The 57499-nt window shown below is 65.8% G+C and carries 46 protein-coding genes, 1 tRNA gene and 4 pseudogenes (2 of these 51 only partly in view); 12 read left to right on the top strand and 39 right to left on the bottom strand.

Features of this window, described 5'->3' with window-relative positions; all coding sequences use genetic code 11:
- From SMD10_RS09505 to SMD10_RS09470, 8 genes are all read right to left on the bottom strand, one after another.
- On the bottom strand, positions 1-191 hold the 5' portion of the coding sequence (locus tag SMD10_RS09505) for a hypothetical protein (RefSeq protein WP_331685443.1). The gene continues 40 nt to the left of window position 1, outside the view; only the first 191 of its 231 coding nucleotides appear in the window; it begins with the start codon at positions 189-191; the stop codon falls past the left edge of the window.
- Between the two features lie 160 nt (positions 192-351).
- Positions 352-428: transfer RNA gene (locus tag SMD10_RS09500), tRNA-Met, on the bottom strand.
- Between the two features lie 261 nt (positions 429-689).
- Entirely contained in the window at positions 690-1829 is a 1140-nt protein-coding gene (locus SMD10_RS09495) for a Gfo/Idh/MocA family protein (RefSeq protein WP_331685442.1), read from the bottom strand.
- Between the two features lie 18 nt (positions 1830-1847).
- Positions 1848-2612: a sugar phosphate isomerase/epimerase family protein gene (locus tag SMD10_RS09490; RefSeq protein WP_331685441.1), complete on the bottom strand. Its 765-nt coding sequence runs from the start codon at positions 2610-2612 to the stop codon at positions 1848-1850.
- Positions 2613-2939: 327 nt separating this feature from the next.
- Positions 2940-4094, bottom strand: a complete 1155-nt coding sequence (locus SMD10_RS09485; protein WP_331685440.1) for an ABC transporter ATP-binding protein — start codon at positions 4092-4094, stop codon at positions 2940-2942.
- Positions 4091-5002 carry a carbohydrate ABC transporter permease gene (locus tag SMD10_RS09480; protein ID WP_331685484.1) on the bottom strand — a complete coding sequence of 304 codons (912 nt, stop codon included), beginning with the start codon at positions 5000-5002 and terminating at the stop codon, positions 4091-4093. Before SMD10_RS09480 ends, SMD10_RS09485 begins: the two co-directional genes overlap by 4 nt.
- Before the next feature lie 26 nt (positions 5003-5028).
- Entirely contained in the window at positions 5029-5916 is an 888-nt protein-coding gene (locus SMD10_RS09475) for a carbohydrate ABC transporter permease (RefSeq protein WP_331685439.1), read from the bottom strand.
- A 68-nt stretch (positions 5917-5984) separates the two neighbouring features.
- Entirely contained in the window at positions 5985-7229 is a 1245-nt protein-coding gene (locus SMD10_RS09470; protein WP_331685438.1) for an ABC transporter substrate-binding protein, read from the bottom strand.
- A 118-nt stretch (positions 7230-7347) separates the two neighbouring features.
- Between SMD10_RS09470 and SMD10_RS09465 the strand changes: the two genes are divergently transcribed.
- On the top strand, positions 7348-8382 hold the full coding sequence (locus SMD10_RS09465) for a LacI family DNA-binding transcriptional regulator (protein WP_331685437.1): 1035 nt from the start codon (positions 7348-7350) through the stop codon (positions 8380-8382).
- Here SMD10_RS09465 and SMD10_RS09460 read toward each other — a convergent pair.
- The 15 genes and pseudogenes from SMD10_RS09460 to choX all read right to left on the bottom strand — a co-directional run bounded on the left by SMD10_RS09460 (position 8377) and on the right by choX (position 27116).
- Positions 8377-9141, bottom strand: coding sequence for an adenine nucleotide alpha hydrolase family protein (locus SMD10_RS09460; protein ID WP_331685436.1), 765 nt, complete (start codon positions 9139-9141; stop codon positions 8377-8379). The genes SMD10_RS09465 and SMD10_RS09460 overlap by 6 nt on opposite strands.
- Complete coding sequence (locus SMD10_RS09455; protein WP_331685435.1) at positions 9138-10337, bottom strand: electron transfer flavoprotein subunit alpha/FixB family protein; 1200 nt, start codon at positions 10335-10337, stop codon at positions 9138-9140. The genes SMD10_RS09460 and SMD10_RS09455 overlap by 4 nt, the downstream gene beginning before the upstream one ends.
- Positions 10334-12271 carry a DUF3483 domain-containing protein gene (locus tag SMD10_RS09450; RefSeq protein ID WP_331685434.1) on the bottom strand — a complete coding sequence of 646 codons (1938 nt, stop codon included), beginning with the start codon at positions 12269-12271 and terminating at the stop codon, positions 10334-10336. Before SMD10_RS09450 ends, SMD10_RS09455 begins: the two co-directional genes overlap by 4 nt.
- A 308-nt stretch (positions 12272-12579) precedes the next feature.
- On the bottom strand, positions 12580-14616 hold the full coding sequence (locus tag SMD10_RS09445; RefSeq protein ID WP_331685433.1) for an NADH:flavin oxidoreductase: 2037 nt from the start codon (positions 14614-14616) through the stop codon (positions 12580-12582).
- 292 nt (positions 14617-14908) lie between these two features.
- A pseudogene (locus SMD10_RS09440) lies at positions 14909-15178 on the bottom strand (GIY-YIG nuclease family protein); the annotation flags it as partial.
- Positions 15179-15423: 245 nt separating this feature from the next.
- Positions 15424-16536: an FAD-binding oxidoreductase gene (locus SMD10_RS09435; protein ID WP_331685431.1), complete on the bottom strand. Its 1113-nt coding sequence runs from the start codon at positions 16534-16536 to the stop codon at positions 15424-15426.
- A gap of 19 nt (positions 16537-16555) precedes the next feature.
- The gene (locus SMD10_RS09430; protein WP_331685430.1) at positions 16556-17815 is read right to left on the bottom strand and encodes an aromatic ring-hydroxylating oxygenase subunit alpha; all 1260 of its coding nucleotides are present in this window, start codon (positions 17813-17815) and stop codon (positions 16556-16558) included.
- Positions 17816-17861: 46 nt separating this feature from the next.
- Positions 17862-18428: a sarcosine oxidase subunit gamma gene (locus tag SMD10_RS09425; protein ID WP_331685429.1), complete on the bottom strand. Its 567-nt coding sequence runs from the start codon at positions 18426-18428 to the stop codon at positions 17862-17864.
- Positions 18421-21405, bottom strand: a complete 2985-nt coding sequence (locus tag SMD10_RS09420; protein ID WP_331685428.1) for a sarcosine oxidase subunit alpha family protein — start codon at positions 21403-21405, stop codon at positions 18421-18423. Before SMD10_RS09420 ends, SMD10_RS09425 begins: the two co-directional genes overlap by 8 nt.
- A complete protein-coding gene (locus SMD10_RS09415) occupies positions 21402-21686 on the bottom strand; it encodes a sarcosine oxidase subunit delta (RefSeq protein ID WP_331685427.1) in 285 nt (94 codons plus the stop codon). Before SMD10_RS09415 ends, SMD10_RS09420 begins: the two co-directional genes overlap by 4 nt.
- 11 nt (positions 21687-21697) lie before the next feature.
- Positions 21698-22951 (bottom strand): sarcosine oxidase subunit beta family protein, encoded by a 1254-nt coding sequence (locus tag SMD10_RS09410; RefSeq protein WP_331685426.1) that lies wholly within the window; start codon positions 22949-22951, stop codon positions 21698-21700.
- A gap of 229 nt (positions 22952-23180) precedes the next feature.
- Complete coding sequence (locus tag SMD10_RS09405; protein ID WP_331685425.1) at positions 23181-24203, bottom strand: GlxA family transcriptional regulator; 1023 nt, start codon at positions 24201-24203, stop codon at positions 23181-23183.
- 46 nt (positions 24204-24249) lie between these two features.
- Entirely contained in the window at positions 24250-25293 is a 1044-nt protein-coding gene (gene choV, locus SMD10_RS09400) for a choline ABC transporter ATP-binding protein (RefSeq protein ID WP_331685424.1), read from the bottom strand.
- Between the two features lie 5 nt (positions 25294-25298).
- Positions 25299-26132 (bottom strand): choline ABC transporter permease subunit, encoded by an 834-nt coding sequence (gene choW, locus SMD10_RS09395; protein ID WP_331685423.1) that lies wholly within the window; start codon positions 26130-26132, stop codon positions 25299-25301.
- A gap of 60 nt (positions 26133-26192) precedes the next feature.
- Positions 26193-27116, bottom strand: coding sequence for a choline ABC transporter substrate-binding protein (gene choX, locus SMD10_RS09390; protein ID WP_331685422.1), 924 nt, complete (start codon positions 27114-27116; stop codon positions 26193-26195).
- A gap of 103 nt (positions 27117-27219) precedes the next feature.
- Between choX and betI the strand changes: the two genes are divergently transcribed.
- Genes betI through betA form a run of 4 tightly spaced genes read left to right on the top strand, consistent with a single transcriptional unit; the run spans position 27220 to position 32465 of the window.
- Positions 27220-27819 (top strand): transcriptional regulator BetI, encoded by a 600-nt coding sequence (gene betI / locus SMD10_RS09385; RefSeq protein WP_331685421.1) that lies wholly within the window; start codon positions 27220-27222, stop codon positions 27817-27819.
- The gene (betC, locus tag SMD10_RS09380; RefSeq protein ID WP_331685483.1) at positions 27806-29326 is read left to right on the top strand and encodes a choline-sulfatase; all 1521 of its coding nucleotides are present in this window, start codon (positions 27806-27808) and stop codon (positions 29324-29326) included. The genes betI and betC overlap by 14 nt, the downstream gene beginning before the upstream one ends.
- Complete coding sequence (gene betB, locus SMD10_RS09375) at positions 29323-30780, top strand: betaine-aldehyde dehydrogenase (protein ID WP_331685420.1); 1458 nt, start codon at positions 29323-29325, stop codon at positions 30778-30780. The genes betC and betB overlap by 4 nt, the downstream gene beginning before the upstream one ends.
- 23 nt (positions 30781-30803) lie before the next feature.
- Positions 30804-32465, top strand: a complete 1662-nt coding sequence (gene betA / locus SMD10_RS09370) for a choline dehydrogenase (RefSeq protein WP_331685419.1) — start codon at positions 30804-30806, stop codon at positions 32463-32465.
- Between the two features lie 52 nt (positions 32466-32517).
- On the opposite strand, the gene SMD10_RS09365 is transcribed toward betA, so the two are convergent.
- Positions 32518-33456, bottom strand: coding sequence for an AraC family transcriptional regulator (locus SMD10_RS09365; protein ID WP_331685418.1), 939 nt, complete (start codon positions 33454-33456; stop codon positions 32518-32520).
- Between the two features lie 76 nt (positions 33457-33532).
- On the opposite strand from SMD10_RS09365, the gene SMD10_RS09360 reads away from it, so the two are divergent.
- Positions 33533-34270: an SDR family oxidoreductase gene (locus SMD10_RS09360; protein ID WP_331685417.1), complete on the top strand. Its 738-nt coding sequence runs from the start codon at positions 33533-33535 to the stop codon at positions 34268-34270.
- Between the two features lie 33 nt (positions 34271-34303).
- Here the strand turns inward: SMD10_RS09360 and SMD10_RS09355 are convergent.
- Both SMD10_RS09355 and SMD10_RS09350 read right to left on the bottom strand, forming a co-directional pair.
- Positions 34304-34780: pseudogene (locus SMD10_RS09355) on the bottom strand (DUF6456 domain-containing protein); the annotation flags it as partial.
- A 19-nt stretch (positions 34781-34799) separates the two neighbouring features.
- Complete coding sequence (locus SMD10_RS09350; RefSeq protein ID WP_331685415.1) at positions 34800-35243, bottom strand: helix-turn-helix domain-containing protein; 444 nt, start codon at positions 35241-35243, stop codon at positions 34800-34802.
- Positions 35244-35452: 209 nt separating this feature from the next.
- Between SMD10_RS09350 and SMD10_RS09345 the strand changes: the two genes are divergently transcribed.
- Together SMD10_RS09345 and SMD10_RS09340 are read left to right on the top strand one after the other, a co-directional pair.
- Entirely contained in the window at positions 35453-35896 is a 444-nt protein-coding gene (locus tag SMD10_RS09345; protein WP_331685414.1) for a hypothetical protein, read from the top strand.
- Between the two features lie 160 nt (positions 35897-36056).
- On the top strand, positions 36057-38747 hold the full coding sequence (locus tag SMD10_RS09340) for a bifunctional acetate--CoA ligase family protein/GNAT family N-acetyltransferase (RefSeq protein ID WP_331685413.1): 2691 nt from the start codon (positions 36057-36059) through the stop codon (positions 38745-38747).
- Positions 38748-38895: 148 nt separating this feature from the next.
- Here the strand turns inward: SMD10_RS09340 and SMD10_RS09335 are convergent, their stop codons facing one another.
- The 7 genes and pseudogenes from SMD10_RS09335 to SMD10_RS09305 all read right to left on the bottom strand — a co-directional run bounded on the left by SMD10_RS09335 (position 38896) and on the right by SMD10_RS09305 (position 48570).
- Positions 38896-39108 carry a hypothetical protein gene (locus SMD10_RS09335; protein ID WP_331685412.1) on the bottom strand — a complete coding sequence of 71 codons (213 nt, stop codon included), beginning with the start codon at positions 39106-39108 and terminating at the stop codon, positions 38896-38898.
- 378 nt (positions 39109-39486) lie between these two features.
- Positions 39487-41538, bottom strand: a complete 2052-nt coding sequence (locus tag SMD10_RS09330) for an NAD(+) synthase (RefSeq protein WP_331685411.1) — start codon at positions 41536-41538, stop codon at positions 39487-39489.
- Between the two features lie 63 nt (positions 41539-41601).
- A pseudogene (locus SMD10_RS09325) lies at positions 41602-42029 on the bottom strand (Fur family transcriptional regulator).
- Positions 42030-42255: 226 nt separating this feature from the next.
- Complete coding sequence (locus SMD10_RS09320) at positions 42256-44121, bottom strand: coiled-coil domain-containing protein (RefSeq protein ID WP_331685410.1); 1866 nt, start codon at positions 44119-44121, stop codon at positions 42256-42258.
- Positions 44122-44485: 364 nt separating this feature from the next.
- Positions 44486-45646 carry a Gfo/Idh/MocA family protein gene (locus SMD10_RS09315; RefSeq protein ID WP_331685409.1) on the bottom strand — a complete coding sequence of 387 codons (1161 nt, stop codon included), beginning with the start codon at positions 45644-45646 and terminating at the stop codon, positions 44486-44488.
- Positions 45647-45673: 27 nt separating this feature from the next.
- A pseudogene (locus SMD10_RS09310) lies at positions 45674-46730 on the bottom strand (sugar phosphate isomerase/epimerase family protein).
- A 388-nt stretch (positions 46731-47118) separates the two neighbouring features.
- Complete coding sequence (locus tag SMD10_RS09305) at positions 47119-48570, bottom strand: hypothetical protein (protein ID WP_331685408.1); 1452 nt, start codon at positions 48568-48570, stop codon at positions 47119-47121.
- Positions 48571-48889: 319 nt separating this feature from the next.
- Here SMD10_RS09305 and SMD10_RS09300 point away from each other — a divergent pair, with 319 nt between their 5' ends.
- The gene (locus tag SMD10_RS09300; RefSeq protein ID WP_331685407.1) at positions 48890-49423 is read left to right on the top strand and encodes a DUF992 domain-containing protein; all 534 of its coding nucleotides are present in this window, start codon (positions 48890-48892) and stop codon (positions 49421-49423) included.
- A gap of 178 nt (positions 49424-49601) precedes the next feature.
- Complete coding sequence (locus SMD10_RS09295; protein WP_331685406.1) at positions 49602-50375, top strand: pyrroline-5-carboxylate reductase; 774 nt, start codon at positions 49602-49604, stop codon at positions 50373-50375.
- A gap of 35 nt (positions 50376-50410) precedes the next feature.
- Here SMD10_RS09295 and SMD10_RS09290 read toward each other — a convergent pair whose 3' ends face one another.
- Genes SMD10_RS09290 through SMD10_RS09280 form a run of 3 tightly spaced genes read right to left on the bottom strand, consistent with a single transcriptional unit; the run spans position 50411 to position 52468 of the window.
- Positions 50411-50821 carry a Fur family transcriptional regulator gene (locus SMD10_RS09290; RefSeq protein WP_331685405.1) on the bottom strand — a complete coding sequence of 137 codons (411 nt, stop codon included), beginning with the start codon at positions 50819-50821 and terminating at the stop codon, positions 50411-50413.
- The gene (znuB, locus tag SMD10_RS09285) at positions 50818-51699 is read right to left on the bottom strand and encodes a zinc ABC transporter permease subunit ZnuB (RefSeq protein ID WP_432757217.1); all 882 of its coding nucleotides are present in this window, start codon (positions 51697-51699) and stop codon (positions 50818-50820) included. Before znuB ends, SMD10_RS09290 begins: the two co-directional genes overlap by 4 nt.
- Positions 51626-52468: a metal ABC transporter ATP-binding protein gene (locus SMD10_RS09280; RefSeq protein WP_331685403.1), complete on the bottom strand. Its 843-nt coding sequence runs from the start codon at positions 52466-52468 to the stop codon at positions 51626-51628. The genes znuB and SMD10_RS09280 overlap by 74 nt, the downstream gene beginning before the upstream one ends.
- A 209-nt stretch (positions 52469-52677) precedes the next feature.
- On the opposite strand from SMD10_RS09280, the gene SMD10_RS09275 reads away from it, so the two are divergent.
- Entirely contained in the window at positions 52678-53664 is a 987-nt protein-coding gene (locus SMD10_RS09275; protein ID WP_331685402.1) for a zinc ABC transporter substrate-binding protein, read from the top strand.
- 83 nt (positions 53665-53747) lie between these two features.
- Here SMD10_RS09275 and SMD10_RS09270 read toward each other — a convergent pair whose 3' ends face one another.
- Positions 53748-55415 (bottom strand): lysine--tRNA ligase, encoded by a 1668-nt coding sequence (locus tag SMD10_RS09270; protein WP_331685401.1) that lies wholly within the window; start codon positions 55413-55415, stop codon positions 53748-53750.
- Positions 55416-55580: 165 nt separating this feature from the next.
- On the bottom strand, positions 55581-56441 hold the full coding sequence (locus tag SMD10_RS09265) for a polyphosphate kinase 2 family protein (RefSeq protein WP_331685400.1): 861 nt from the start codon (positions 56439-56441) through the stop codon (positions 55581-55583).
- Between the two features lie 181 nt (positions 56442-56622).
- Between SMD10_RS09265 and SMD10_RS09260 the strand changes: the two genes are divergently transcribed.
- On the top strand, positions 56623-57048 hold the full coding sequence (locus SMD10_RS09260; RefSeq protein WP_331685399.1) for a tellurite resistance TerB family protein: 426 nt from the start codon (positions 56623-56625) through the stop codon (positions 57046-57048).
- A 36-nt stretch (positions 57049-57084) separates the two neighbouring features.
- Here SMD10_RS09260 and SMD10_RS09255 read toward each other — a convergent pair whose 3' ends face one another.
- On the bottom strand, positions 57085-57499 hold the 3' portion of the coding sequence (locus tag SMD10_RS09255; RefSeq protein ID WP_331685398.1) for a transporter substrate-binding domain-containing protein. It continues 401 nt past the right edge of the window; the window shows 415 of its 816 coding nt (coding positions 402-816); the start codon falls outside the window, past its right edge; it ends in the stop codon at positions 57085-57087.

The raw sequence follows: 57499 nt of genomic DNA, 5'->3' as shown, positions 1-57499 counted from the left end.
GCCAAGCCTTCCGGTGATTCCCAAAAGAGGTGTTGGATTTCGACCACCCTCAAACGGTGATGCATGTTCATCGTCTGATGGTGCAAAAGGTCTCCTTTGGAGATTGCCGAGAAAGGCTTCTCGCTTTGGATGGAGAATGCGACCGTATCCGCACCTCCAGGCTCATAGACCTCCAGAATGTACTTTGCCATCCGCTCCCCCTATGTCGCATTCCATGTCGCGTGGAGCTGCCGAGTGTCGCAGGAAACCCCTGAAAATCAAGGGAACTCAGTTGCAACATGATGCGACATGAAATCAGACATTAAGGCGCAAGCGTCACCGTTAAACATCTGATTTTCTTGAGGAAACTGGTGGTAGCGGAGGAGGGACTTGAACCCCCGACACGCGGATTATGATTCCGCTGCTCTAACCAACTGAGCTACTCCGCCACAGGCGGCGCCGAAGCGCCATCAGGCGTCGCGGATATAGATGGGCGCCACCGGCGCTGTCAAGGCAAGTGGCGCCGCCAAAGACCGTTCTCTGGACTGCCGGACCGCCGGAGCTTTTGCGGTCGTCAAAGTCTCCGCCGTCGCAGGCCGACGTGAGCCGTCCACGGGCATCGTCGACCGCCGATGCCGGTGCCTGCTTGGACGCTTGCGCTGCCCGACCGATCGTCCGGCATGTCGATCGTCGGCGGGCTGCTCCTGCCGTCAGCCGCCGGCAAGCAAGGACGCGGCCTCCTCCTCGCCGAAGGCCGCCGGCCGGTGGCAACGCTGCGCGATCTCGACGCGCTTGCCCGAGAGCGCCGCTTCGAGCGTGCCCATCATCACGGCGAGGACATGCAGGCCAAGGTCGCCATTCGCCCGGTGCGGCCGCCCCTCATCGATGGCTCGCGCCATCTCGGCCAGGCCGAGCCCGCGATAATTGGCGTTGACGGGCTCGGCATGCGGCCAGTTCGGCCGACCGAAGACCCGATCGACGGTGGTCCACGTCTCCCACTCGCCACGCCCGATCGCCGTCGCCAGTTCGCCGCCGAACCAGTTTGGGTCCGGCACGCGCATCGAGCCTTCCGTGCCGTGCAGTTCCATCGGGCTGAGACCATGCCGCCAGACATCCCAACTCGCCAGGAACGTCACCTGGGCGCCGGCATCGAACTGAAGCAGAGCCTCGACGGTCGTCAGCGTCTCGACCTTGATCTCCTGGCCCTTCAGCGGCGAGCCCTCGGTCGTGGCCGTCCGGGACTCGAAGCCGATCATGCCGCTGGCCTGCACGGAAGCGACGGGCCCCAGCAGGGTGACGAGTGTCGTCAGATAATAGGGTCCGATGTCGAGCACCGGGCCGCCGCCCGGCTTGAAGAAGAAGGTCGGGTCCGGATGCCAGTGCTCCATCCCGTGCGACAGCACCGACGCGACCCCGAGCAGCGGCTTGCCGATGGCGCCGTCATCGATCCGCCGCCGCGCCTCCTGGATCGACGCCCCGAGCACGGTGTCCGGCGCGGCGCCAACCCGCAGACCCTTGGCGTAGGCCGATTCCAGGATCGCCAAGCCGTCGACGACCGAGGTCGCCAGCGGCTTTTCGGTATAGACATGCTTGCCGTTGTCCAAGGCTGCCAGCGAAACCTCGGCGTGCGCCGCCGGCACCGTCAGATTGAGCACGACGTCGACGTCCTCGCTCTTGAGCAACGCCTCGACGCTGCGCGCCTCGATGCCGTATTTCTCGGCCTGGGCCTGGGCCGCCGAGGGCCGCAGGTCGGCACAGGCGGTAAAGGCGAAGTCGCGGAACAGCGCGGCATTCAAAAGATAGTTGTCGGAGATGTTGCCACAACCGACGAGTCCGATTCGGACGACCATAACGCTCCCTTCCCCGCATCAGCCGGCCAAGCCAGCGAGTGCCTTCATCTTCGCCGCGCTGACCCGGGCGAAGCGCACGGCGTCGGACGGCTTGTCGTGCTCCGCGATCATCAGCGAAGCGCCGGCCTCGACCGCGAGCGGCCAGAGAGTGTCCCAGTCCACGACGCCGCTGCCGACGTCGGCCCAGCCGTCTTCGTCCGTTTTTTCGCCGACGGGCGCGATGTCCTTCACATGGGCGGCCACGACACGACCGGCATAGCGCTTCAGCCACGCGGCCGGATCGGTGCCGGCGCGCACCACCCATGCGATGTCCGCCTCCCAGGACAACGCGGTGCCCAGGAGGTGCTCGATCGGATAGGAGCCATCGGGCAGCGCGATGAATTCGAAATCGTGATTATGCCAGGCGGTGCGTAGGCCCTCCTGGCCGAACGTCGTCTTGACCTTGACCAGCCGCTCGCCGAGCGCCTGCCACCCGGCACGGTCGGACGGCCGCTGTTCGGCCGGCAGATAGGGGATGACGACGGTTTCCATGTCGAGCGCGCGGCAGATCTCGACGATGCGGCCGGGATTTTCCTCCGCCAGATCGAGAGCGAAATGGCCGCTCTTGGCGCTCAGCCCATGCCGATCGAGCAGCTGGCGAAAGCCGGCCGTGTCGTCGTGGTTGGCACCGAACGTCTCGACATTCGTGAAACCCTCCGCGGCGAGCAAAGCCAGCACGTCGTCGAAGGGCGGAAAGTTACGGGCCGAATAAAGCTGGAACGAAAGCGGATGAGACAAGGCCATGACGGGTGTCCTCAACAAACAGGCGACGTCGGTCGCCGGGGCATCGCGGATGGCGAACTGTCACCCGCGAAAAGCATGCGAAGTCGGCCGATGCGCTGCCGAGCTGGGCCTGCCGGGCGGCAGCCCTCTCTACCGGCGGTCGGGCAAATGTGCATCGCGCCGGCCTGCGCGTCCGATTCCGGTCGGCGCGGCAGCGGTCGCGACGTCGACCCGCGCCACGCCGAGCAATGGACGGAGAGACGCGCATGAGCCGAACGCGTTCTCCCTACCGATTGGCCGTACTGCAGCGGGACGCCCGAAGCCGGCAAGAGCTCCCGGCGTCCCGCTCTACAGACGAAGCTCCGATTTCGCGTCGAACAGCGACGCGCGAGCCGGATCGAAGCTGAACTCGATGACCTCGCCGGCGCGAACCCGCGACTCGCCATCGGCGCGGATGGTCAGCGTCCGGCCGGCGAACGTGGTCCAGATGATGGTGTCGGCCCCCATCGGCTCGACGATGTGGACCGGGCCCGAACCGGCGACATGGCCGTCCGGTGCCGGCCCGAGCGACACGTGTTCCGGGCGGACGCCGAAAATCGCACGCTTGCCCGGTCCGGCCTCGGCGCTGAAAGGGTAGCGCGCCAGATCGATCGTTGCACCGTCCAGCCGAATGACGGGGCGTCCGGCGTCGGCGGCAATCTCGCCTTCGAAAAAGTTCATGGCCGGAGAGCCGATGAAGCCGGCGACGAACAGATTGACCGGTGCGCGGTAGATCTCCTGCGGCGGACCGAGCTGCTGGATGACTCCGCCGCGCATGATGGCGATCCGGTCGGCGAGCGTCATCGCCTCGACCTGGTCGTGCGTGACGTAGATCATCGTGTTGCCAAGCCGCTGATGCAGTTTCTTCACCTCTACCCGCAACTCGTTGCGAAGCTTGGCGTCCAGATTGGAGAGCGGCTCGTCGAACAGGAACACGTCGACATTGCGCACCAGCGCGCGGCCGATCGCGACGCGCTGGCGCTGGCCGCCCGAGAGCTCGGCCGGGCGGCGCTTCAGGAGCTCCTCCAGCTGCAGCATCGCGGCCGCCTTCTTGACACGCGTCTCCACCTCAGCCTTCGGCACGCCGGAGATCTTCAGCCCGAAGGAGAGGTTCTGGTAGACCGACATGCGCGGATAGAGCGCGTAGGACTGGAACACCATGCCGATGCCACGGTCCTTGGGCTCGGCCCAGGTGACGTTCTTGCCCTCGATCCAGATCTCGCCGTCGGCGATGTCGATCAGGCCGGCAATGGCGTTGAGCAGGGTGGACTTGCCGCAGCCGGACGGGCCGAGCAGCACCAGGAATTCGCCCCGGCCGATGTCGAGGTTGAGCCCGTCGATGACCCGATGGGAGGCGAAGGCGATGGCGAGATCGCGCACCGAGACCGCGAGTTCCGAACCGGCCGGCGTGGCCGGTGCGGCAGGCTGTGCGGCGGGTGTTGCGATCGTTGTCTCTTCGGTCATCCCTTGACGGCTCCCGCTGCGATGCCGCGGACGAACCAGCGGCCGGATATGAAATAGACGATCAGCGGCACGGCGGCGGTCAGGATGGTCGCGGCCATGTTCATGTTGTAGGCGCGCTCGCCGAAGGTGGTGTTCACCACGTTGTTGAGCTGGACCGTCATCGGCAGGTTGTCCCGGCCCGCGAACACCAAGCCGAGAATGAAGTCGTTCCAGATGCCGGTGATCTGGAGGATCACCGCCACGATGATGATCGGCGTGGACATCGGCAGGATCACGTAGATCAGGATGCGCCAAAAGCCGCCGCCGTCGACGCGCGCAGCATTGAACAACTCCTGCGGCAGCCCCGAATAGAAGTTGCGGAACAGAAGCGTCATCAGCGGCAGGCCGAAGATGACGTGGATGGTGACGATGCAGGCCAGCGAATTGTAGATGCCGAGCAGCGAGAAGCCGCGCACCATCGGATAGATGAAGATCTGATAGGGCAGGAAGGCGCCGAGCAGCAGAACGGCGAACAGAACGTTCGCCCCCCTCACCCGCCAGAAGGACAAGGCGTAGCCGACGATGGCGCCGGCGGCGATCGACAGCACGACGCTCGGGACGAGGATCTTGACCGAGTTCCAGAAGCCGATCCGGATGCCGTCGCAGGACAATCCCGTGCAGGCCGTCGACCACGCCGCGACCCAGGCCGAAAAATCGAGATGCTGCGGCAGGGCGAAGATCGATCCGGTCCGGATCTCGTCCATCGACTTGAGCGAGGTCAGCACCATGACGACCGCCGGCAGCAGGAAGAACGCGGCGGCGATCACGATGAAGGCGTATAGCCCGATGCGGCCGGCGGTGACCTGTCGCGGGCGGGGCCCCCGCTCCTTGCTTGGCGGATAGCTTGGAGACTGGCCGGCGACGGCCATGGCGGCGGCCGGCATAGCGGTTCTGCTCATGCCGTCCTCCCTCGCTCACGGCGGAAATATTCGGAATAGAGCCACGGCATCAGGATCGCGGCGACGGTGATCAGCATGACGGTCGCCGCCGCCGTGGCCAGGGCGATGTTCTGCCGGGTGAACAGATTGTCCATGATGAACTTGGCAGGCACCTCGCTGGCGATGCCCGGGCCGCCGCTGGTCAGCGCCACCACCAGATCGTAGGCCTTCACCACGCCGATCGACAGCAGCACGATCGCGGTGATGATGATCGGTCGGAGCATGGGCACGATGATGAAGAGATAGACCCGCCAGGCGGGAATGCCCTCGATTCGGGTCGCCTTCCAGAGGTCGCTGTCGATGCCGCGCAGACCGGCCAGCATCAGGGCCATGACCAGGCCGGACGCCTGCCAGATCCCGGCAATGACGACGGCGTAGATCGCCATGTCGCGATCCACGATCCAGTCGAACCGGAACGCCTCGAAGCCCCAAGCCTGTATCGTCTTCTGGATGCCGAGCGTCGGGTTCATCAACCATTGCCAGATCAGGCCGGTCACGATGAAAGACATCGCATAAGGGTAGAGAAAGATCGTGCGCAGCGTGTTCTCGAAGCGCACGTGCTGATCGAGCGCGACGGCGAGAACGAAGCCGATCACCAGGCAGCCCAGGATGAACAGGACGCCGAAGATTGCCATGTTCTCCAGGGAAACCAGCCACCGCGAGCTGGAAAAGAGCCGCCTATACTGGCTGAGGCCGACAAAGTCGTTGACCGGCAGCAGCTTGGAGGAAGTGAGAGAAATCTGCACGGTCCATGCCATCGTGCCGATATAGGCGGCAAAAACCAGCAACCAGGCGGGCCAAAGCACCACCGTGGCCATGCGCAGACGCGGTCGGCGCGCCGTCATGAAGAACCTCGTGGCTCATGCGAGGGGGTGGCCGGGCGCTGACCCGGCCACGGGCGTCGGGCGAACGGTCAGTCTTCGAGTTCGAAGGCGTCCACGAAGCCGTCGATGAAATCGTCGCTCGTCGCCGACGGATTGTGCCAGTACTGGGTGATCACGTCGTCGAGCGAGCCGAGCAGGCTGGCGCTGATGATGATGTCGATCACCGGCACCTGCTTGGCGGAGTCCTTGAGCATGGTCATGCCCTTTTGCGCGCAGGCATTGAACTCGCTGGTGTCGACGTCGTTGCGGATCGGCATCGAACCCTTGGCGAGATTGAACTTCACCTGCGTGACCGGCTCGATCATCGTGTTGGCCAGAAGATTCTGTGCCTCGACCTGGGCCTGGTCGTCGGTCTTGGGGAAGACGAAGACATCGCCGCCGACGATCAGTTTCTCGTCGGCCAGACCGACGGTGCAGCCATAGTCCTTCTCGGCTTCCTCGCCGGCGGCGCGAAATTCGCCGATGGCCCAGTCGCCCATCTGCTGGAACGCGGCCTTGTCGGTGATGACGAGGTTGGTCGCGTCGTTCCAGTTGCGCCCCGGCGAGCCTTCATCGACGAAAGGCCGCAATGCGCCGAACGTCTCCACGACCTTGCGGAACTCGTCGGAACGGACGGCGTCCACGTCCTTGTCCTTGAGAACCTTCATGTAGAGGTCCTCGCCGCCCTGATCGAGCAGGATGGTGTCGAACAGCAGGCGTTCCTGCCAGGGCTGGCCGCCGAGGGCCATCGGAATGAAACCGGCGTCCTGGATCTTCTGCAGCGCCGGCACGATGTCGTCCCAGCTCCTGGGAAGCTCGGATACGCCGGCCTGTTCCAGCACGGGCTTGGAATAGAAGATCCAGTTCTGGCCATGGACGTTGACGGGAAGAGCATAGAGGTCGCCGTCCCGGCTCGCCGCGTCGTAGAGGAACGGCGGCATGACGTCCTTCCATCCTCCCTCTTCAGCGAGATCGGTGATCGGACGCAGCAACCCTTGCGCGACCAGATCGTCGAACTGCTTGCCGGTGTTGAACTGGGCCGCCGTGGGCGGGTTGCCGCCGACCATCCGGTTGATGGCGGCAGCGCGCGAATTCTCGCCTTGTGCCGTGGCCGTGTCGACCCATTTGCCGCCCGCCGCATCGTAGGCGTTGGCAAATTCCTTGATGGCCATGGCCTCGCCGCCCGAGGTCCACCAGTGCATGACCTCGGCCGTCGGCTTGTCCTGCGCCAGAGCAGGCAGCGCCAGGGCTGAAAGGGCGGCTCCAGCAAGGGCTGCCGCGACGAATGGCTTCATGATCGTCCTCCCAGTTGATCGTGACCAGATCGATGAAATCGATTACATAATGCTACCCGAGATGGAAATCGGTGACAACATGGAAAATAAGCCACCCCCACGACCCCCGAACGGCACGATGCGGCGACGAGGCCCGCGGATCAGCGATGTCGCCCGTGTCGCGGGCGTTTCCGTTGCGACCGTCAGCCGCGTCTTTTCGGCTCCGGAAAAGCTGCGCAAGGAGACCCGCGAGCGAGTGCGGGCCGCCATCGAGCAATTGGGCTACACGCCCAACACGATCGCGCGGCAGCTGCGCGGCGGCGGCTCGAAGATGGTGCTGGTCGTGGTGCCCCGCCGCAGCAATCCGCCGTTCTTTTCCGAGGTGCTGCACGGCATCGACGTAACGCTCGCCGAAGCCGGCTACGTGTTGATCATCGGCTACGTCGAAGGCCTCGACAGCGGCGCCCGTCTGATCGAACTGGCGTCCTCCGGCCATATCGCGGGAATTCTGATCACCGCCGGTCTGCTGCCGGAGGTCAATGGACGATCGATTCTCCAAGGGGGCTTGCCGGCGGTCGCGGTCTGCGCCGATCTCGGCATCCCCGGCATGCCGGCGGTGCTGATCGACGACGAGGCCGCGGGGCGCGCCCAGGTACGCCATCTGCTCGAACTGGGCCACCGCCGGATCTTCTATCTCACGGGTCCGACCGGCAACTACAACGAGGTCGAGCGCCATCGCGGCATCGTCGGGGCTCTTGCCGAGGCTGGGCTTCCGGCCGATTCCTTGGTGGAATTTCCCGGCGGTTACGTCTTCGAGGAAGGACACGTCGCCGCCCAGGCCTATCTGGCCATGGATGCCCGCCCGTCCGCGGTGATCTGCAGCAACGACGAGACAGCGCTCGCGTTCATGAAGTCGGTGCGCTCGGCGGGGCTGCGCATCCCAGAGGATCTGTCACTCATGGGGTTCGACGGAATCGAGTTTGCCGAGTATTGCGAACCCGCGCTGACCACCATTGCCCAGCCGCGTTTCGAACTCGGGCGGACGGGCGCGCAATTGCTGATCGACATGATCGCCGGCGCCGACCCGACGACTGTGCTCGGCGGCGCAAGCCGTATCACCATGCGGGCTGATCTGCGAGCGCGGGCAAGCACGGCGCCGCCGCCTCCATCATGAAGGGGGCGGCTCCCATTCCGTTTCCGCCGCGTGCCGAGAGAACCGCCGGATGCCAAGCTTTTCCAGGTGGTCGAGGATGAGACGTGCGGCCTCTTCCGGACCGGGATCGACGATCACGCCTGCGCCGTCTTCCGATGCCGCGCCGGCCCGGCGCATCAGCTTGGGCCGGGCGCGATGCGGACGCTCTTCGAAGGATGTGGGCGGCGGGACGATCGACACGCCGTCCTTGCGGCACAGAACGCCACGCCGTGCCCGGGCAAACGCATAGGGCATCGGCGCGGGCGCCAGAGGATGCATGGTGACGAGCGCCGGCAGGCGCATGGTCACGCGGCGCTTGGCGCCTTTGGGCAGCGCCTGATCGAAACGCATCGCTCCAGGCTCGTTCGCGGGACCCGACGCCACGACGTCGGCCAGGATCGGCAAGCCCAGCGCGTCCGCCAAGGCATAGGGCAGCAGTCCGGTATCCTCGCCACCCTGGCCTCGTCGGCCTGCGAAGATGAGATCGGGCCGGACGTCACGGAGATGGGCAGCGAGCGCCGGCACGGGATCGGCGTCGGCGGCGATCGCCAGCCAGTCGATCCGTTCCAGGCCGTGCCCGAGCGCATCGGCAACGCCCGTCGTCCCTGCGCCGGCATGAAGACCACTCGTCTGGCCCTTGATGCCCGCGGCGAGCGCGATCGCCTGTGCTTCCAGGCGCGGCAGCACGGGCTTGCCGCTTACCGGATGGCGTCCGGCGGACAGAAGCACGACCGCTTTCATTTGCCCTCCTCCAGCAGTCGCAAGAGAGCAGGCATGACCTCTTGCGCGTCCTGGATGATGGCGAGGCTCGCGCGTTCGACCATCGCGGCATGCAGGTCGGTGTTGACCGCAATCACGTGCTCGCATCCGGCGATGCCCTGAAGGTGCTGCGGCGCGCCGGCGATGCCGAGGGCGAAATAGCAATCGGCCGAGAGCACGGTTCCAGACGCGCCGACCTGAGCCTCGCGCGGCATCAGCCCGGCATCGCACACCACGCGGCTCGCGCCCGGCGTCGCCTGCAGCGCCCTCGCCAGTGCGGCAAAACTCTCGAAGTCGGTCACGCCGTTGCCGGCAGAGACGACGAAGTCGGCCTCGGCCAGCGACATCGTCGCCGGATCGCCGGGAACGATCTCGCTGGACAGGATGGCTCCATTCTCGGCCTCGACCCTTATCGAGCTTTCCAGGGCGCGCGCCTCGCAAGGCAGGCCCTCATATCCGGCGACGCGATCCTCTCCGATGCTCATCAGGCGCGGCGGCGCGCCCGCCTGCTCGCACCGGCCGCCCGCACAGGCGCGGACCGCCTGGCGGACCGTCAGATGTTCCACATCGGTCAGGATCGGCTCTTTCAGCCGCACCGAGAGCCGCCGGGCAAGATCGGCGCTCTGCCCGTCTTCCGCCAGAAGAACATGACGCGGTTTCAAGGTCTCGATCAAAGCGGCGAGCCAGGCGCTCTGCCTTGCTGGGTCGTAGGCTGCAGAGGTCTCTCGCATCAGCGTCCGATCGGCGCCTGCGACGCCGAGCCCGTCGACCTCCCCGCCGACGACCGCCACGACACCGCCGCCGCCGTTGCCCGCGTCGGCGAGAAGCCGGGCCGCTCCAAGCACTTGCCGGTCGAAGCGGGACAGCCGTCCTTCCGGCGCATCCAGCACGGCGAAGACCAGGAAAGCCGGCGTTTCCAGGATCCTGATCCGGGGCGCGGCTGCGGTAACCGTCTCGAAAGGGGGCGCCGCCGCCGGCGCGACAACACCATGCGCGCGATCGATCCGCAGCCGCGTCACGCCGGCGACGCGAGCCGCAGCGAAGGCCGCGCGCGGATCGCGTCGAGGCCGCCGCGAGGCGGAGGCCACGTCTAGCGCGAGATCGAAGCGCGCGCGGCCGCCGGCAGAGACCGCTCGGGCTGCCTTCTCGGCACGAGGATCGCGGCGCGGGCGGCTCATGCCGGCACCGGGCTGCGAACTACGCCGGCCTGCCCTGCGAGCGGGCCAGCTGCCTCCACCGCCTGGAGAACCAATTCGGCCACGTCGCGCACCTCCGGCCGGTCGCCGACAACGCCCTCCAGCATGGCCGTGCAGCCCGGACAGGCAACGGCGACGATCGACGCGCCGGTCTCACCGGCCTGGCGCATGCGAAGGTCGGGAATGCGGGTGTCGCCCGCTATGTCGGTGACCGGAGCGCCGCCGCCCCCGCCGCAGCACATCGCCGTGCGGTGCGAGCGCGCCATCTCACGGCGCTCGACACCGAGCCGGTCGAGCACCGCGCGTGGCGCGTCGAACTCGTCATTGTAGCGGCCGAGATAGCAGGGATCGTGATAGGTGACTGACCGATCCGGCAGCGCTCCGGCCGGCAGTTGCCCCGCCGCCATCAGCTCTTCGAGCAGAGCGGTGTGGTGCACCACGTCGTAGCGTCCGCCGAAGGCCGGATATTCGTTGCGCAGCACATGCAGCGCGTGCGGATCGGCCGTTACGATGCGGCTGAACCGATAGGCCGCGAGCGTCGCGATATTGTCCTGGGCCAGCCGCTGGAAGGTCGCCTCGTCGCCGAGCCGGCGCGCGAGGTCGCCGCAATCGCGCTCTTCCGCGCCCAGCACGGCGAAATCCACCTCGGCGATCCTCAACAGGCGGATCAGGGCGCGCAGCGTGCGCTGATAGCGCAGATCGTAAGCCCCCTGCCCCAGCCACAACAGCAGATCGGCCGAGCCAACGTCGCGCATCAGCGGCAGGTCGAGCCCGGCGGCGAAATCGGTTCGGGCCGCAAGCGCGCGGCCGCTCGGCTCGTCGCAGCCGCGCAGATTGTCGAGAGGCTCGGCCGCCTTGATCGGTACCGCGCCCATCTCCAGCGTCCGGAAGCGCCTGAGATCGACGATCGCATCGACATGCTCGATCATCATCGGGCATTCCTCGACGCAGGCCCGGCAGGTCGTGCAGGACCACAGCGTGTCGGGATGGATCATCGCATCGGCGCCGATCACCGGCCGTTGCGGTCCACCGGTCCCAGCCACGGGGCGGGCATTCGGATAGGGCGCGCCGTCATAGGGTGCGACCGTGACGGTCTGCGCGCGGGCCAGATCGGCGATCAGGTGTTTCGGGCTCAGCGGCTGGCCCGCCGCGAAGGCCGGGCACACCGCCTCGCAACGGCCGCACTGGATGCACGCATCGAACGACAGAAGCCGGTTCCAGTCAAAGTCCGAGGGCGTCTCCGCCCCTAGCTTTGCAGCGGCAAGGTCGAGCGGATGCAACGCCGTCTCACGCCGCCCCTCGAACCGGCCAGGGCGCGGGTGAGCCACCAGATGCGTCGCACCGGCCAGGGCATGACGCATCGGACCATTCGCCACCTCCAGCGCCAAACCGAGGCCGCCGACGGCGGCCGCGAGCAGCGCCAGTACGGCAAGGCCCGGCATCGGATCGCCGGCCGCGCCGAGGCCTGCCGTCGCGAACCCGCCGCCAGCAAAGGCGAACAGCAGCAGCGGCAGGCGCTGGTAGCGGCCGGCCGACAGGCGCGGCAGCTTTTGCGGATAGCGCCGCGAGCCCTCGAGATTGGCCCCGGCCAGCATCACCGCAAAGGCGATCGCCACCAGCCCCCACCACAGCCGCGAAGACCCGAGTGCAGGGATCAAGCCGAGCACCGACAGACCGCAGGCCGCGATCAGCCCGGCGGCCACCGGCACATGCATGCGCGACGCGCCCCTGTCGCGATCCACGACATGATGAACGTCGACCAGATAGCGCTTCGGCAGCGCCTTCAGTCCGCGCAACCAGTCGACTCGCGCCGGTCGCCCTCGCTGCCACAACGTCACGCGCCTGCCAATCTGCATGGCCGCCACGATCACCATGGCGACGATCAGCCAAGGCAGAAGGGTGGCGGCGCCGACCATCACACGCTGGCTCGGCCGGACGCGACCCCGTTGGCCGGTGGACGCCTGCGCGGAGCAAAGCTGGATCCTCGGGACGGAGCCGATACATGAAAGCCTTGCACGGTCGATCTGGCGCAGTCCTCCCCTCTGTCGACTTCGGCTACATCTCCCTCACCGGAGCGGGAATTGGCGCCCAAACGACAGATGGCATTGGGATGCGCCCCCCAATGACAGCCGATCTCCCCCCTCATGGGAGAGATGCCCGGCAGGGCAGAGGGTGGGAGCGCTGTCATCTCCACGGCGTGAATCATCACTACCCCGCCCATCCCTCAAAGGTCCTTGCAGAGGCGCAGCGCGTCGTAGATGGCGGCGTGGATGTTCCGCCCCGCCACGGCGTCGCCGATCCGGTAGAGCTGATATCCCTCGCCGCTCGCCGGCTGCGGCCGGCCGGTGACGATCGCGGCCTGATCGGTGAAGCCCTTGTTGGCGGCCTTGTCCTTGAGCGCGAAATGCAGGTCGTCCAACGGCAGGGTGCCGTAGTCCACCACAACGGAGTCCACCACCCGTTCCTCCTCGGCGTCGGTCATGGTGTTCCGCAGCGCGGCGATCAGCCGGTTGCCCTCCGGATAAATCTCGATCAGTTCCATGTTCGGCGTCATGACGACCCCGAGCGTGTAAAGCTCGCGCAGGTGCACCGGCTGGTTCGTGGTGCCGACCTCCTGGGCGATCTGCAGGTCATGGGTGACCATCTCGACCAGACAGCCGCGCTTGGCGAGCACCTCGGCGGTCGAGGCGGCGTTGTGCTGGCCCATCTCGTCGTAGAGCAGCACGGAGCCCGCCGGCTCCGCCGCTCCGGTCAGAACGTCCCAGGTGGTCACCGCGTGCTCGGCGCCGTTGGCGCGGCCTTTGCTCGGAATGCCGCCAGTGGCGACGATCACGATATCGGGCGATAGCGCCGCGATCGCCGCCGCGTCGGCCTCCGTGTTCAGCCGGATGTCGACCCCCAGCTTTTCCACCTGCGCGACGAGCCAGCGCGGAATGCCGGACAGTGCCTCGCGCCAGGTCGCCTTGGCGGCGATGTTGATCTGCCCGCCCAGGCGACCGCTCTTTTCGAACAGCGTGACGGTATGACCGCGCGAGGCCAGGACGCGCGCCGCCTCCAGCCCGCCGGCACCGCCGCCGACCACCACGGCCTTCTTGGGCGCCTCGGCCTTGGCCAGCACATGCGGCATCGTCGCCTCGCGGCCGGTCGCGGCGTTCTGAATGCACAGCGCGTCGGCGCCCGTATAGATACGGTCGATGCAATAGCCGGCACCCACGCACTGGCGGATGTCGTCGGCACGCCCCTCGGCCAGCTTGTTGACCAGATGCGGGTCCGCGATGTGAGCCCGCGTCATCGCCACCATGTCGATATGGCCCTCGGCGACCGCGCGTGCGGCCGTCGCCAGATCGGTGATCCTCTGGGCGTGGAAGATCGGAACGTCCACCTCGCGCTTGATCGCCGAAGGCAGCGGCAGGAAGGGCGCCACCGGAAACGACATGTTGGGCAGCGAGATCGCGTGCGCCATGTCGTCGCGCGCCTGTCCGCCGATGACGTTCAGGAAATCGACAAGCCCGCGCGAGGCGTATTCGGAGGCGATCGCAATGCAGTCGTCCCGGGTGAGCCCGCCCTTCAGCATCTCGTCGCCCGACATGCGCATGCCGATGACGTAGTCGTCGCCGGCCGCCTCGCGCATGGCGGTCAGCACCTCGATGCCGAAGCGCATGCGGTTTTCGAGACTGCCGCCGTATTTGTCGGTGCGGTGATTGACCGACGGCGACCAGAACTGGTCGACGAGGTGGCCATGCGCGGCGGAAATCTCGCAGCCGTCGAGACCTCCCGCCTTGCAGCGCTTTGCCGCCGCAGCAAAGTCAGCGACGATGCGCGCAATCTCCTCTTCCTCCAGTTCCTTCGGGATCGAGCGCGACGCCGGCTCGCGATAGGGCGAAGCGGATTTCACCGGAAACCAGTGCTCGGTGTCCCACTTGGTGCGCCGGCCCATATGGGTGAGCTGGATCATCAGCTTGGCGCCGTGCCGGTGGATGCGGTCGGAAAACTCCTGAAAGAACGGGACGACGCTGTCGTCGGCGACCGAGATCTGGTTCCAGGGCGCCGCCGGGCTGTCGAGCGCCACCGAGGAGGAGCCGCCGAACATGGTCAGCCCAATGCCGCCCTTGGCCTTTTCCTCGTGATAGAGCTGATAGCGCTGCTGCGGCTTGCCGTCCTTGCCGTAGCCCGGCGCGTGCGAAGTCGACATCACCCGGTTGCGGATGGTGAGCCCCTTGATGGCCAACGGCTTCAGCAGGGCTTCGGCATGGGCGATCATGAGGGGACGACCTCCTTTGCGAGCTTTAACGAGATACGACCCCCGCCGAGAACCTTCAGTCTTCGCTTACCGTCTACGACAATCGCCTCTGGATCCTCGGGACGGAGCCCGAGAATGACGGCACGTGATGTCGCGATGCCGAGACTTTTATTCCAGCAACTCAGATGCAGGCGCTTCGTCATCCTCGGGCTCCGTCCCGAGGATCCAGGCAGACCTCCCCACCTTTGCATCCGTTCTCGAACTGTAGAATGAATGTCGGCACAAAGGGGTTGTCGTGGTCGGAGAAGCTTTCGAAGAGATCGTTCCAATCGGGGTTCAAGGCTTCGATCAGTCGGAGCTTCCAGGCGCGGCGATACCGTTTCAAAGACTTTTCGCGCTGGATGGCGCTTTCGATGTCATCATGCCGCTCGTGCCAGACCAGTGTCTTGCAGCCGTAGCGCGCTGTAAAGCCGCCGATCGAGCCATCACGATGTTCGAGGACACGGCGGTGAAGGTCGGACGTCACACCGACATAGAGCGTCCCGTTACACTGGGAGGCCATGATGTAGACCCAGCCGCCCATGGCTCAGGCCTTCGTTCTGTTGGTGCATTCGTCCAGCTGCGGACGCGCGATGCTGGATCCTCGGGACGGAGCCCGAGGATGACGAAGCTCAGTTGTTCGCGCCATCTGAATAAGGGTCGCTGCTCTCCCACGCTTTAAATTGTCATTCTCGGGCTCCGTCCCGAGGATCCAGAAAGCCGTAGGCGCGAGACCAACGTTCGGGAAAAACGGCACGAGGCGCGTAGCGAACAGGGTCGCGGCGCTCTTCACCGGTCCACCACCAGATCGCTCTTCGGCTTGGAACAGCACAAGAGCGCCATGCCGGCGTCGATCTCGCGCTGGCGGATGCCGCCGCCGTGCTTCATCTCGACAGAGCCGGAGGTCACCTTGGACTTGCAGGTTCCGCAAAGCCCCTTGGAGCAGTTGAACGGGATGCGCATGCCGGCGCGGCGCGCCGCCTCCAGCACCGTCATGTCTTCCGGGCATTCGACCACGCGCTTGGTCTTGGTGAACTCGACGCGATAGGTCTTCACGCCGGACTCGAGGTCCTCGGCGGCTTCGGTGATCGCCTCCTGCGCCTCTTCGGTGAAGTCGTCGAACGAGAAGCTTTCCTGATGATAGCGTCCCATCTCGAAACCGGCCTCGGTCAGGAAGCCGCGGATCGCCGCCATGAACGGTCTCGGCCCGCACACGAAGATCTCGCGCTCGCGCCAGTCCGGGCAAATCGTTTCGAGCATCGGCAGCGACAGCCGGCCGCGATGGCCGCTCCAGGGATGGCCTAGCGCATCCGCCTCCACGACGAAGCTCGGCCGGATCGAGCGGTTGCGCCGCGCCATGAAGTCCAGCTCGTCGCGAAAGATGATGTCGGCCGGCGTGCGGGCCGCATGAACGAAGGCGATGTCGGCGATCAGCGCCAGATCATAGGCGCTGCGCGTCATCGACATCAGCGGCGTGATGCCCGAACCACCGGACAGGAAGAGGTATTTCGGCGCCTGCATGCCGGCCCAGGTGAAGACGCCCATGGGCGTCGTCGCCTTCAGCATCATGCCCGGTTTGAACTGGTCGTGCAGCCAGTTCGACACCGGCCCGCCGACGACACGCTTGACCGTGATCGACACCGTGTCCGGCCGCGTCGGCGGCGAAGAGATGGTATAGCAGCGATGGATCGTCTCGCCGTCGATCTCGAACTCGAAGGTCAGGAACTGACCGGAGACGAATTCGAACTGGCGCTTGAAGCGCGGCGCGAAGACGAAGGTCTTCACGTCGTGCGTCTCCTCGCGCACCGCGCGGCAGATCAGGACGTCGTCCTCGTCCGGCTCCCAGCGGTAGTAGCCGGTCGGAACCGGATCGATTGCAGGCGTGCCGCCGGCTGCTTCCATGCCGCTCGACCCTTTCCGCTCAGGCGACCGCGCGGGTTTCGGCCAGATGCGACAGCATTCGCCCGACATACCAGTTGCAGAACTTCTCCACGAGCATCTCGGTATGCGGCGAATAAGGCCCCTGCACGTAACCGTCGCTCTTCACGCCCTGCTGGCAGAAGCCGACGAGATCGGAATCCTGTTGATTGGTCGCCATCCAGACACCGATGAGGTTTTCGAGGTCGTAGTCGACGCCCTCGACCGCATCCTTGTGAACCAGCCATTTGGTGCGCAGAAGCGAGCGCTCGGCATCGAGCGGCAGCACGGAGAACACCACGGCATGGTCGCCCATGAAATGGTGCCATGAGTTCGGCTGGGTCCAGAAGTGTAGCGCGCCGGCCTTGGCGTTGGTCAGATTGCCGAGCAGTTTCCGGCAGGCGCGCTTGGTGTCGAGCGTGTGGCTCTCGCCCGCGCCGGCCAGCGGCAGACGCTCGGTGCGGTAGCCGGTCACCATGTCGTCCAGCCGGTCGACCTCGCGCGACGGCAGGCCGGCCGCCTCCCAGTCATGGTGGTTGTCGGTCAGCATGCAGGCATATTGCGCCGCATGCTCGCGCTCCTCCTCGCTCAGCTCCTCCGGCGCGAAGCCGAAACCATAGGCGAAGAGCGGCACGGTCAGCTCGGGATGGTTGGCCCCGCAGTGATAGCACTCGCGGTTGTTCTCCATCGTCAGCTTCCAGTTGCCCGGCTCGATCAGGTCGTGCTGGTAGGCAACCTTCGTCTCCCGCAGGTTATGCGGCGCGATATAGGGCGACATGACGCGTGACAGCTCGTCGAAATCGGCCGGAGGCTCGTCGGCGAGACAGATGAAGAGCAAGCCTTCCAGGGAACGAATGTGGACGGGCCGCAGGCCATGGCAGGAGCGATCGAAATCCTCGCCCATGTGCTCGGCGAAGATCAGCTTGCCTGCCGTGTCGTAGACCCAGGAATGGTAGCGGCAGACGATGTTGCCGACCATGGTCTTTTCCTCGTGGATCAGACGGGCTCCGCGATGCCGACAGACGTTGTGGAATGCGCGCACCTCGCCGTCGTCGTCGCGCAGGACAAGAACCGAATTCTTGCCGATGTCGACGACCATCAGGTCGCCGGGCTCCGGCACGTCGGGCTCGACGCCGACGAACAGCCAGTGCCGGCCGAAGATCACCTCCATGTCGGCCGCGAAGATATCGGGATCGGTGTAAAACGGGGCTTCGAGCGTATAGCCCTTGCGGCGATGGGTCAGATGCGAGACGAGATCGATCATGCGACACCTCACAGAGGACCGGTGAGCGCCGGCCGCGCCATCACAACTATTGCGGCAGAAAATCCCGCGCCGCGTCAACCAGAAAAGCATGCACATAGGCGCCGAAAGAGCGCCAGCATTCGACGCGCCAAGCCGTGTCGGCAGTCCGCGCTAGAACGATTTCGGCCTTGCCCAGGATCGTGCGTGTCGCCATGCCGACCGGAAAGGCCGACAGATGGAGGTCGAGCGGACAGCCCGAATTGACGGCCGCCGCGGCATCGGCGCCTTCGAGCGTAAAGCCGACATTGCGGTGGGAAACGTCGACCAGCGAGAAGAAGGCCTCGTCCATGGCCGTGGCAACCGCCTCAATGACCGCGCCCAGATCGCTTTCGGGACAGACGAGCAGCCATTCGTCCGGGCCGAGCCGCACCGACATCCGATCGCCGTTCGCCCTCAGCGAATTGATCTGCCCGGCGACAGAGAATCCCGCCACCTCTTGGCGGTTGCCCAGCGCCTTCGCCTTGGCGCGAAACGACAGGCGGCCCGTGAGCGCCAGGGGTCTCACGGTGACCGGTTCGCAGGCCCCCGGCGCGACCTGTAGCGGCGCGGTGCGGGACAGTTCGGCGTCAAGCATCTGCGGCCTGCCTCTCGGGCGTGAAGAAGACGGGGTCGGTGACGGTGGCCTCGGCAAACCCCGTCGGCGTCGTCACGAACAGCGTTTCGCCCTTTCTCGCCCGGCCATTTGCCAGCAGCGCCATGGCGATCGACCGGCCGCAATTGGCCGAATGATAGCTGGAGGTGACGTGACCGAGCATCTTCATCGGAATCGGCTGGTCGGGCGTTTCGACGATCTGCGCGCCCTCATCGAGCACGTCGTCCGAGGTCTTGGTCAGGAGACCGACGAGCTGCTTGCGGCCCTCGGAGGCGAGATAAGGACGCGCCAGCGAGCGCTTGCCGACGAAATCCGGCTTCGTCTTCGAAACCAGGCCGCCCATGCCGAGATCGTCCGGCACGACGGTGCCGTCGGTCTCCTGGCCAACGACGACGTAGCCGACCTCGGCTCTGAGCACGTGCATCGCCTCGGTGCCGTAGGGCGTGATGCCGAAGGCTTGGCCGCGCTCCCAGATCGCTTTCCAGACCGCTTCGCCCTCGCCCGCCGGCACGTTCACCTCGAAGCCGAGTTCACCGGTGAAGGACACGCGAAACAGCCGGCACGGCACGCCGGCCACTCGGCCCTCGCGCACTGCCATATGCGGGAAAGCATGGGCGCCCATGTCGATATCCTCGACCAGCGGCTCCAGCACCTCCCGCGCCTTCGGCCCCTGCAGCGCGATCACCGCATATTGCTCGGTGATCGAGGTCAGGAACACGTCGAGATCGGGCCACTCGGTCTGGAGGTAATCCTCCATGTGGCGCAGCACGGCAGGCGCGCCGCCCGAGGTGGTGGTGACGTGGAAGCGGTCGTCGGCGAGCCGCGCCACCACGCCGTCGTCCATGACGAAACCGTCCTCGCGCAGCATCAGGCCGTAGCGGCAGCGGCCGGGCGCGAGCTTCAACCAGGCGTTGGTGTAGATGCGGTTCATGAACTCGGCCGCATCCGGGCCCACCACCTCGATCTTGCCGAGGGTCGTGGCATCGAAGATGCCGACGCCCGTGCGCACCGCCTTGCACTCGCGCGCCACGGCCGCCGCCATGTCCTCGCCCGGCTTCGGATAATAGCGCGCGCGCCGCCACAAACCGACCGGCTCGAACACCGCGCCCTGCGCCACGTGCCAGTCGTGCATCGGCGTGGTGCGGATCGGATCGAACAGGTTGGCGCCGCGCGCCGGACCGACCAGCGCGCCGAAGGTGACCGGTGTGTAGGGAGGTCGGAACGTCGTGGTGCCAACCGCCTCGATCGGGACGTCACGCAGGCCGGCCACGAAGCCGAGCGCGTTCATGTTCGACGTCTTGCCCTGGTCGTTCGCCATGCCGGTGGCGGTGTAACGCTTGACGTGCTCGATGGAGACGAAGCCCTCCTTCACCGCCAGCCGGATGTCCTTGGCCGTCACGTCGTTCTGAAAGTCGACGAAGGCCTTCACCTTGCCCGGGTTGGCATCGGTCGGCAGCACCCGCATGGGCTGGAATCCGGTGCGCGAGGGCGTGGCCTCGACCGTTATCTCTTCGCCGCCGGCCCTGGCGCCGCCGGCGATGACGGCGGCCAGATCATAGATGCCGCGGCAGGCGCCCGCCGACTGCTCGGCCTGAACCGAAGTCTTCGGCAAAAAGGCATCCAGATCCGGAGCGTAGGCCAGCTTGCCGCGCGACTGCGAGAACAGGTGCACGGCCGGCGTCCAGCCGCCCGACAAGCCGACGCAGTCGCAGGGCAGCGTCCGATGCGCGCCGATGCGCCCATTGCCCTCGATCGGAGCGACAACCAGCCCATCGACCCACTTTCTACCGGTGGCCGCGATCACCGTATGGCCGGCGAGCACGGTCACGCCTTGCCCTCGAAGCTCGGCCAGCTCCGGCCCGCAATCGACTTCCAGGCGGACATCGACCAGTGTCACGTCCAGGTCGGCGGCCTTGGCGTCCAGCGCGGCCGTATAGGCCGAGGCGTCTGAGGTGGCGAAGACGATCCGGCGCCCCGGCGCGACCGCCCAGCGATTAACATAGGCCTGGACCGCACTCGCCAGCATGACGCCGGGCTTGTCGTTGCCGTCGAAGACCAACGGCCGCTCGTGGCTGCCCGTCGCCAGCACCACGCGGCCGGCGCGCACCTGCCATAGCCGCTCGCGCGGCAGATCGCCGGGCGTATCGAGATGATCCGCGATACGCTCCGCCATGGCGATGTGGTTGTGATTGTAGTAGCCGAACACTGTGGTGCGCGGCAGGATCACGACGTTTTCGCGGGCGTCCAGCATCGCCACCGTCTCGTCGACCCATGTCTGAGCCGGCTTGCCGTCGATCGTCGAGGAGACATCGGAGAGAAGCGTCCCGCCGAGCGCGAACCCTTCGTCGGCGAGGATCACGCGCGTCGTACCGTTCTTCGACGCGGCCAGAGCGGCGGACAGCCCCGCCGGCCCCGCGCCGACGACCAGCACGTCGCAATGGGCGTGACGGTTGGCGTAGCGGTCGGAATCGGGCTCGGTCGGCGCCTCGCCGAGGCCCGCCGCTTTTCGGATGATCGGCTCGTACAGCTTGTCCCAGAAGCTCTTCGGCCACATGAAGGTCTTGTAGTAGAAGCCGGCCGACAGCAGCGACGAGAAGAAGCCGTTGATGGCGTTCACGTCGAACTCGAGCGACGGCCAGTGGTTCTGCGAGCGGGTGACCAGACCGTTGCGCGCTTCGACCATGGTCGCGCGGTTGTTGGGATCGGTCGCCCCGTCGCCCCGCCAGTCGACGGTCAGCAGCGCATTCGGCTCGTCGGAGCCATGACCCAAGAGGCCGCGCGGCCGATGGTATTTGAACGAGCGGCCGACGAGATGACGGCCCGAAGCGAGCAGCATCGACGCGACGGTATCGCCCTTGTATCCGTGGAGCGTCTCGCCGTTGAAGGTGACCGTCAGCGGCTTGGAACGGTCGATCCGGCCGCCGGAGGGCAACCGAAACGGCTGGTTGGCGGCACTCATTGGCTCGCTCCCTCGGGACGCGCCGCGCCCATCTCGTAGGTCTCGATGAATTTGTCGCTGATCGTGTCACGCAGCGCGTTGAACCAGCGACCGCAGCCATGACCGTGCAGCCAGCGCTCGGCGTGCAGCCCCTTCGGGTTGGTGCGATAGTAGAGGTGCTCGGCCCAGGCCGTTTCGTCCACATCGGCCGGGAGCTCGGGCCGCGCGATATGGGCTTCGCCGCCGCAGTGAAACTCGACCTCGGGGCGATTGCCGCAATAGGGACAGCGGATCAGCAGCATGGCGCTTCCTCCTAGTGCGAGACGGCGGCGGCCGCCGCTTCGTCGATGAGGTGCCCGGTGCGGAAGCGGTCGAGGCTGAACGGCGCGTTGATCGCGTGCGGCTCGCCGGTCGCCAGCGTGTGGGCGAAGACGTGGCCCGAGCCGGGCGTCGCCTTGAAGCCGCCGGTGCCCCAGCCGCAATTGATGAAGAGCCCCGGGATCGGCGTCTTGCCGATGATCGGCGAGCGGTCGGGGGTGACGTCGACGATGCCGCCCCAGGAACGCAGCATGCGCATGCGCGAGAAGCGCGGGAACAGCTCCAGGATGGCATCCAGCGTGTGGTTGGTGACGTGAATGCCGCCCTGCTGGCTGTAGGACACGTACTGGTCGGTGCCCGCTCCGATCACCAGTTCGCCCTTGTCGGACTGCGAGATGTAGGCGTGAACCGCGTTCGACATCACCACGCAGGGAAAGCACGGCTTGACCGATTCGGACACCAGCGCCTGCAGCGGCACGCTTTCGACCGGCAACCGCAGGCCGAAACGCCCCATGACGACGCCGGAGTGGCCGGCAACGACGACACCGACGCGCTTTGCGCCGATGAAACCCTTCGTGGTTTCAAGACCTTCGACGGCGCCGTTGGCGTCGCGCTTGAGGCCCGTCACCTCGCAGTTCTGAATGATGTCGACGCCGCGCCGGTCGGCGCCGCGCGCATAGCCCCAGGCCACCGCATCGTGGCGCGCCGTGCCGCCGCGTCGCTGCAGCGCGCCGCCCAGCACCGGATAGCGGGCGGACGGGTCGATCGACAGCGGCGGACAGTAGGCCTGGCATTCCTCTGCGCTCAGCCATTCGTTATCGATGCCGTTCAGGCGGTTGGCATAGACATGGCGCTTGAAGCTCATGACGTCGTGATGGTTATGCGCGAGCATCAGCACGCCGCGCTGTGAATACATCACGTTGTAGTTCAGCTCCTGGGAGAGCCCCTCCCAGAGCTTGACGGCATGGTCGTAGAGGGCGGCACTCTCGTCGAAGAGATAGTTGGAGCGGACGATGGTGGTGTTGCGTCCGGTGTTACCGCCGCCGATCCATCCCCTCTCCAGCACCGCGACATTGGTGATGCCGTGCTCCTGGGCGAGGTAGAACGCGGTCGCCAAGCCATGTCCGCCGCCGCCGATAATGACGACGTCATAGGCCTTCTTCGGCTCGGGGTCGCGCCATTGCCGTTCCCAGCCGGCATGGCCGTTGGCGGCCTCCTTGAGAAGGCGGGCGAAGGAAAAACGGCGCATGACAAACAGCCCTTCCCAGTCATGGCCGAGCATGCGTCAGTTTGCCGCCAGACCGCTTGCGCCATGGCGACGATTTCCAGGATATTTCCGACACGGGTGCCGATTTTTCAGCGGCGCAAACCGTTTCGGCATCCCTTCGGATTACGCCATTAGGTCAAGGCGTTACCGGCCAAGCTTCAAAGCCTGGCCAGCGCGTCGAACGTCGGCTTTGTCCTGAAGAGCCGGAGGCTCAGATCACGGTAGTCACTGCCGGGCGATCCTCCGGCATCGCCCGCGCGCGCCGCGGTGCCACGCCGAACAGCGAACGGAACTGCCGGGCGAAGTGGGCCGCGTCGCAGAACCCGGTCTCGACCGCGATGTCGGTCACGCTCTTGCCGGTGGTCATCAGCAGCCGCTTTGCGTGGCGCAGGCGGATCCGGCGGTAGGCCGCCGCCGGGCTCATGCCCAAGGCGTCGTGAAACAACCGTTCGAGTTGGCGGCTCGACAGCTTGAGCCGGAGCGCGATCGTGTCGACGGTCAGCGGCTCCGAGACATGCTGCTCCATGAGCAGCATCGCCCGCCGGACCCGGCCGTCGGCGATCGTGTCGAGGGTGGCGTGCGGCTGCGCGTCGCTGCCGCGCCGCGCCGACTGGAGCTGCAGGATGTGCAGGCTCTTCTGCGCCGCGGTGGCGTCGAGATGCCGGCGGATTAGATGCGCCGCGAGATCGGCGACGCCACCGCCGCCGGCACAGGTGATGCGGTCGCCGTCGTCGATGAACAGCCGGTCGGCATCGACCGCCTGCCCCGGAAACTCGGCCGCGAAGTCGTCGCGATGAAACCAGCTCACGCAGGAGCGCCGGCCGGCCATCAGCCCGGCGCGGGCCAGAATGAACGAGCCGGTGCACACCCCGACCAGCGGAACGCCGGCCGTAGCGCAATCCTTGAGATAGGCCAGACCGGCCTTATCCAGCTGCTCGCGGATCTGCAACAGCCCGCCCACCACGACCACGTAGTCGAAGCGGGACGGTTCGACAAAGCCGCTGGTGCGCGCGACAGTGACGCCGCTACTGGAGCGGATCGGCTGCTCGCTCGCCGCCATCACCTGCCAGGTGCACCGGATCGGCCGCGACCGGTCGCCCTCGTCCGCAGCCAGGCGCAGCGCGTCGATGAACAGCGACAGCGCCGACAACGTGAAGCTGTCGGCGAGCAGAAAGCCGACCCTCAGCGTCGCGATGGTCGCGGACGTTGACCGGGGGGCGGCTTCCTTTTCCATTGTGTCAGGTCCTTAAGCTCTCACCGGAACCGCCCATCGCTCCGCCTCAGGCCGCGCCGTTCGGCGGGCTGGACCGCAGGGCCGTCACCACCTCCTTCTGGCCGATCATTCCGACGACCTGTCCGTCATCGTCCTCGACGCGGACCATCGGAACGCCGTCGGCCAGGAGGTTGATGATATCGGCCACCGGCGTCGTCCGCGTCACCGCGGTCTCGATCGAGCCGTCGCCGCCTGGCACCATGACGTCCGAGGCGTGCAGCACCAGAAGCGGATTCATGTGCGCCACGAAATCCTCGACGTAGTCGTTGGCCGGATTCGCGATGATCTCGCGATGCGTGCCGCTCTGGACCACGCGCCCGCCCTCCATGATGGCGATCCGATTGCCCAGCTTGAAAGCTTCGTCGAGATCATGGCTGACGAAGATGATGGTCCGCTTCAGACGCTCCTGGAGTTCGAGGAGCTCATCCTGCAGCCGATTGCGGATCAGCGGGTCGAGCGCCGAGAACGGCTCGTCCATCAGCAGGATGGGAGCGTCCGTGGCAAAGGCGCGGGCCAGCCCGACGCGCTGCTGCATGCCGCCGGAGAGTTCGCGCACCTGATAGTCCGCCCAGTCCGACAGTCCGACGAGTTCGAGCTGCTCGCGCGCCTTTCTGTCCCGTTCGGCGCGGCTCATGCCGCCCAGTTCGAGCCCCAGGGCCACGTTGTCGAGCACGTTGCGCCAGGGCAGAAGGCCGAACTGCTGAAACACCATGGCGACGCTCTCGCGCCGCAACCTCAGCAGGTCCTTCGAGGTGCAGGAGGCCGGATCGCAGGTCCAGCCGTTCGCCGTCACGCGGACCGCGCCGCGCACCACCGGATTGAGGCCGTTGACAGCCCTGAGCAGGGTCGACTTGCCGGACCCGGACAGCCCCATGAGGACGAGAATCTCGCCCTTTTCCACTGACAGCGTGCAGTCGTGCACGCCCAGCACCTGCTGGGTCTCGTGCTGGATTTCGGCGCGGCTCTTGCCCTGGTCCATCAGCGGCAGCGCGGTCTCCGGCTGCTCGCCGAACACGATGCTGACATGGTCGAATACGACCGCTTTTTCCATGAGAGCTACCCTCGGTTGATACGCAACATGCGGTCGAGGATGATCGCGATCACGACGATCACGAACCCGCTCTCGAAACCGAGCGACGTGTTGACCTGGTTCAGGGCGCGAACCACCGGAACGCCGAGGCCGTTGGCGCCGACCAGCGCGGCGACCACCACCATCGACAGCGACAGCATGATCGTCTGGTTGAGGCCGGCCATGATCTGCGGCGTGGCGTAGGGCAATTCGACCTTCCACAGCTTCTGGCTCTTCGTGCCGCCGAACGCGTCGACCGCCTCGAGCAGGGGTGTCGGTGTCGACGAGACCCCGAGATAGGTCAGCCGGATCGGCGCCGGGACCACGAAGATGACGGTGGCGATCAGGCCCGGCACCATGCCGATGCCGAAGAACACGATCGCCGGAATGAGATAGACGAAGGTCGGCAGCGTCTGCATCAGGTCCAGCACCGGCTGGATGATCTGATAGAGCCGGGGTCGATGCGCCGCCGCGATGCCGATCGGCACCCCTACCGCCATGCAGACGATGCAGGACGATATCACCAGCGTCAGGCTTTCCGTCATCGTCTTCCAGTAGTTCTGGTTGAGGATGAACAGAAAGCCGAGCGCCACCAGCAGGCAGGTGGTCCACTTGCGTTGCAGCCACCAGGTGAGCGCGACGAAGATCGCAATGATGATCAGAGGGTGCGGCGTCTGCAGCAGCCATTGAAGGCCGTCGATCATCCCTTCGGCGGCGCCTGCGAGCAGGTCGAGAACGCCGGACAGGTTGACCTGCAGCCAATCGATGACGTCGCTCGCCCAGTGTCCGACCGGGATTTTATGGTCTGTCAGCCAATCCAAGAAACATCTCGCTGAAGAAATTGGCCCGCCGGAATGCCAGCGGGCCAAGGGTCAGAAGGACTAGAGACCGAGTTCGCTCTTGACGGCCTCGGTTGCGTCTCCGCCGTCAAGCGTCTTGACGCCGTCGAGCCAGCCGAGGACGAGGTCCGGATTGGCCTTCACCCACTCCAGCACCGCGGCGTCGGCGTCCTCGCCATCGTCGAGGATCTTGCCCATGATCTCGTTTTCCATGGGCAGCGTGAACGTCACGTTCTTCAGGAGCTGGCCGACATTCGGGCACTCGTCGACATAGCCCTTGCGGGTGACCGTGTGCACCTGACCTTCGCCGCCGAAGAAGTCCTCGCCGCCCGGCAGATACTTCAGGTCGAAATTGGCGTTCATCGGATGCGGCTCCCAGCCGAGGAAGACCACGTCCTTATCCGCCTTCACGGCACGGGCAACCTGGGCCAGCATGCCCTGCTCCGAGCTTTCCACCACCTCGAAGTCGCCGAGGTCGAACTTGTTCTCCTCGGTCAGGCTGACCAGGTAGGCATTGCCCTCGTTGCCCGGCTCGATGCCGTAGATCTTGCCATCCAGCTCGTCATGAAACTTGTGGATGTCCGCGAAGCTCTGGAGCCCCTTGTCATAGGTGTAGGTCGGAACCGCGAGGGTGTATTTCGTGCCCTCCAGGTTGACGGCCACGTCGTCGATCTCGCCCTTGTCGAGATAGGGTCCGATGGCGCCGGACTGTGCCGGCATCCAGTTGCCCAGGAAGACGTCGACGTCATCCTTTTCGAGCGAGGCGAAGGTCACCGGCACCGAGAGCACCTTGACGTCCACCTCGTAGCCCAGCGCCTGCAGCACCTGCTTGACGGCGGAAGTGGTGGTCGTGATGTCGGTCCAGCCGACGTCCGACATCACCACCTCGTCGCAGTCCGCGTGCGCGGCGCCGGCGGCCAAAGTCAGCGCCAGCGCGCTGGTAAGGGCCAATGGGATTCGTCTCATGCCATCTCCTTCTGATCGTGGAGTTGATTTTTTTCTTGATTGACGGGTCAATCAAAAGCGACAAAAACGCCAATGTAAAGGGTTGATCCAGAGAGAAATCGCAATGCCGCGGCTCGGAATGGAGAAAGTCAGGCGAAAAGCGATGATCGAAGCGACCATCGCTGAAGTCGGCGAAGCAGGAACGCTAGACATTACCGTAAGCCAGATCGCCCGGAGAGCGGGAATTTCCGCTGCGTTGGCGCACCATTATTTCGGGTCAAAGGATCAAATCTTTCTCGCCGCGATGCGCCACATACTCGTGCTTTTCGGACAGAGTGTCAAAGCCGGCCTTAAAAAGGCCCCGACGCCGGAGGCGCGCATCCGCGCCATCATCGACGCCAGCTTCGCGCCACGGCAGTTCGACGACGAGGTGGTCGCCGCCTGGCTGGCCTTCTATGCCCAGTCGATGCACTCGGCGGACGCGAACCGGCTGCTCCAGATCTATGCCAAGCGGCTCAATTCCAATCTCGTCTTCAACCTTCGCCGGATCTTCGACGATGCGACGGCGCGCCGCGTGGCCCAGGGTCTCGCAGCGATGATCGACGGCTTCTACATCCGCCATGCCCTCCAGGACATCACCCCGGCGCGCACCGAGGTGGGCGCGCTGGTGAACGATTATCTCGACCTGTGGCTCGAAAGGAAGGCCAACCCTGAGCGACCGTAGCAATATCCTCATCTTCATGGTGGACCAGCTGACCGGCACCCTGTTTCCCGACGGGCCTGCCGATTGGCTTCACGTGCCTAATCTCCGGGCGCTGGCCGCCCGCTCGACACGGTTCGCCAATGCCTACTGCCCGTCGCCGCTGTGCGCCCCGGCGCGCGCCAGCTTCATGACGGGGCAGCTTCCCAGCCGTACCCGCGTCTACGACAACGCGGCCGAGTTTTCCTCCGATAGTCCGACCTATGCACACCATTTGCGCCGCGCCGGCTATCAGACCGCGCTCTGCGGCAAGATGCACTTCGTCGGCCCCGACCAGATGCACGGCTTCGAGGAGCGGCTGACCACCGACATCTATCCGGCCGATTTCGGCTGGACGCCCGACTACCGCAAGCCGGGCGAGCGCATCGACTGGTGGTTCCACAATCTCGGCTCGGTGACCGGTGCCGGCGTCGGCGAGATCACCAATCAGCTCGAATACGACGACGAGGTCGCCTACCAGGCGACGCGCAAGGTCTACGATCTCGGCCGGCGCCACGATCCCCGTCCGTGGATGATGACGGTGAGCTTCACCCATCCGCATGACCCCTATGTGGCGCGGAAGAAATACTGGGATCTCTACGAGGATTGCGAGCATCTGATGCCCGCCAACCCGGCGCTCGACTACGACAGCCAGGACAAGCACACCAAGCGTCTCTACGACGCCAGCGATTGGCGATCCTTCCGGATCACCGAAGACGACATCCGCAACTCCCGGCGCGCCTATTTCGCCAACATCTCCTACATCGACGACAAGATCGGCGAGGTGCTCGAGGCCCTCGACGCGACGGAGCAGACGGACGATACCATCGTCGTCTTCCTCTCCGATCACGGCGACATGCTCGGCGAGCACGGGCTGTGGTTCAAGATGAGCTTCCTCGACGGCTCGGCCCGCGTGCCGTTGATGATCGCCTCGCCCGATCTGCCGCCGGGCCGCATCGACACGCCGGTCAGTTCGATGGACGTGACGCCCACTTTGGCCGATCTCGCCCGGATCGATCTATCCGAAATCCGGCCCTTCACGGATGGCGAGTCTCTTGTCCCGCTGGCCCATGGCACGCCGCGCACCAGCCCGGTGCGGATGGAATACGCTGCCGAGGGAACCGAGGCGCCGATGGTGGCGCTGCGCCGCGACCGCTGGAAATACATCCACTGCGAGCTCGACCCGCCGCAGCTCTTCGATCTCGTCGGCGATCCCCACGAGGTGGCCAGCCTGGCGGCCGACCCGGCCTATGCCGAAATCGTCGCGGACTTCGCCGCAATGGTGACGGAGTATTGGGACATGGCCGCCTTCGACTCCGCCGTGCGCGAGAGCCAGGCGCGCCGGCACGTCGTCTACAACGCGCTACGCCAGGGCCGATATGCCCATTGGGACTACCAGCCCTATCAGGATGCCTCGCAGCGCTTCATGCGCAACCATATGAATCTCGACGATTTGGAACACCGGCAACGCTATCCGAGAGGTGACGGATGACCGCACAGCCAACCGCCAGCCATTTCATCGACGGTGCCTATGTCGAGGACGATACGGGCGCTCCGCTCGACTGTATCTTTGCCGCGACCGGCGAAGTGATCGCCCGTCTGCATGCGGCCACGCCGGCCATCGTCGACAAGGCGCTCGCCTCCGCCGCCAGGGCTCAGGCGGAATGGGCCGCCCGTCCGCCTGTCGAGCGTGGCCGGGTGCTGCGCCGCGCCGCCGACATCATCCGCGCGCGCAATCGCGAACTCTCCGAGCTGGAGACGCTCGACACCGGCAAGCCGCTCCAAGAGACGCTGGTCGCCGACGCCACGTCCGGCGCCGACGCGCTGGAATATTTCGGCGGCCTGGCCGCGACGATCACCGGCGAGACCATGCCGCTGGGCTCCGACTTCGTCTATACGATCCGCGAGCCGCTGGGCGTCTGCGTCGGCATCGGCGCGTGGAACTATCCAACCCAGATCGCCTGCTGGAAGGCGGCGCCGGCGCTCGCCTGCGGCAACGCGATGGTGTTCAAGCCCTCCGAGGTCACGCCACTTTGCGCGCTGAAGCTCGCCGAGATCTTCATCGAGGCCGGCGCCCCGGCCGGGCTGTTCAACGTGGTGCAGGGGTTCGGCGAAGTCGGCGCGCAGCTGGCCACCGATCCGCGCACTGCCAAGGTCTCGCTCACCGGCTCCGTGCCGACGGGCCGCAAGGTCTATGCCGCGGCGGCCGAGGGCATCCGCCACGTCACCATGGAGCTCGGCGGCAAGTCGCCGCTGATCGTCTTCGAGGATGCCGATCTCGACAACGCGGTGAGCGCGGCGATCAACGGCAACTTCTATTCCACCGGCCAGATCTGCTCCAACGGCACCCGCGTCTTCGTCCATGAATCCATCGAGAAGGCCTTCCTCGAGCGGCTCGTCGAGCGCACGAAAAAGGCGATCATCGGCGATCCGCGCGACGAGGCCACCCAGGTCGGTCCGCTGATTTCCAAGGCCCAGCGCGACAAGGTTCTTTCCTACATCGAAAAGGCCAAGGCCGAGGGCGGCCGCCTCGTCGTCGGCGGCGGCGTTCCCTCCGGCTTCGACCAGGGCTTTTATGTCGAGCCCACGGTCTTCGCCGATGTCACCGATCAGATGACGGTCGCCTGCGACGAGGTGTTCGGACCGGTCATGTCGGTCCTCGGCTTCCGAGAGGAGGCCGAGGTGGTGGCGCGCGCCAACGACACGCCCTTCGGTCTCGCGGCCGGCGTCTTCACCCGCGACCTCGCCCGCGCGCACCGCGTCGTTGCCCGGCTGGAAGCCGGCACCTGCTGGATCAACACCTACAATCTGACGCCGGTCGAGGCCCCGTTCGGCGGCGCCAAACTGTCGGGTGTCGGCCGCGAGAATTCACGCGCGGCGATCGAGCACTACAGCCAGGTGAAGTCCGTCTATGTCGCCATGGGCGACGTGGAAGCGCCCTATTGAAGCACCAGACGCCGGAAAACAGCATGCAGGCAGATTTCGTCATCATCGGGTCGGGCTCGGCCGGCGCCGCGCTCGCCTATCGTCTCGCCGAGGGCGGTCGGAACTCGGTCATCGTTCTCGAATATGGCGGCACCGACGCAGGCCCCTTCATCCAGATGCCGGCCGCCTTCTCCTATCCGATGAACATGAAGCGCTACGATTGGGGCTTCATGACCGAACCGGAGCCGCATCTCGCCGGCCGGCGGTTGGTGACACCGCGTGGCAAGGTGATCGGCGGCTCGTCCTCGGTCAACGGCATGGTCTATGTGCGCGGCCACGCGCGAGACTACGACCATTGGCGCGATAGCGGCGCCGTCGGCTGGGGCTTCGCCGATGTGCTGCCCTACTTCAAGCGCATGGAGACCTGGCACGGCGACCTGGACGACGACACGTCGTCCTGGCGCGGAACGGACGGCCCTTTGCACGTCATTCGCGGCGCCCGCGAAAATCCGTTGTTCAACGCCTTCCTCAAAGCCGGTCGGCAGGCCGGATTTCCTCTCACTGACGACTATAACGGCGAGCAGCAGGAGGGCTTCGGCCCAATGGAGCAGACGATCTGGCAGGGTCGTCGCTGGTCCACGGCGAACGCCTATCTCAAGCCCGCTCTGAAATGGCCGAATGTCGAACTGGTGCGCTGTTTCGCGCGCAAGATCATCCTCGACGAGGGACGCGCCGTCGGCGTCCGGGTCGAACGCAAAGGCGTGGTCGAAACCATCTGGGCCAAGCGCGAAGTGATTGTTGCCGCGTCGTCGATCAACTCGCCGAAGCTGTTGATGCTGTCGGGCATCGGTCCGGCCGCCCATCTCAAGGAACACGGTATCGACGTGGTCGCCGACCGGCCAGGCGTCGGGCAGAACCTGCAAGACCACCTGGAGCTCTATATCCAGCAGGCCTCCACCCAACCGATCACGCTCTACAAGCACTGGAACCTGGTCTCCAAGGCGCTGCTCGGTGCCGAATGGCTGTTCCTGAAGCGCGGGCTCGGCGCCTCCAACCAGTTCGAGGCCGCCGCCTTCGTACGGTCGCGCGCCGGCGTCGACTATCCGGACATCCAGTACCACTTCCTGCCGATGGCGGTGCGCTACGACGGCCAGGCGGCCGCCGAAGGCCACGGCTTCCAGGCGCATGTCGGCCCGATGCGCTCGGCCTCGCGCGGCGAGGTCACGCTGAAGTCGGCGGATCCCAACGAGGCGCCGCGCATCCTCTTCAACTACATGTCCGACCCACAGGACTGGGTCGATTTCCGCCGCTGCATCCGGCTGACGCGAGAGATCTTCGCGCAGGCCGCCTTCGATCCCTATCGCGGCAAAGAAATCCTGCCGGGCGAGACGGCGCAATCCGACGAGGCGCTCGACGACCACATTCGCGAGCATGTCGAAAGCGCCTTCCATCCCTGCGGCACCTGCAAAATGGGCGCCAAGGACGATCCGATGTCGGTCGTCGACCCGGAATGCCGGGTGATCGGCGTCGACGGTCTGCGCGTCGTCGACAGCTCGATCTTCCCCCACATCACCAACGGCAACATCAATGCACCGTCGATCATGGTGGGGGAGAAGGCGGCCCACCACATTCTCGGCAAGACGCCCCTGCCCGCCGAGAATGCAGCGCCGTGGATCAATCCCAATTGGGAGACCTCGGACCGATAAGCCCTGCATCGACTGCCAATCGCCTGCGCCGAATCGTACAAGCGATGCGGCTTCACGGGTTCTCGGCGCGGGGCACCCTCCAGTAGCGTTTCGGCGCCGTGCCGTGGACGCGCTTGAAGGCGTTGGCGAAGGCGCTCTCGGAGGCATAGCCGAGGCGCCGGGCGACCTTCGCCACGGGCTCGTCGCGACGCAGGAAGTCGCGGCCGAGCTCCATCCGCCAGTGGAGCAGATAGTCCAACGGCGGCAGGCCCACGCGCTCCTTGAACCGGGTGGCGAATCCCGACCGCGACATGCCGACCGCGCGGGCCAGTTCGTCCACGGTCCAACGGTGAGCCACATCGCCATGCAGCAGCCGCAGCGCCTGGCCGACCTTGAGGTCTGCGAGTGCGGCGACCCAACCAGGACCCGCTTCGCCGGCGCCTGACGCATAGGCGCGAAGCACCTGCACCAGCAGCACCTCCGCTAGCCGTCGCACCACCAACGACGCCCCCATCGCGCCGCCGCGGATATCCTGGTCGAGGATTGCAAGGGTTTCGCGCATCATCAGCGCCGACGGCTGGTCGCCCGGTATGCGCATGAAGATGGGCAGGGCATCGAGCAACAGCTCCGCGGCTGCGGATTCGAAGGCGAAGGCGCCGGCCACCAGTACCGTATCGTCGCCGCCGTGATGCGCCACGTCGGAATGCGCCCAGTCGAACAGCGCGATGCCATCTTCCGGCGCTTTCTGCGGATCGTTGGCCAGCATGTAGGACGGCGCATTCGCCAGCAGGAAGGCGTCGCCGGCCACCACCCGTGCGGGCTCCGTTTCCGGCAGTATGAACCAGCATTCGCCCTTGAGCACCGCGCCGAACTTCAACGCCGGTTTGGCGGGAAACCGAAGCGCCCACGCCCCTCCGGCCTCGAAGCGGGTGCAGCGGCCGGCATGAATGTCGAGAAGAGAAAAGACGTCGGATAGAGGATCCGTAGGTTTGTACGATCTCGCCGAATTCATGGCGTTTCCAGCATAGAGACCCCACCTTCTTCTACACACTTACCGGGCCAGGCAACATTTGCAAGGAAGCCCGACTATGACTGGGATCGAAGGAAAGATTGTCGCCATCACCGGTGCGAGCAGCGGCATCGGCCAGGCGACGGCCCTGCTGCTGGCCGAACGCGGCGCAAGGCTGGTGCTCGGCGCTCGCCGCGAGGATCGTCTCCAGGCGTTGTGCGAGCGGATCGAGGCAGCGGGCGGCGAGGCCGTCTACAAGACCACCGATGTGAGACGCAGCAAGGATCTGACGGATCTCGTCGCCCTCGCCGGCAGCCGTTTCGGCAGGCTCGACGTCATGATCAACAATGCCGGCATCGCGCCGATTTCGCCGCTCGACGACCTGCGGGTCGATGACTGGGAGGCGATGATCGACGTCAACGTCAAGGGCGTGCTCTATGGCATCGCGGCCGCGCTTCCGGTGTTTCGCCGCCAGGGCACCGGTCATTTCGTCAACACGCTGTCGACCGCCGGCCTCAAGATCGTTCCGACCATGGCGGTCTATGACGGTTCGAAGAACGCCGCGCGCGCGATCTCCGAAGGACTGCGCCAGGAGGCCGGCGAAAAGCTGCGCGTGACGACCATCTCACCCGGTTTCGTGGCGACGGAACTGCCGTCCTCCATGACGGACAGCAGCGTCGTGTCTCAAATGCAGGCGACCATGGATCAGATCGCGATTCCGCCCGAGGCGGTCGCCCGCGCCATTGCCTTTGCGATCGAGCAGCCCGACGACGTCGATGTGGGCGAGATCGTCATTCGTCCGACGGCGCAAGGCTGAGGGCATTCGCCCCGATCGTTTGGGGCGTGAGCCTCAACGGCCATCGATCGCCGGGCGGTAGTCGGCGGCGCCCCAGCGACGGATGCGGCCGCTCCTGCCCTCGGTCATCTCGCGATCGAAGCCGTAATGGCGCGCCAACATGCCGAGACCCGCCTTGAGCATCAGCTTGGCCGAGCGCGCCGGCCAGCCGCGTTCGCGTTCGACCTCTTCGAGCCCTTTCAGGAAACAGCAGACGTCGAGAAGCACGCCGGAGAGCTCCGGTCCGACCGTCGTGACGGCGGCGTTGACCCGGCTTCGCGCATCGATCGCGGCTTCGGACAGGTCGCTTGCGCCGCGCCGGGCGCCTTGCGTGCGGGGCGCCGCGCTCCAGCGCTGCGTGACCGAGGGCGTCAATCCGGCCCGCGTGAAGTCGGCTCGCAGACGATCGCCCGCCATCGCCTCGCTCGGCGTCAAAAACGGCTCGCCGTCTTTCGTCCGGCGCGTCGCCAGTCGGGCGAGCGGCGATTCCTCGCCGTCATAGCTGGGCCGCTCAGCAGTCATCGGCGGCCTCCGGATGCGCCCGCTCGGCGCGCTGCAGCAGTTCGTCGCACGAGGTCGCCAGCCGCTCCAGCCGGCAGAGCAGGCGGTCGAAGGCATCGTCGTCGCGCTGGTCCTCGATGCGCCGCACGGCATGCGCGACGCTGGTGCGGTCGCGGCCGAAATCGACGGCGATCGCCGTCAGCGACAGCTGAAAGATCACGTGCGCCAGATACATCGCCACATGCCGCGCCTCGCAGATCCCGGCCTTCGAGCGCTGCGGACGCGCGATGTCGGCGACGGGGACGTCCATCATCGCGCCGGCGATTTCACGGGCCAGGATGCAGCGGCCGCGCACCGTATCGGATTGCCGTTGTCGCTCCGTATCGTCTCCGGACGGCATGGCTCCGACGTCGGCCTGCGGCAGGGGCGCCGGGGGATAGGGATCGATCTGCATGGATCTGACCTTCCTTGAAAGACAGACCCACCTCTAAACCAGCTCACTCGATATAGGAATAAGTTCCTTATATAATATCTTGGTTTGCCCGCAGACTTCCCTCTATTTTTCGGCATTTCCTGCGTATCGAGCCGATTGAATATCGGTATTTTTTCCTCGGTTCGCAGCTCTGTCGTCTCATGCCCGTTCCCGGCAGACAGGAGGCGTCAGTGGACGAGAATGGCAGTATGCGGCTGGAGGCCGCGCTCAGGTCGGCGGCCGCCGCCTATGTGCAGGGCCTGCGTCACGCCGAGCGCGAGACGCGCCGTCGCCGCGAAATCGAGGCGACGCTGCGGCGTCTCGGCTTCGAACATGCCGCCGCAGCGATTGCGGATGCGTCTCGCCGCGACACCCTTCCCGCCGCCCAGGTTCGTGCGATTCTCGCCGCGCTCGAGGCCGAGATGGCCAAGCTGCTGCGTCGGGCGCGGGCCAATCACCCCGCCTACGACCTCAACCGTCACATCGCGGTCAAGCGGACGCTCGCCTGGCTGTCGGGCGAGACGGAAAGTCCTCGGACGCTCGCCTCCCCGCGCTCGCAGGACCGCCCTTCGGGGCGCGCGCTCAACGACCGGTTCCGTCGTCGCGGTGCGCCGAAGCCGCATTGGGACCGGTGAACCCGCGATGCTTCAATCGGTCGTTGCCCGACGTCTCGACCGACCCGGCAAAGGCGTTATGATCGTGCCCACGCGGGACGGCGCGCCGCCCCGCGTCCTGGCAACGCTTCCGCGCCGGCGGCGATGACCGGCGCGTGCAACGGGAGGATCGGAAGCAGCCATGACGATTCGCAATCTCGATGCGCTGTTCGCGCCCAAGTCGATCGCCCTGATCGGCGCCAGCAATCGGCCCGGAACCGTGGGGTCGGTTCTCGCCCAGAACCTTTTCCGCGCGGGCTTCCAGGGTCCGGTGATGCCGATCAATCCGCATGAGGATTTCATTGGCTCGACCGTCAACTACCGCTCGGTCGCCGAGCTGCCTCTCGATCCGGATCTCGCCGTCATCGCGACGCCGGCGGCCTCGGTGCCGTCGCTCGTCAGCCAACTCGGCGAGCGGGGCTGTCGCGCCGCCATCGCGATTTCGGCGGGCTTCGACCACGACCTGCGCCAGCAGCTTCTCGATGCGGCGCGGCCGCATCTCCTGCGCATCGTCGGCCCGAGCTGTATCGGCCTCATCTCGCCGCAGCGCGGCATCAACGCCTCGATCGCCCATATCATGCCGCGCGGCGGGGATCTCGCCTTCGTCTCGCAGTCGGGCCCGCTCGCCATGACGGTGCTCGATTGGGCGCACGCCCACGATTTCGGCTTTTCGCACCTGCTGTCGATCGGCGACATGAGCGACGTCGATCTCGGAGACCTGCTCGACTACCTCGCCCAGGATGGGCGCACGAGGGCGATCCTCCTCTATGCGGAGTCGATCACCGGGGCGCGCAAGTTCATGTCGGCCGCGCGGATCGCCGCGCGCATCAAGCCCGTGGTGATCATCAAGACGGGCCGCACCGAGGGCGGCGCGCGTGCGGCCCAGTCGCACACCGGCGTGCTGGCCGGATCGGATGCCGTCTACGACGCCGCGTTCCGGCGCGCCGGCATGCTGCGCGTGGCAACATTGCGCCAGCTCTTCGAGGCGGTGGAGACGCTGGCCGCCGGCGTGCGACCGCGCGGCAACCGCTTGGCCATCGTCACCAACAGCGGCGGCGCCGGCGTTCTCGCAACGGATTCGTTGGAGGACATCGGCGGCGAACTCGCGCAATTCTCCGACGAGACGATCGCCGCCCTCGACGCCGTGCTGCCGTCTGACTGGTCGCACGGCAACCCGGTCGAGATCCTGCGCGATGCGCCGGGCGAGCGCTATGAACAGGCGCTCAAGGCCATCCTCCAGGATCGGGGCCAGGACGGGGTTCTGGTGATGAATTGCCCGATGGGCGTGGGCGATGGCCTCGATGCGGCAAAGGCGACGGCGGCCGCGGCGGGGTCGTCCCGTCGCGCGCCAGTGCTCACCTGCTGGATGGGCGGAGCCTCGGCCGTCGAGGCCCGCCGCTTCTTCGCAGCCCAGTCCGTGCCGACCTACGAGGCGCCGGAGGGGGCTGTCCGCGCCTTCATGCATCTCGTCGACTATCGCCGCAATCAGGAACTCTTGATGCAGACACCGCCGGCGCTGCAGATCGACCCGGTCGAGACGGAGGCCGCGCGCGCCCTGATCACCGAGGTGCTCGGCCAGGGTCGGACGGTCCTGACCGAACCCGAGGCCAAGCAGTTGTTCACCGCCTATGGTATTCCGGTGGTCGAGACGCGCGTGGTCGCCAGCCCGGACGAAGCGGCCGAGGCCGCCGCCGCCATGGGCTTTCCCGTGGCGCTCAAGATCCTGTCGCGCGACATCTCGCACAAGTCGGATGTCGGCGGCGTCCAGCTGGAGCTGGATTCGGCCGAAATGGTGCGCCAGGCCGCCATCGACATGCTCGATCTCGTGGGCCAGCGCCGGCCGGGCGCCCAGGTCGAGGGCTTCACCGTGCAGCAGATGGTGACGCGTTCAGACGCCCACGAGCTTCTGGTCGGCATCACCGAGGACCCGAATTTCGGCCCGGTCCTGCTGATCGGCCAGGGCGGCGTCGCGGCGGAGGTGATCGCCGACCGGGCGGTCGGCCTGCCGCCGCTCAACGCCGTGCTGGCGCACGACATGATCGGCCGGACGCGCGTCTCCCGGCTTCTGCGCGGCTATCGCGGCCGTCCGGCGGCCGATCTCGACGCGGTGGCCCAGACCCTCGTCAAGCTGTCGCAGATGATCGCCGATTTCGAGGAGATCGCCGAGCTCGACATCAATCCGCTGCTGGCGGATCGCTCCGGCGTCATCGCGCTCGACGGGCGCGTGGTGGTGCGCCAGCCGTCCAGCCGGCCGGCGGCGCGCTTCGCCATCCGCCCCTATCCGTCTGAACTGGAGGACACGCTCATCGGGCGCGACGGCCAGAGCTACCACATCCGGCCGATCCGCCCCGAGGACGAGCCTGCGCTGATCGACATGCTTGAACGCTCCTCGGCGGAGGACATCGTGCTGCGCTTCTTCGCACCGATCAAGAAGATCGACCATGCCTTCGTCGCCCGTCTGACCCAGATCGACTACGAACGCGAGATGGCCTTCGTAGTGAGACCGCTGGCGGACGAATCGTCGATCCTCGGCGTGGCGCGCCTGATCGCCGATCCGGACAACGAGATCGCCGAATATGGCATCATGGTGCGCTCCGACATGAAGGGCCATGGCCTGGGCTCGACCCTGATGCGCCACCTGCTCTCCTACGGCAAGGCGCGCGGGCTGCGCCGGATCTATGGCGACGTGCTCTACGAGAACCGCGGCATGCTCGACCTCGCCCGCAAGCTCGGCTTCCGCCATCATGTCGATCCCGACGATCCGCAGCTCTGCCGCGTCGAGATCGATCTGGGCGAACTGGATGAAGCGGCCATCCGCGAGCAAGGCGGCTGACGCTTCGGTCCGCTGCCGTGGAAACGGCGCCCGCCATCCACCGATCCACAAAAAACCTCCGCGACACGGGGAAGGGTCGCGGAGGTCCCGATGACCAGGAAACTGCCGAAGCGATCGAGGGGTTAGACCGCTCCGGCTTGGCTTCAGCTCAGGCGTAGCTCGAACGACTGAGTTCCATCGCCACGCCGCTGCGGCGGGCCTCTTCCATGATCCTGTGCGTCACCTGATTGACGATCTCCTCGCTGCCGCCGCCGTAGCGCCTCGCAATCCGCGTCGACAGGTCGAGCACCGCAACGATGCAACCGTTGGATTTCGCCCGTGCCACCGCTTCGCGCACCGCACTTTCCATGCCTTCTGTCATCACCGCCCTCCGTATCTGACCGAATCACAATCCCATAAAAATCGGCAAAAGTCATTGTTTTTTAACTGATTTTAAGGATTTCAAAAGATCGAAAATGCAGATCTTGAGCGGGGCTCCGACGCCGTTCCGACGCAATTTTATGAAGTTTCGCGACCACATTTCAGGGTTGTATCGTTTCAATCCATCCGGCGAGGAGCACGGCGCCGCAAACCGCGGCAGGATGTCGCAGTACCGCTTTTCCAGGATTGCACGTCGTGGCAGGCCACCTCACGGCCACCGATCGTTTCAAATCGGTTCCACGATGATCAGCCGGCCGATCCAAGCCGCCCGGTTCCGCCCGTCGGCTATCGACGCTTCGAGCCCGCTCGCGGAGGAGGTTCAGGCCTCCGGCACCTCGCGCTCCAGCTCCTCGATCCAGATCCGGGCATTGCCGTCCGAGGGCGCGCGCCAGTCGCCGCGTGGCGACAGCGATCCGCCGGCCGTCACCTTCGGCCCGTTCGGCATCGCCGACCGCTTGAACTGGCTGAAGCCGAAGAAGCGGGAAAGGAACAGCCGCATCCATTTGCGGATCGCCGCGAGATCGTAGGCGTTCTTACCGTCGTCGGGGAACCCTTCCGGCCAGTCGCCTTTGGCGGTGTCACCCCAGGCCCGATAGGCCAGAAACGCGATCTTGGAAGGCCGGAAGCCGTAGCGCAGGACGTAGTACAGCGTGAAGTCCTGCAGTTCGTAGGGGCCGATCTTGGCCTGCGTGCTCTGCGGCTTCTCGCCAGCGGCGACCGGTACCAGTTCCGGCGAGATCTCGGTCTCCAGGATCGCCTGCAGCGTCTTCGACACCTCCGGCTCGAACTGCTTCGACTTGATCACCCAGCGGATCAGGTACTGGATCAGGGTCTTCGGCACACCGGCATTGACGTTGTAATGCGACATGTGGTCGCCGACGCCATAGGTCGACCACCCGAGTGCGATCTCCGACAGATCGCCGGTGCCGACCACGAGCCCGCCATGCTGGTTGGCAAGGCGGAACAGGTAGTCGGTGCGCAGCCCCGCCTGGACGTTTTCGAACGTCACGTCGTGCACCGGTTCGCCGCTGGCGAACGGATGCTCCATGTCGGCCAGCATCTGGCGCGCCGCCGGACGGATGTCGAGCTCGTGGGCCGATACGCCCAGCGAGGCCATCAGGGCGTGGGCGTTGCCCTTGGTCGCGGCACCCGTGGCGAACCCCGGCATCGTGTAGGCCAGGATGTTGGTTCGCGGCAGCCCGAGCAGGTCGAGCGCCTGGGCGGAGACGATCAGCGCCTGGGTAGAGTCCAGGCCTCCGGAAACCCCGATCACGAGCTTGTCGATGCCGGTCGCGCGAAGCCGCTGCACCAAGCCCGAGACCTGGATGTTATAGGCTTCGTAGCAATCCTGATCGAGCCGGGCCGGATCGGCCGGTACGAACGGGAACCGGTCCATCGATCGTTCGAAGCCGATGTCGCCGGTCTTCGGCGCCAGCGTGAAGGACACCGTCCGATACGCGTCGGTGCGCTCGCGATAGCGCCGCCGATTGTCGTCGAACGTGCCCTGACGCGCCCGCTCCTGGGCGATCAGGTCGAGGTCGATATCGGCCAGCGCGATCCGCTCGCCGGAGGGAAAGCGATCCGTCTCGGCCAGACACGCGCCGTTCTCGTAGATCGAAGCCTGGCCGTCCCAGGCGAGATCCGTGGTCGATTCGCCGGTGCCGGCGGCGGTGTAGATATAGGCGGCAAGGCAGCGCGCCGACTGCGACTGGCAGAGCAGCTTGCGCGTCTCGGCCTTGCCGATGGTGATGTTGCTCGCCGAGAGGTTGGTGAGCACGCTGGCGCCGGCCAGCGCCGCCTCCCCGCTCGGCGGCATGGGCACCCAGAAGTCCTCGCAGATCTCGACATGGACGACGAGGCCCGGCACGTCCTCGGCCTGGAACAGCAGGTCGGGGCCGAAGGGCACGGTCGTTCCACCGATCACGATGCTGCCGCCCTCGGTTCCCTCGCCGGAGGCGAAGTGCCGATGCTCGTAGAACTCGCGATAATTCGGCAGATAGACCTTGGGCACCACGCCGAGCAGATGGCCGCGATGGATGGCGAGCGCACAATTGTAGAGCCGCGCACCATGGCGCAGCGGCGCGCCGACGATCATCAGCGGCGAGAGATCGCGCGAGCGCTCGAGCAGGGTTTCGATGGCGGTCTCGACCGCGTCGAGCAACGGATCCTGAAGCAGCAGATCGTCGATCGAATAGCCGCTGACGCAGAGTTCGGGAAAGACCGCGAGCGCGGCCCCGGCCTTGTCGGCGCGTTGGACCATGCCGGCGATCGTCTCGGCATTGGCCGCGGGATCGGCGAGCGCGGTCGGAATGGTACAAGCCGCCACGCGCGCGAAACCGTGCCGGTAGATGCTGTGGAAGCTGCTCGTCATGACAACGATCGTTCCCTTCGATGCTGGGCGTCCGCTCATCAATGCCGAGGGACCGCCGCGAATTCAATGGCGGTCGGCTCGGCTCCGCCTCATCTTGCGAACGTAGAGTTCGAGGCGGTGCGAGACGATCTCATAACCGTGGGCGCGCGCGATCTCCTCCTGCAAGGTCTCGATCCTGTCGGACCGAAATTCGCTGACCTCGCCGGTGTCGACGTCGATCAGGTGGTCGTGATGCGCGCCGTCCGCCGGTTCGAACCGCGAAGGTCCCCCTTCGAAGGCATGGCGGTGGATGGCGCCGCGATCCTCCAGCACTTTCATCGTGCGATAGACCGTGGACAGGGACACGCTGGAATCGATCTGCGAGGCACGGCGGAGATCTCCAAGGCATCGGGGTGATCGTCCCCCTCCGCCAGGATCCTCAGGATCGTCCTGCGCGGCCGGGTGATCCGCATGCCGGCGTCCCGAAGCTCGCTTTCGTAGTTGCGCGTCATCGCCGCTCCATCGCTCTCGTCTTCATGTAGACGCAGGCCGTGAGCATGGAAAGAGGAGCGCTTCCGGAAGGACTCGGAGGGATGCCGTCTTCGGCGTTTCCGAAAAGCCTTCGGCGAAGGCGGTCCGGCCGCGCCTGGCGCGCATCCCAGTCCGAAGAGTACCCAAACAAAAGGGCCCGGATGATCCGAGCCCTTTCGTCATACGATCAAGGATCGTGACTTCCGGCTATTCTTCCGGCTTGAACGCCTTGCCGTCCAACACGGCACAACTGTCATCGCCAGCCTTGCTCAGGGAGAAGCCGCCCTCGCCCGACTTGACCTGGCAGGTCATCGGGAAGTTTGCGCCCTCCAACTCGCCGTTCACGTCGGAAAAAGTGATCTTGCCGTCCTTCACCGCCCATTGTCCGGTCGCCGTTCCTTTGGCCTCGGAATCGGTCAGGACGAAACTGCCGTTGTCGTTGAACACCAGCTTGGTGGCATCGGCCTCGTAATTTCCCGGCTGAACAGAGACCCCCGGTTGCGCGGCGTCCGTCTTCGAGGCATTCGCTTCTGCTGACTCCTTGGCGGGCGGCTGTTGCTGCTGCGACCCTGCCTGCTTGGGCTCGGCGGCTGGCTGCTGCCGTTCTGTGGCTGCCGAGGCTTGCTGCTCCTGATCGGAAGATGCGGCCGCCTTCTGCTGGTCGCCGTCAGCTCCCGCCTGCGATTCTTTACCGGCGGGCTGCGCCGGGGACGAGGATTGGGCCTGACCTTTGGGCTTGGACGGCTGGTTGCCCTCTTGCTGGGCGGCGGCGGGCTGGCTGTCCTGCGAGGCGTTGCCCTGCGGCTTGGCCTGGTCAGGCGCCGGCGCCTTTGGCGTCTGGCCAGTGGCCGGCCGTTTCTGGTCTCCCGCCGTCGCGGCCGCCTGCGGAGCAGTTGCTGCCGGCTGCGCGTCGCTGGCGGCTTTCGCGCTGGCGGCCGCGAGGCGCTTCTCGACGGATGCGAGTTCGTCGCTGCGAGCCGCCAGCGTGTCGGCCAAGTCGGCAACACGGGTCTGCAGCTCGGCGCGCTGGGTCTCTGACGCCTGGACGTCCTGGGCGACCTGCTCGCGCTGCGCCTGGAGCTGCTGGATCGCCGTCTGCAGATTGGACTGCTGCTTGGTCAGGCTCTCCACCTGCGGACGAATGGCAGCCAGACGATCGGAGGTCTCGGCCTCGGCCTTACGGGCCTGCTCCAGCTTGGTCTGGGCGTCGCCGACTTGACCGGTCAGCGTTTCCGACTGTTTCGTCAGGTCGCCCACCTGCCCTTGAAGCTCTTTTACGCGCGCCTGCATGCGCTCGGTATCCTGGGACAGCTGATCGCGCTGCGCGCCGATCTCGGTGACCGCCTGCTGCGTCTGCTGGCGCTGTTGCTGCAGGCCCTCGATCGCCTGCTGAACCGTGCTCTGCTGCTGCTGCAGCGTGGCGATCTGCTCCTTCGACTTGGCGGCGTCGTTTTCGGCCTGGACCTGCGCCGCCTGGGCTTGCTCGAGCGCCGCCTGCGCGTCGGCCACCTGCGTGGTCAGGCTTTCGGCTTCATCGGAGAGCGAGCTGACGGCCTGACGGGTGTCGGCTTCCTGCTGCCGCGCCTCGGTCAGGCGTTGCTGAACCTCGGCAAGCTCCTTCTGTCCTGCGTCGATCTGCTGGCGCATGTCGGCGAGGTCCTTCTGAGCGGCAGCGAGCTCCTGCTGGGAGCCCTTGGCCGCGTCGACCTGCTGCTGAACCTGCTGGAGCTCCTGCTGGCGCGCGGTGAGCTGCTCCTGGGCGCTCTTCAGATCGGCCGCGGCCGTCGCCTGCTGCGGGCCTAGCTGATCGAGCCGGCCCTGCGCCTGCTCGATCTGGCTGCGCAGCGCCTCGAGGTCGCCGCTGGCCTGACGCTGCGCTTCGAGCTGCGTCTGGACGTTGCTGCGCTCGTCCTGAAGCGCGTCGATGCGCGCTTCGTATTCGCTCTGGGCGGACGAACTGGAAAACGCGAGAATGATGACGACGATCCAGCCTACCGCTGCGGCAACCGCGAGCGCGAGCGGAACGGGACGTCGAAGTTCACTGGAGATATCGCTGGGGGTAGTCTCGGCCACGTGCCTTCTCCTCGAAACCGAACGTCGCGGCCGCCCTGGTGGGGCTACCGCCGGAATTGTGAGCGCTGCTTGATAACATGGGGCTCATATCGAAATGCGACAGTGCACGGCGCCTCCAACCGGTCTTGAATGATTTATCCCGATGCCGTCGGTCGAGATGGAGAGCCGATCCTCGCCGCCAGAACGCCACGCGCCTGTTGCCGCTCGATGCCCCTCCACCCTCGATCTCCGAAACGCGCGACAAATGGTCTTGCCTCACCTCGAACGCCCTGCTGCCGGTCCGGTTGCCGGTGTTCGTCGCCAGGGTCTCGATGCCGATCTCATCGACAACTCGGCGGTGAAGACGAACCCTGCCGGGTTGCGGTCATGGCGTGACCCAGGCCGCGTTGCGCTTGCTGGAGCGTATGCAGGCCTCGATGAAGGCAACGCCGTCGATGCCGTCGTCGATGCCCGGGAAGGCCACGGCCTGATCGAGCGGCGAGCCGTCGCGCGCCGCCCGGATCGCGCAAGCGATCTCGGTGTAGAGGTTGGCGAAGCACTCCAGATAGCCTTCCGGATGCCCGGACGGCACCCGGCTCATGCGCGCCGCCTCCGGCCCGGCGCCCGCCCCGTTGCGCGTGATGCGCCGGCGCTCGCCGCCGAACGGCGTGAACCACAGCCAGTTCGGGTTCTCCTGCTCCCATTCGAGGCCGCCCTTGGTGCCGTAGATCCGCAGCTTCAGGCCGTTCTCGTTGCCGACCGCGACCTGGCTCGCCCACAGCATGCCGCGCGCCCCGCCGGCAAAGCGCATCAGCACCTGCACATTGTCGTCGACTGGCCGCCCCGACACGAAGGCGGTCAGTTCGGCGGCCAGGCTTTCGACCGCGAGGCCGCTGACGAAGCAGGCGAGCTGATAGGCATGGGTGCCGATATCGCCGACCGCTCCGCCGGCGCCCGAGCGCGCCGGGTCGGTGCGCCAGTCCGCCTGCTTGTTGTGAACCTCCTCGGTCAGCCAATCCTGCGCGTATTCCACCTGCACGACGCGGACGTCGCCGAGGTCGCCCGCCTCGACCATGGCCTTCGCCTGGCGGATCATCGGATAGGCCGAGTAGTTGTGGGTGAGCGCGAAGATCGCGCCGGACTTCTCCACCACGTCGCGCAGCCTTTTGGCGTCGCGCAGATTGGTGGTCAGCGGCTTGTCGCAGATCACGTGGATGCCGCGCTGCAGGAACGCCTTGGCGATCGGCACGTGCAGATGGTTCGGCGTGACGATCGCCACCGCCTCGATGCCGTCCTTCAGCCGCTTCTCGCGCCGCGCCATCTCCTCGTAGGAGCCGTAGCAGCGGTCCTCCGAGAGGCCGAGTTCCAGCCCGGAAGCCTTGGCGCGCTCCGGATCGGAAGAGAAGGCGCCGGCGGTCAGCACATAGTTGTCGTCCATGCGCGCGGCGATGCGATGTACGCCGCCGATGAAGGCGCCCTGCCCACCGCCCACCATGCCGAGCCGGATGCGCCCGGCCTGTTTTTCGTCCCGCCCTTCGATCGCCATGGCTCTGATCCCCCTACGCGTTGATGCTCAGCCGATCCCCAGAAGCCGCCTGTTGGCAGCCTCGTCGGTGCCGCCCGACGCGAAGTCGTCGAACGCCTTTTCGGTGACACGGATGACGTGGTTGGCGATGAAGGGCGCGCCCTCGGCGGCGCCCTGCTCGGGATGCTTGAGACAGCATTCCCATTCGAGCACCGGCCAGGAATCGTAATCGTATTCGGCCATCTTGGAGAAGATCGCGGCGAAATCGACCTGGCCGTCGCCCAGCGAGCGGAAGCGGCCGGCGCGCTTCGTCCAGGACTGGTAGCCCGAGTAGACGCCTTGGCGTCCCGTCGGGTTGAACTCGGCGTCCTTCACGTGGAAGGCGCAGATGCGCTCGTGATAAATGTCGATGAACTCGATGTAGTCGAGCTGCTGCAGCACGAAGTGCGAGGGATCGTAGTTGATCTGGCAGCGGGGATGATTGCCCGTCGCCTCCAGGAACATCTCGAAGGTGGCGCCGTCGAAGATGTCCTCGCCCGGATGGATCTCGTAGCCAACGTCGCAGCCCACCTCGTCGAAGGCGTCGAGGATCGGCAACCCAGCGTTTCGCCAGTTCGGCGAAGGCGGTGTCGACCAGTCCGGCCGGGCGTTGCGGCCAGGGATAGAGGAACGGCCAGGCGAGCGCGCCGGAGAAGGTGACGTGGCTCTTGAAGCCGAAATGCGCGCTTGCCTTGGCGGCCATCATCAGCTGGTTCACCGCCCATTCCTGCCGCGCCTTGGGGTTGCCGCGCACCTCCGGCGCCGCAAAGCCGTCGAAGGCCTCGTCGAAGGCCGGGTTGACGGCCACCAGCTGGCCCTGGAGATGGGTCGACAGATCGGTGATCTCGACGCCCGCCTCGCGGCAGATGCCGGCGACCTCGTCGCAATAGTCCTTGGATTCGACCGCCTTTGCGAGGTCGAAGAGTTGGCCCGCCCAGGTCGGCACCTGAATGCCCTCATAGCCGAGCCCGGCCGCCCATTTGGCGATCTCGGGCAGCGAATTGAACGGCGCGGCGTCGCCGACGAACTGGGCCAGAAAGATCCCAGGTCCCTTCATCGTCTTCATGCTGAAATCCTTCCACCTCTCCATATGGCCTCAGGCCGACGGGCAAGCGCAAAGCACGGCCCGGGGGCATGGCAGCCAATCCGATAGGATCAGGGGGCAGAAGGCGCAGCAACGATGATCGGCGCTCGCGCCGAGGATCAAAAACGCCTCGTCGTTCCTCCCGATCGAGACGAACCAAGGAAGCGTTTCGGCTTATCCCGCCGATTATGGGTTCCCGGATTCGTCAAAGAGCATATCCGCTCGCTTCGGCACGGTGAAGAGGTGGCTTGGAAATCGCCCAAAGACGAAAAACGCCGAGCAAAATCCTGGCATAGAGGGCCAATGCTGATCTGTTGCCGCGGACGGCAAGCCGGGACCGACCGTTTCGCATTCGGATCGAACGGTTCGATCAGAGTCGTGCGAGCCGCATATCGATTTGGGCGAGGATATCATCCAGCATTCCGACGTATTTGGCCGTCCCAGCTCGGCTGAAATAGGTTCGCGCCGTTGTCGCGAGATCCTGGGCCTCCCCCAGCATGGCCCGATGGTCTGCGGCATCGATGCCATCGAGATCGGCCCATTCGTAGTGGAGCAACGTCCGCGCCAACTTGAAGCGAGCATAATTCACGTCGGCCGCGTCGATCGGCCAGCGGCCCTCCTCCGGGGCGATCGCAGCGAGCACCGTTCGATGCAGAGCAAGGGCCTTGTCGTAGTTCGCTCGAACGTGATCCAAGTCGCCGAGATCGATATAGGCGTCGGCCAGATTTGACGTCCCAGTCCAGGCCCCTTTTTCTCCCTCGCCTCGTTCCAGCATCAGGTCCCGCGTCTTTTGGCTGTAGTCGATCGCGATACGGGCGTCCTCCTGGGTGTGGCTGCGCCCGGCGATCCGGCCGTAGTCGGCGGCAAGGCCATCATAGATGGCTATGACATCTTCCTTGTCGGCAGTCGTTTCATGATGCGCCAGCCAGTTCAGGGCCGCCCTGACGGAGCGGCGGAACTGCCGGACTGCTTGTCGGTCGTCAGGCTGCAGTTCCCCGGCATAGCCGAGGGCGGATGTAAAGCTGTCGACGAAATCGGTCTCCTGGTCGAGATCGGGGGCTTTGATTCTGTGATAGCGCTGCTCAATCAGGTCCGCGGCATGGAGCAGCATCGTCTCGTCGGATTTCAGACGGCCGTACTGGACGAGGTCATCGACAAACAGCGAAACGGCTTCCTCAAAGCAGTCGTCGCTCCACGTCGGCCGGACAATGGGGCAGAGCGCAAGCCGCGCTTCGCCGGCTTCGACAGAGGCTCGAAGTGGAAAAGTTTCCTCCGTCTCCCCCGGATAAAAATCGTCCGACGCCTGATAGCTGACATTGCTTCCGAGGAGAGCGGAATAAGCCGTCTGGGCATCACGGTCGCCAAGATCGTCGAGCCGCTCATGGAGTACGCCCAATGCGAAACGGATGCGTTCATCCATCTGCGTCTGAGAGATATCGTTTTGTGCCTCCTCCAGATCGGTCGCCAGACCGGAGAGGATGTCAAGCTGCTGATCCCGCTCAGGAGAACCTGGCGGCGGCATGGTCCGGCAAAAGGAATCGTCTTCCCAGCCCGCCTCTCCATTCTCTTTCAGGAATCTTACGACGTCGTCGCAGGCCGCCTCGTCCCCGACATAGGGAAAGCTGTCGATCAACGGCGTTTCGATCGCGATCCTGGTCCCGTCTTCGCCCACGAAAATGCGCTTGTGTGAGGTTTCGGCCGCCTGGACGCTTGCGGGTTCATCCGAAATTGAAGGATGTCGTTCATCGCCGGGCAGATATCGTCCGACATTGATGGCCACAACGACCGCGAGTGTCCCGGCTGCGAGCTTCAGGCTGTCCATACGTCGCCCCGTTCGGTGCTTAAGCCCCGTCTACCACTGCCTTTCCATCATTTCGGACGCGAATCTAGGGCCCTATTCTACCGCTTGGATGGCCTGGCGCAGCGTTTCCTCAAATCATGTCCTAACTCGCCTCAGCGAGACAGGGAGCGGACGTCCGCGAGGCCAAAAAGTCACACTGCTTCCCGCTTTTCGACCTAGCTCGAGATTCATCCGGTATCGCCGGATCGTTGTCGCCGCTGCATCGTTACCACCCCCGATCCCGCGCCATCGGATGCCGACGGCGCGGAGCGTAATCGAGTGCATTCGAAGGAGCAAATCCATGAAACGAGTTCTTGCCGCCGCGATACTCGTCCCCTCCGTCCTGGCTGGCGCCACGGCCGTCCAGGCGGCCGACCTGCCGACCTACCAGCCGACGGAACCCTATCCCCAGGCCACGCAGGACTCCGGCGGCGTCCGGCTCGGCTATCTGTCCTGCGACGTCGGCGGCGGCGTCGGCTACGTGCTCGGCTCGGCCAAGAGCCTCGACTGCGTGTTTCAGCCGACGGTTGGAGCCGACACTGCGGAAAGCTACACCGGCACGATCCGCAAGATGGGTATCGATGTCGGCTTCACCACGGGCGGCAAGCTGGTCTGGGCGGTCTTCGCGCCGACGGCCGGCTACCACAGCGGTTCGCTCGGCGGGGTTTATGAAGGCGCCACGGTGGAAGCCACTCTCGGCGCCGGCGCGGGGGCCAACGTCCTGGTCGGCGGCACGTCCGGCTCGATCCAGCTCCAGACCGTCAGCCTCACCGGTCAGGTCGGCCTGAACGCGGCGGCCACTGGCACGTCGGTGACCCTCAACGCCGTGAACTGATCGCGAATCCCCGAGCGCTGCCCGACAGCGCTCGGTCCTCCTCAGCATCCAATTTCCCACCATCGACGCCACGATCGGCCCGCCTCCCCGCGATTGCGATCCCCGGGAGGTTGACGATGGGCCGTGTTTGGCCGATGCCGCCCAGCAACGACCGAATGGGCAGATATCGGGAACCATCATGACCTATGGCATCATCGGAGTCGGGGCGATCGCCTCGGCCATCGTCACCGGCCTTTGTCGGGAGGGCGACGCTCCCTCGATCGTGCTGTCGCCGCGCAATGCCCGCGTCGCCGCCGGTCTTGCCGCTCGCTTTCCAACGGTCAGCGTCGCGCCCGACAATCAGAGCGTCATCGACGCTGCGACGGTGGCGATCCTGGCCGTCCGGCCGCAGGACGCTCCAGAGGTACTCTCGACCCTGCGCTTCCGCGCCGATCAGACCGTTCTCAGCGTCATCGCGGCGATGTCGGTCGCCACGCTCGCATCGCTGGTCGCGCCAGCCACAGACATCGTCCGTTCGATCCCCCTACCGACCGTTGCCGACCGCCAGGGCACGACGCCGATCCATCCGCCGCACGATGGCGCCCGATCATTGTTCGACCGTCTGGGCTGCACGATCGAGGTCGCCGACGAAGCCGCTTTCGACGCGCTCTCGGCGGCCTCCTCGACGGTTGCCGCTCATTTCGCCTATCTGCAGGCCGTCAGCGGATGGCTCGCCGACCACGGTCTGCCGGAGGATCAGGCTCGGCGTTACGTGGCGTCGATCTTTGCCGGGCTCTCCGAAGCGCTCAAAGGCGACACGCCGGACTTTGCGGCTCTCGCCGGCGACCACGCGACACCCGGCGGACTGAACGAGCAGTTCCGAGCGTTCCTGCAGGACGCCGGGCTGTTCGACCATGTGGATGCCGGACTGGACCGGATCCTCGAGCGCGTCTCCGGCGGATCGAAAGCGTAGTCACCCACGGAAAACCATGGCCGGCGCGATTTTCGTCATCCGGCGGCGGCTTCGGCGCAGGACGCGCAGGTGCCCTTGATCTCCACCGTGGTCTTCGACGGCCGGAATTGGTTGCTCTCGGCCCAGGCCATCAGCCGATCGCGCACCACGTCGTCCGAGAACTCCCAGACCTGGCCGCAGGTCTCGCAGATGCCGAAAGCGATCATCCGCGAGGCGTGGCAGTGCGGATGCGCGCAGGCGACGAAGGCGTTGAGGCTCTCCAGCCGATGCACCAGCTCGTAGTCGAGCAGCTTGTCGAGCGCCCGATAGACCTGAAGCGGCGCGCGCAGCCCGTCGTCGCGCAGCCGGTCGAGGATGGCATAGGCGCTCAGCGGCACGCCCTCCTTGGCCAGCGCGTCCAGCACCAAGGCTTGGTTCTTGGTCAGGTGCGGATGCGGCTCGGTCATGCCTGTCTTCCTGTCATATGCCGTTTGAGCGAGGCGCGAGGCACCAGGCTCAGCAGGAACATAGCGAGTGCCGCCACGACAATCGAGGGACCCGACGGCGTGTCGAACTGCAGCGAGCCGAACAGGCCGGCGATCGCCGCGACGGCTCCGATCAGCGCGGCCATGATCGCCATGGCCTCCGGCGTCGCCGAGAAGCGACGCGCCGTCGCCGCCGGAATGATCAGCAGCGAGGTGATGAGCAGGATGCCGACGATCTTCATGGCGATGGCGATGACGAAGGCCATCAGCAACATGAAGAGGATGCGCGCCCGCTCCGGCTTCAGCCCTTCCGCCTCAGCCAGTTCGGCATCGACCGTCGAGGCCAGGAGCGGTCTCCACAGCCAGACGATGCCGGCGATCACCAGCAGGCCGCCGCCGTAAATAGCCACGATGTCGGTGCGCGAGACCGCCAGGATGTCGCCGAACAGATAGCCCATGAGATCGACCCGCACCCAGCTCATGAACGCCAGCGTGACGAGGCCGAGCGCCAGGCTCGAATGGGCGAGGATGCCAAGCAGCGAGTCGGTCGACAGCGAACCCTGCCGCTGCAGGACGATGAGGCACACGGACACCAGCGCGGCGACGACGAAGACGCAGAGCATCAGGTCGATGTCGAAGAGAAAGCCGAGCGCGATGCCGAGCAGCGCCGAATGGGCCATGGTGTCGCCGAAATAGGCCATCTTGCGCCACACGACGAAGCAGCCGAGAGGCCCCGCGATCAGGGCCACGCCAGCGCCGGCGACCATCGCGCGAATGAAGAAGTCGTCAAGCATCGCTTGCCTCGCTTTCGCGCGTCCGGCCATGCTCCGTGGCGGGACGATGATCGTGGCCATCGTCATGGACATGGCGTTCGGTGTCCTCCGCGGCGTCGAGCACCCGACCGTCGTCGAGATGAGTGTGATCGTGATGATGGTGATAGACCGCCAGCGTTTCCGCCACGCGGCTGCCGAAGAGGCGCGCATATTCCGGACTGGAGGCAACGGCCTGCGGCGTGCCGCGGCAGCAGATATGCCCGTTCAGGCAGATCACCGTATCGGTCGCCGCCATGACCAGATGGAGGTCGTGGGAGATCAGGAGCACGCCGCAGCCCGTGCGATCGCGGATCGTCTTGATCAGATCGTAGAGCGCCGCCTCCCCGATCACGTCGACGCCCTGCACCGGCTCATCGAGCACCAGCAGATCCGGTCGGCGGATCATCGCCCGCGCCAGGAGCGCGCGCTGGAATTCGCCGCCCGACAGCCGCTGCACTTCGGCCTTGGCGAGATGCGGGATTCCCACCGCCTCCAGCGCCTCCGCCACCTCCCGGCTGGAATGCCGGCTGGTCAGCGTCAGAAGCCGCTCGACGCTCAGCGGCAACGTCCAGTCGATCGCGAGCTTCTGCGGCACGTAGCCGACGCGCAGGTTCCGAGCGCGCTCGACCCTGCCCTCGCTGGCCGCGACGACACCCAGCGTGACCTTCGCCGTGGTGCTCTTGCCCGAGCCGTTGGGGCCGATCAGCGTGACGATCTCGCCACGTTCGATGTGAAGGTCGACGCCGCGCACCAGCCAGCGTCCGCTTCTTTCGACGCCGACGCCCGCAAGCTCCACCAGGTTTTCAGGCCCCATCATGGCACTATTCGCACTTCCTGCCTCAACCTGCCAACAGCAACCCACCGGCCTGCGGCTGGACACAGCGCCCCGGCACCGTCGGTGCGCCGTCGCCGCACGGCGGCTGCGTCCATGGACGTCGGCGACGCCCCTTGACCTCCTCCTATGCCAGACGTTATAGGGTTACACAACATGTGTTACTAAATAACATTTCGCATCGGAGTTTCCAGATGAAGACGTCCCTCTTGGCCCTGACGGCTGCTCTCCTTGTCGGCGTGGCACCCGTTCGCGCGGAGGATGGCCCGCATGTCGTGGCCTCGATCAAGCCGATCCATTCGTTGGTCGCCGCCGTCATGCAAGGGGTCGGCACGCCCGACCTCGTCATCGAAGGCGCCGGCTCGCCGCACGGCTACGCCTTGAAACCGTCGAATGCCAGCGCGCTTGAAGCCGCGGATGTCATCTTCTGGATGGGGCCTGACCTGGAGACGTTTCTGATCCGGCCGCTCGAGAGCCTGGCGTCAGGCGCCCGATCCGTTCCGCTGGAGGATACGCCCGGCCTCACCAAACTGCCAGCGCGCGAAGGCGGCGCCTTCGAGCCGCACGAGCATCATCACGAAGGCGAGGCCGACGAAGACGAACACGAAGAGCATCACGACGCGGATCATGACGATCATGACGAAGACCACGATCATCATGAGGCCGACGTCCATCTCTGGCTCGACCCGGCCAACGCCAAGGTGATGGTGGAGCGGATCGCCGAAACGCTCGCCACCGTGGATCCGGCCCACGCGACGACCTATGAAGCCAACGCCCAGGGCGAGGTCAAAGAGCTCGACGCGCTCATCGCCGAGACGGAGACCAAGCTCGCGCCGGTCGCCGACAAGCCGTTCATCGTCTTCCACGACGCGTATCATTCGTTCGAGAACCGCTTCGGCGTCGAGGCGGTGGGTTCGATCACGGTCAACCCGGAAACGGAGCCGGGGGCCAAGCGGATTTCCGAGATCCGCGCCAAGGTCGAGGATCTGGGCGCCGTCTGCGTCTTCGCCGAGCCGCAATTCGAACCGGCAATCGTCACCACCATCACCGACGGGACCTCGGCGCACAGCGGTGTGCTCGATCCGCTCGGCGCCGATCTCGAGCCTGGCCCGGATCTGTACGCCGAGTTGATCCGCAATCTCGCGACGTCGCTCTCCGATTGCCTGGGATCGGAGCAGTAGAAAACGGAAGTGTCATGCAAAGGGCCCGCGCGGCGTCGCGCGGGCCCTTTTGCGGTCGTCTTATGGCGTCAGCTTTGCTGAGCTCAGCTCGCGGCGACCAGCTTTCCGTCGAGCGCCATCTGGATCAGCGCACGCGTCTCGCCGATCCCGTAGAGCGCCACGAAGGAACCGAAGCGCGGCCCCCTCTCCTGCCCGATCAGGATCTGGTAGAGCGCCTGGAACCACTCCACTGAAACGCCGGGGCCGCCGCCCGGCCCCTTTTTCTTCACGTCCTGGTAGCGCTCGATCGGCCGTGCGACGTCGAGCACCGCGTTCTGGACCGCTTCGCCATCGGCACCATCGGGCAGCGATGCGAGCTTGGCGTCGAGTGCCGCCAGGGCCTCCCGCTCGACCGCGTCCGGGGCCCGGAAGGTCTTGTTCGGCTTGACGAAATCCTCGAAGTAGCGCAGCGCGTAGCCGACCAGCCGATCGAGCTCCGGATCGGTCTGCGCGGTGACGCCCGGCGCATAACGGCTGATGAAACCCCACAGCGTGCCCTTGTCGCCGGCATTGGAGGCCGAGACGAGATTGAGCAGCATGGCGAAAGGCACGGCCAGCCCATGTTCCGGCGGCTGTCCGTCGTGGATGTGCCAGACCGGATTCTGCAGCCGCTGCCGCGCATCCTGACGCTGATAGGCCGAGACGAACGCATAATAGTCGTCCACCGCCTTCGGGATGACGTCGAAATAGAGCTTCTTTGCCGTCTTCGGCTTCTGGAACATGTAGAGCGACAGGCTCTCCGGCGAGGCGTAGGTCAGCCATTCGTCGATGGTCAGACCATTGCCCTTGGACTTCGAGATCTTCTGTCCCTTGTCGTCGAGGAACAGCTCATAGTTGAAGCCCTCCGGCGGCGTCTCGCCGAGGACGCGGCAGATCTTCGACGACAGCATGACGGAGTCGATCAGGTCCTTGCCCGACATCTCGTAGTCCACGCCCAACGCCGCCCAGCGCATGGCCCAGTCCGCCTTCCACTGGCATTTGACTTGGCCGCCGGTGATCTCCGTCTCCACCCGCTCGCCGGTGTCGGGGTCGATATAGGCGATCATGCCCCGCGACACGTCGCGGTCGACCATCGGCACCTGCAGGACGATGCCGGTGCGCGGCGAGATTGGCAGGAATGGCGAATAGGTCGCGCGCCGATCGGGCCCGAGCGTCGGCAGGATGATCTCCATCACTTCGTCGTAGACCGCCAGCATCTTCAACAACGTCTCGTCGAAGCGACCGGCTAGATAGTAGTCGGTCGAGGAGGCGAACTCGTAGTCGAAGCCGAAGCGATCCAGGAAGGCGCGCAGCCGCGCGTTGTTGGCCGCGCCGAACGAGGGATACTCGTTGGAGAACGGGTCGGGAATGCGCGACAGCGGCTTGCCGAGATGGCTCATCATCATCTCGCGGTTCGGCACGTTGTCCGGCACCTTGCGCAACCCGTCCATGTCGTCGGAGAAGCACAGGAGCCGCGTCGGCACTGTGTCCTCGGTGAGGACGCGAAAGGCGTGGCGCACCATGGAGGTGCGCGCTACCTCGCCGAACGTGCCGATGTGGGGCAGGCCCGACGGGCCATAGCCGGTCTCGAACAGGATCTCTCTGCCAGTCGCGCCCTTCTCCAGCCGCGCCACCAGTTTTCGCGCCTCCTCGAACGGCCAGGCGTTCGACTGGCGAGCCTCCGCCAGCATCTCCGGAGTGATATCGAGCGGCGCGTGCCGGTCAGCGGCCATGTCGTCCTCTGCTTCGAAAGGGTTGTGACGTCCGGCGAGGCGTAATCCCTGCCGGTCCCTGCGATCCTATGGTGCGGGGATCCGCAAAGCGCGGTGGAGTTCGTCTAGGGTGCCCGGCGGGATCCGTCAACATCGATAGCCATCGCGCCTCCCTTCCGCTTCGAACTAGTCGCCCTTCTTGCCCTTCAGCTCGATCGGATGTCGTCTGGCGTTCTCATACATCTGGCGGATCGCGGCGATGTCCACGCGCGCGGGCGGCAGGCTCATCCCCATCTCGTCCATGGCATCGGCGATGATGTGCGAAATCGCCAGATTGCGAAACCACTTGTGATCGGACGGGATGACGAACCACGGCGCCCACTCGGTGCTCGTGCGCTCGATCGCCTCCTCGTAGGCCTCGATATATTGCGGCCAGAACTGGCGCTCCGAATAGTCGCTCTCGCTGATCTTCCAATGCTTGTCCGCCTCCTCCAGCCGCTTCTCGAACCGATGCAGCTGCTCGTCGGGACTGATGTGGAGGTAGAATTTCAAGATCCGCGTCCCGTTCTCGGCCAGCAGCTTCTCGAACGCGTTGATCTGGTCGAACCGCTTGGACCAGACCTCGGCTGGCGCCAGATTGCGGACCCGCACGACGAGAACGTCCTCGTAGTGCGAGCGGTTGAAGATCACCACCTCGCCGCGCGCCGGCGCCCTCATATGGGCGCGCCAGAGAAAGTCGTGCGCGAGTTCGACGGCGCTCGGCTGCTTGAACGGGACGACGACGGTGCCCTGAGGATTCATGCTGCCGAACAGATGGCGGATGGTGCCGTCCTTGCCGCCGGCATCGAGCGCCTGCAGCACTACGAGGAGCGAGCGGCGACCGTCTGCGTAGAGCAGATATTGCAGCCGCGCCATGCGCTCGACCTGTTCGGCGGTCGCGGCGGCCGCCTTGTCGCGCGAGTGGTGCTCGTCCTTGAAGCCGGAATCGATCTCCGGCAGATGCAGTTTCGATCCCGGCTTCACGAGGAATTTCTTACTGTAGTTCATGGCTCTTCCCGCACGCGTTTCGACAGACATCTCGCTATCAACGCTTTTGGGGCAAGAGGTGGTTGCCGAGGAAAGTCGCCGTGTGGGCCGAGGCGGTCTTGTGACGGCCGCCGCCCGTCCCTAGCTTGCTGCCAGGCAACACGGAAAAGCCCAGCGACAAGGCAGGAAGGACCCGCGCACGATGACCACCCCGACGACGGTCGAGATCAGCCCTCAGGAAGCCCTGATCCATCTCATGGCGGCGATGGCGGCGGCCGACGAGGCCATTCGCGACAGCGAGCTGCGCCAGATCGGCCTGATCCTGCAGACGCTGCCGGTCTTCGATGGCTTCGACCTGGCGCGGATCAAAACCATCGCCGCCGACATCACCCGGATCCTCGACACCGAGGACGGTATCGACACGGTCATTGAGCACGTGCGCACCGTCGTGCCGCCGAAGTTCCACGAAACGGCCTATGCGCTTGCGGTCGAGATCGCCGCTTCGGACCTTTTCGCCCATCAGAGCGAACTGCGCTTCCTGCAGATGGTCCGCGACGCGCTCGATCTCGATCCTTTGGTCACTGCCGCGATCGAGCGCAGCGCTCGCCTCCGCTATCGGCGGCCGTAGGCGAGTATCGGCCGCAGCAATCGGGCGCGTTCGTGTCTAGAATGCGCTGACGGGGAAATAGCGCAGCATCAGCTCGGAAAATCGGCCGCTCGCCACCACGCGGCCGATCGCATAGTCGAGAGCGTCCACCAGGGCCGCGTCGCCGAGCGGAACCGCGATCGCCAGCCCTTCCCCGAGATAACGATCCGACAGATACGGGCCGCCGGCAAACGTACAGCAATCGTCCGCGTCGTTGCTGGACAGCCAGAAGGAGAGGTCCACGCCGTCGCCGAAGAAGGCATCGGCCTCGCCTGACTTCAACGCGGCGAGCGCCAGCCCCCGCGAGGCGTAAGGCTGCCGGGTCAATTGCGGGAAGAAGGCCGCCGCCATGGCCTCGTGAGCGCTGTTGCGCACCACGGCCACCTTGTGCCCCTGCAGCGACTGACCCAGTGGCTCGGCGAAGCTCTCGTCC

The sequence above is a fragment of the Consotaella aegiceratis genome, assembly GCF_036541425.1.
Taxonomy (GTDB): Bacteria; Pseudomonadota; Alphaproteobacteria; order Rhizobiales; family Rhizobiaceae; genus Consotaella; species Consotaella aegiceratis.
This window is presented reverse-complemented; position numbering and strand designations above follow the sequence as displayed.

Excerpts from the sequence above, each read along its gene's own strand:
- SMD10_RS09495 (WP_331685442.1), bottom strand. The coding sequence starts at position 1,829 with ATGGTCGTCCGAATCGGACTCGTCGGTTGTGGCAACATCTCCGACAAC.
- SMD10_RS09490 (WP_331685441.1), bottom strand. The coding sequence starts at position 2,612 with ATGGCCTTGTCTCATCCGCTTTCGTTCCAGCTTTATTCGGCCCGTAAC.
- SMD10_RS09485 (WP_331685440.1), bottom strand. The coding sequence starts at position 4,094 with ATGACCGAAGAGACAACGATCGCAACACCCGCCGCACAGCCTGCCGCA.
- SMD10_RS09480 (WP_331685484.1), bottom strand. The coding sequence starts at position 5,002 with ATGGCCGTCGCCGGCCAGTCTCCAAGCTATCCGCCAAGCAAGGAGCGG.
- SMD10_RS09475 (WP_331685439.1), bottom strand. The coding sequence starts at position 5,916 with ATGACGGCGCGCCGACCGCGTCTGCGCATGGCCACGGTGGTGCTTTGG.
- SMD10_RS09470 (WP_331685438.1), bottom strand. The coding sequence starts at position 7,229 with ATGAAGCCATTCGTCGCGGCAGCCCTTGCTGGAGCCGCCCTTTCAGCC.
- SMD10_RS09465 (WP_331685437.1), top strand. The coding sequence starts at position 7,348 with ATGCGGCGACGAGGCCCGCGGATCAGCGATGTCGCCCGTGTCGCGGGC.
- SMD10_RS09460 (WP_331685436.1), bottom strand. The coding sequence starts at position 9,141 with ATGAAAGCGGTCGTGCTTCTGTCCGCCGGACGCCATCCGGTAAGCGGC.
- SMD10_RS09455 (WP_331685435.1), bottom strand. The coding sequence starts at position 10,337 with ATGAGCCGCCCGCGCCGCGATCCTCGTGCCGAGAAGGCAGCCCGAGCG.
- SMD10_RS09450 (WP_331685434.1), bottom strand. The coding sequence starts at position 12,271 with ATGGTCGGCGCCGCCACCCTTCTGCCTTGGCTGATCGTCGCCATGGTG.
- SMD10_RS09445 (WP_331685433.1), bottom strand. The coding sequence starts at position 14,616 with ATGATCGCCCATGCCGAAGCCCTGCTGAAGCCGTTGGCCATCAAGGGG.
- SMD10_RS09435 (WP_331685431.1), bottom strand. The coding sequence starts at position 16,536 with ATGGAAGCAGCCGGCGGCACGCCTGCAATCGATCCGGTTCCGACCGGC.
- SMD10_RS09430 (WP_331685430.1), bottom strand. The coding sequence starts at position 17,815 with ATGATCGATCTCGTCTCGCATCTGACCCATCGCCGCAAGGGCTATACG.
- SMD10_RS09425 (WP_331685429.1), bottom strand. The coding sequence starts at position 18,428 with ATGCTTGACGCCGAACTGTCCCGCACCGCGCCGCTACAGGTCGCGCCG.
- SMD10_RS09420 (WP_331685428.1), bottom strand. The coding sequence starts at position 21,405 with ATGAGTGCCGCCAACCAGCCGTTTCGGTTGCCCTCCGGCGGCCGGATC.
- SMD10_RS09415 (WP_331685427.1), bottom strand. The coding sequence starts at position 21,686 with ATGCTGCTGATCCGCTGTCCCTATTGCGGCAATCGCCCCGAGGTCGAG.
- SMD10_RS09410 (WP_331685426.1), bottom strand. The coding sequence starts at position 22,951 with ATGCGCCGTTTTTCCTTCGCCCGCCTTCTCAAGGAGGCCGCCAACGGC.
- SMD10_RS09405 (WP_331685425.1), bottom strand. The coding sequence starts at position 24,203 with ATGGAAAAGGAAGCCGCCCCCCGGTCAACGTCCGCGACCATCGCGACG.
- choV (WP_331685424.1), bottom strand. The coding sequence starts at position 25,293 with ATGGAAAAAGCGGTCGTATTCGACCATGTCAGCATCGTGTTCGGCGAG.
- choX (WP_331685422.1), bottom strand. The coding sequence starts at position 27,116 with ATGAGACGAATCCCATTGGCCCTTACCAGCGCGCTGGCGCTGACTTTG.
- betI (WP_331685421.1), top strand. The coding sequence starts at position 27,220 with ATGCCGCGGCTCGGAATGGAGAAAGTCAGGCGAAAAGCGATGATCGAA.
- betB (WP_331685420.1), top strand. The coding sequence starts at position 29,323 with ATGACCGCACAGCCAACCGCCAGCCATTTCATCGACGGTGCCTATGTC.
- betA (WP_331685419.1), top strand. The coding sequence starts at position 30,804 with ATGCAGGCAGATTTCGTCATCATCGGGTCGGGCTCGGCCGGCGCCGCG.
- SMD10_RS09365 (WP_331685418.1), bottom strand. The coding sequence starts at position 33,456 with ATGAATTCGGCGAGATCGTACAAACCTACGGATCCTCTATCCGACGTC.
- SMD10_RS09360 (WP_331685417.1), top strand. The coding sequence starts at position 33,533 with ATGACTGGGATCGAAGGAAAGATTGTCGCCATCACCGGTGCGAGCAGC.
- SMD10_RS09350 (WP_331685415.1), bottom strand. The coding sequence starts at position 35,243 with ATGCAGATCGATCCCTATCCCCCGGCGCCCCTGCCGCAGGCCGACGTC.
- SMD10_RS09340 (WP_331685413.1), top strand. The coding sequence starts at position 36,057 with ATGACGATTCGCAATCTCGATGCGCTGTTCGCGCCCAAGTCGATCGCC.
- SMD10_RS09335 (WP_331685412.1), bottom strand. The coding sequence starts at position 39,108 with ATGACAGAAGGCATGGAAAGTGCGGTGCGCGAAGCGGTGGCACGGGCG.
- SMD10_RS09330 (WP_331685411.1), bottom strand. The coding sequence starts at position 41,538 with ATGACGAGCAGCTTCCACAGCATCTACCGGCACGGTTTCGCGCGCGTG.
- SMD10_RS09315 (WP_331685409.1), bottom strand. The coding sequence starts at position 45,646 with ATGGCGATCGAAGGGCGGGACGAAAAACAGGCCGGGCGCATCCGGCTC.
- SMD10_RS09305 (WP_331685408.1), bottom strand. The coding sequence starts at position 48,570 with ATGGACAGCCTGAAGCTCGCAGCCGGGACACTCGCGGTCGTTGTGGCC.
- SMD10_RS09300 (WP_331685407.1), top strand. The coding sequence starts at position 48,890 with ATGAAACGAGTTCTTGCCGCCGCGATACTCGTCCCCTCCGTCCTGGCT.
- SMD10_RS09295 (WP_331685406.1), top strand. The coding sequence starts at position 49,602 with ATGACCTATGGCATCATCGGAGTCGGGGCGATCGCCTCGGCCATCGTC.
- SMD10_RS09290 (WP_331685405.1), bottom strand. The coding sequence starts at position 50,821 with ATGACCGAGCCGCATCCGCACCTGACCAAGAACCAAGCCTTGGTGCTG.
- znuB (WP_432757217.1), bottom strand. The coding sequence starts at position 51,699 with ATGACGATGGCCACGATCATCGTCCCGCCACGGAGCATGGCCGGACGC.
- SMD10_RS09280 (WP_331685403.1), bottom strand. The coding sequence starts at position 52,468 with ATGATGGGGCCTGAAAACCTGGTGGAGCTTGCGGGCGTCGGCGTCGAA.
- SMD10_RS09275 (WP_331685402.1), top strand. The coding sequence starts at position 52,678 with ATGAAGACGTCCCTCTTGGCCCTGACGGCTGCTCTCCTTGTCGGCGTG.
- SMD10_RS09270 (WP_331685401.1), bottom strand. The coding sequence starts at position 55,415 with ATGGCCGCTGACCGGCACGCGCCGCTCGATATCACTCCGGAGATGCTG.
- SMD10_RS09265 (WP_331685400.1), bottom strand. The coding sequence starts at position 56,441 with ATGAACTACAGTAAGAAATTCCTCGTGAAGCCGGGATCGAAACTGCAT.
- SMD10_RS09260 (WP_331685399.1), top strand. The coding sequence starts at position 56,623 with ATGACCACCCCGACGACGGTCGAGATCAGCCCTCAGGAAGCCCTGATC.